61 protein-coding genes (1 of these 61 only partly in view) are annotated in these 54,407 nt (G+C 64.3%); 33 read left to right on the top strand and 28 right to left on the bottom strand.

Annotated elements, in window-relative coordinates; genetic code table 11:
- Positions 1-383 precede the first annotated feature (383 nt).
- Together FJ967_RS24625 and FJ967_RS24620 are read left to right on the top strand one after the other, a co-directional pair.
- Positions 384-692, top strand: coding sequence for a hypothetical protein (locus FJ967_RS24625; RefSeq protein WP_140734661.1), 309 nt, complete (start codon positions 384-386; stop codon positions 690-692).
- Positions 693-820: 128 nt separating this feature from the next.
- Complete coding sequence (locus tag FJ967_RS24620; RefSeq protein ID WP_140734659.1) at positions 821-1,297, top strand: NUDIX hydrolase; 477 nt, start codon at positions 821-823, stop codon at positions 1,295-1,297.
- A 3-nt stretch (positions 1,298-1,300) separates the two neighbouring features.
- On the opposite strand, the gene FJ967_RS24615 is transcribed toward FJ967_RS24620, so the two are convergent.
- The 5 genes from FJ967_RS24615 to FJ967_RS24595 all read right to left on the bottom strand — a co-directional run bounded on the left by FJ967_RS24615 (position 1,301) and on the right by FJ967_RS24595 (position 6,530).
- Positions 1,301-2,152 carry a citryl-CoA lyase gene (locus FJ967_RS24615; protein ID WP_140734658.1) on the bottom strand — a complete coding sequence of 284 codons (852 nt, stop codon included), beginning with the start codon at positions 2,150-2,152 and terminating at the stop codon, positions 1,301-1,303.
- The gene (locus FJ967_RS24610) at positions 2,149-3,333 is read right to left on the bottom strand and encodes a CoA transferase (protein WP_140734656.1); all 1,185 of its coding nucleotides are present in this window, start codon (positions 3,331-3,333) and stop codon (positions 2,149-2,151) included. The genes FJ967_RS24615 and FJ967_RS24610 overlap by 4 nt, the downstream gene beginning before the upstream one ends.
- A gap of 15 nt (positions 3,334-3,348) precedes the next feature.
- Positions 3,349-4,872, bottom strand: coding sequence for a tripartite tricarboxylate transporter permease (locus FJ967_RS24605; protein WP_140734654.1), 1,524 nt, complete (start codon positions 4,870-4,872; stop codon positions 3,349-3,351).
- 4 nt (positions 4,873-4,876) lie between these two features.
- Complete coding sequence (locus FJ967_RS24600) at positions 4,877-5,413, bottom strand: tripartite tricarboxylate transporter TctB family protein (RefSeq protein WP_140734652.1); 537 nt, start codon at positions 5,411-5,413, stop codon at positions 4,877-4,879.
- A gap of 139 nt (positions 5,414-5,552) precedes the next feature.
- Positions 5,553-6,530, bottom strand: coding sequence for a tripartite tricarboxylate transporter substrate-binding protein (locus tag FJ967_RS24595; RefSeq protein WP_140734650.1), 978 nt, complete (start codon positions 6,528-6,530; stop codon positions 5,553-5,555).
- A gap of 185 nt (positions 6,531-6,715) precedes the next feature.
- Here FJ967_RS24595 and FJ967_RS24590 point away from each other — a divergent pair, with 185 nt between their 5' ends.
- Together FJ967_RS24590 and FJ967_RS24585 are read left to right on the top strand one after the other, a co-directional pair.
- Positions 6,716-7,486, top strand: a complete 771-nt coding sequence (locus FJ967_RS24590) for an IclR family transcriptional regulator (protein WP_140734648.1) — start codon at positions 6,716-6,718, stop codon at positions 7,484-7,486.
- A gap of 263 nt (positions 7,487-7,749) precedes the next feature.
- On the top strand, positions 7,750-10,251 hold the full coding sequence (locus FJ967_RS24585; RefSeq protein ID WP_140734647.1) for an EAL domain-containing protein: 2,502 nt from the start codon (positions 7,750-7,752) through the stop codon (positions 10,249-10,251).
- 4 nt (positions 10,252-10,255) lie between these two features.
- Here the strand turns inward: FJ967_RS24585 and FJ967_RS24580 are convergent, their stop codons facing one another.
- Positions 10,256-10,795 (bottom strand): GNAT family N-acetyltransferase, encoded by a 540-nt coding sequence (locus tag FJ967_RS24580; RefSeq protein WP_140734645.1) that lies wholly within the window; start codon positions 10,793-10,795, stop codon positions 10,256-10,258.
- Between the two features lie 227 nt (positions 10,796-11,022).
- Here FJ967_RS24580 and FJ967_RS24575 point away from each other — a divergent pair, with 227 nt between their 5' ends.
- Positions 11,023-11,478, top strand: a complete 456-nt coding sequence (locus FJ967_RS24575; RefSeq protein ID WP_140734643.1) for a DUF2214 family protein — start codon at positions 11,023-11,025, stop codon at positions 11,476-11,478.
- Here FJ967_RS24575 and nth read toward each other — a convergent pair.
- Entirely contained in the window at positions 11,466-12,278 is an 813-nt protein-coding gene (gene nth, locus FJ967_RS24570; protein WP_140734642.1) for an endonuclease III, read from the bottom strand. The genes FJ967_RS24575 and nth overlap by 13 nt on opposite strands.
- Before the next feature lie 22 nt (positions 12,279-12,300).
- Between nth and FJ967_RS24565 the strand changes: the two genes are divergently transcribed.
- The gene (locus FJ967_RS24565) at positions 12,301-12,795 is read left to right on the top strand and encodes a DUF2244 domain-containing protein (protein ID WP_140734640.1); all 495 of its coding nucleotides are present in this window, start codon (positions 12,301-12,303) and stop codon (positions 12,793-12,795) included.
- Positions 12,796-12,855: 60 nt separating this feature from the next.
- Here FJ967_RS24565 and FJ967_RS24560 read toward each other — a convergent pair whose 3' ends face one another.
- Entirely contained in the window at positions 12,856-13,671 is an 816-nt protein-coding gene (locus FJ967_RS24560; RefSeq protein ID WP_140734638.1) for a class I SAM-dependent methyltransferase, read from the bottom strand.
- Between the two features lie 116 nt (positions 13,672-13,787).
- Here FJ967_RS24560 and FJ967_RS24555 point away from each other — a divergent pair, with 116 nt between their 5' ends.
- The 8 genes from FJ967_RS24555 (at position 13,788) to FJ967_RS24520 (ending at position 19,945) form a co-directional block, all read left to right on the top strand.
- Positions 13,788-14,666, top strand: a complete 879-nt coding sequence (locus tag FJ967_RS24555) for a bifunctional helix-turn-helix domain-containing protein/methylated-DNA--[protein]-cysteine S-methyltransferase (RefSeq protein WP_140734636.1) — start codon at positions 13,788-13,790, stop codon at positions 14,664-14,666.
- A gap of 222 nt (positions 14,667-14,888) precedes the next feature.
- Positions 14,889-15,359, top strand: coding sequence for a hypothetical protein (locus FJ967_RS24550; protein WP_140734634.1), 471 nt, complete (start codon positions 14,889-14,891; stop codon positions 15,357-15,359).
- 20 nt (positions 15,360-15,379) lie between these two features.
- Positions 15,380-15,772 (top strand): hypothetical protein, encoded by a 393-nt coding sequence (locus tag FJ967_RS24545; RefSeq protein ID WP_140734632.1) that lies wholly within the window; start codon positions 15,380-15,382, stop codon positions 15,770-15,772.
- Complete coding sequence (locus tag FJ967_RS24540) at positions 15,739-16,260, top strand: hypothetical protein (RefSeq protein ID WP_140734630.1); 522 nt, start codon at positions 15,739-15,741, stop codon at positions 16,258-16,260. Before FJ967_RS24545 ends, FJ967_RS24540 begins: the two co-directional genes overlap by 34 nt.
- The gene (locus FJ967_RS24535) at positions 16,235-16,717 is read left to right on the top strand and encodes a hypothetical protein (RefSeq protein WP_181176127.1); all 483 of its coding nucleotides are present in this window, start codon (positions 16,235-16,237) and stop codon (positions 16,715-16,717) included. The genes FJ967_RS24540 and FJ967_RS24535 overlap by 26 nt, the downstream gene beginning before the upstream one ends.
- A 148-nt stretch (positions 16,718-16,865) precedes the next feature.
- Positions 16,866-17,771: a ribokinase gene (locus tag FJ967_RS24530; protein WP_140734627.1), complete on the top strand. Its 906-nt coding sequence runs from the start codon at positions 16,866-16,868 to the stop codon at positions 17,769-17,771.
- Position 17,772: 1 nt separating this feature from the next.
- Complete coding sequence (locus tag FJ967_RS24525; RefSeq protein ID WP_140734625.1) at positions 17,773-19,224, top strand: amidase; 1,452 nt, start codon at positions 17,773-17,775, stop codon at positions 19,222-19,224.
- 106 nt (positions 19,225-19,330) lie between these two features.
- Entirely contained in the window at positions 19,331-19,945 is a 615-nt protein-coding gene (locus FJ967_RS24520) for a LysE family translocator (RefSeq protein WP_140734623.1), read from the top strand.
- Between the two features lie 46 nt (positions 19,946-19,991).
- Here FJ967_RS24520 and FJ967_RS24515 read toward each other — a convergent pair whose 3' ends face one another.
- Positions 19,992-20,933 (bottom strand): nucleoside hydrolase, encoded by a 942-nt coding sequence (locus tag FJ967_RS24515; protein ID WP_140734621.1) that lies wholly within the window; start codon positions 20,931-20,933, stop codon positions 19,992-19,994.
- A 291-nt stretch (positions 20,934-21,224) separates the two neighbouring features.
- On the opposite strand from FJ967_RS24515, the gene FJ967_RS24510 reads away from it, so the two are divergent.
- The gene (locus tag FJ967_RS24510) at positions 21,225-21,650 is read left to right on the top strand and encodes an Hsp20 family protein (RefSeq protein WP_013893014.1); all 426 of its coding nucleotides are present in this window, start codon (positions 21,225-21,227) and stop codon (positions 21,648-21,650) included.
- Between the two features lie 76 nt (positions 21,651-21,726).
- A complete protein-coding gene (locus FJ967_RS24505) occupies positions 21,727-21,984 on the top strand; it encodes a DUF1150 family protein (RefSeq protein WP_140734619.1) in 258 nt (85 codons plus the stop codon).
- A 72-nt stretch (positions 21,985-22,056) separates the two neighbouring features.
- Here the strand turns inward: FJ967_RS24505 and ptsN are convergent, their stop codons facing one another.
- The 6 genes from ptsN to lptC all read right to left on the bottom strand — a co-directional run bounded on the left by ptsN (position 22,057) and on the right by lptC (position 27,371).
- The gene (gene ptsN, locus FJ967_RS24500; protein WP_140734617.1) at positions 22,057-22,521 is read right to left on the bottom strand and encodes a PTS IIA-like nitrogen regulatory protein PtsN; all 465 of its coding nucleotides are present in this window, start codon (positions 22,519-22,521) and stop codon (positions 22,057-22,059) included.
- 57 nt (positions 22,522-22,578) lie between these two features.
- Entirely contained in the window at positions 22,579-23,163 is a 585-nt protein-coding gene (raiA, locus tag FJ967_RS24495) for a ribosome-associated translation inhibitor RaiA (RefSeq protein WP_140734615.1), read from the bottom strand.
- A gap of 266 nt (positions 23,164-23,429) precedes the next feature.
- On the bottom strand, positions 23,430-24,965 hold the full coding sequence (rpoN, locus tag FJ967_RS24490) for an RNA polymerase factor sigma-54 (RefSeq protein ID WP_140734613.1): 1,536 nt from the start codon (positions 24,963-24,965) through the stop codon (positions 23,430-23,432).
- 294 nt (positions 24,966-25,259) lie between these two features.
- The gene (lptB, locus tag FJ967_RS24485) at positions 25,260-26,078 is read right to left on the bottom strand and encodes an LPS export ABC transporter ATP-binding protein (protein ID WP_140734611.1); all 819 of its coding nucleotides are present in this window, start codon (positions 26,076-26,078) and stop codon (positions 25,260-25,262) included.
- A complete protein-coding gene (locus tag FJ967_RS24480) occupies positions 26,078-26,671 on the bottom strand; it encodes an LptA/OstA family protein (protein ID WP_140734609.1) in 594 nt (197 codons plus the stop codon). Before FJ967_RS24480 ends, lptB begins: the two co-directional genes overlap by 1 nt.
- Positions 26,658-27,371: an LPS export ABC transporter periplasmic protein LptC gene (gene lptC, locus FJ967_RS24475; RefSeq protein ID WP_140734607.1), complete on the bottom strand. Its 714-nt coding sequence runs from the start codon at positions 27,369-27,371 to the stop codon at positions 26,658-26,660. The genes FJ967_RS24480 and lptC overlap by 14 nt, the downstream gene beginning before the upstream one ends.
- 354 nt (positions 27,372-27,725) lie before the next feature.
- Between lptC and sppA the strand changes: the two genes are divergently transcribed.
- The 4 genes from sppA (at position 27,726) to FJ967_RS24455 (ending at position 30,415) form a co-directional block, all read left to right on the top strand.
- Complete coding sequence (sppA, locus tag FJ967_RS24470; protein WP_140734605.1) at positions 27,726-28,682, top strand: signal peptide peptidase SppA; 957 nt, start codon at positions 27,726-27,728, stop codon at positions 28,680-28,682.
- An 82-nt stretch (positions 28,683-28,764) separates the two neighbouring features.
- On the top strand, positions 28,765-29,049 hold the full coding sequence (locus tag FJ967_RS24465) for an integration host factor subunit beta (RefSeq protein ID WP_006200394.1): 285 nt from the start codon (positions 28,765-28,767) through the stop codon (positions 29,047-29,049).
- A gap of 30 nt (positions 29,050-29,079) precedes the next feature.
- On the top strand, positions 29,080-29,412 hold the full coding sequence (locus FJ967_RS24460; protein ID WP_140734603.1) for a DUF1049 domain-containing protein: 333 nt from the start codon (positions 29,080-29,082) through the stop codon (positions 29,410-29,412).
- A 37-nt stretch (positions 29,413-29,449) separates the two neighbouring features.
- Positions 29,450-30,415 carry an ornithine cyclodeaminase family protein gene (locus FJ967_RS24455; RefSeq protein ID WP_140734601.1) on the top strand — a complete coding sequence of 322 codons (966 nt, stop codon included), beginning with the start codon at positions 29,450-29,452 and terminating at the stop codon, positions 30,413-30,415.
- Here FJ967_RS24455 and FJ967_RS24450 read toward each other — a convergent pair.
- The 3 genes from FJ967_RS24450 to FJ967_RS24440 all read right to left on the bottom strand — a co-directional run bounded on the left by FJ967_RS24450 (position 30,412) and on the right by FJ967_RS24440 (position 31,990).
- Positions 30,412-30,849, bottom strand: a complete 438-nt coding sequence (locus tag FJ967_RS24450; RefSeq protein ID WP_140734599.1) for an EVE domain-containing protein — start codon at positions 30,847-30,849, stop codon at positions 30,412-30,414. The genes FJ967_RS24455 and FJ967_RS24450 overlap by 4 nt on opposite strands.
- On the bottom strand, positions 30,846-31,226 hold the full coding sequence (locus FJ967_RS24445) for a VOC family protein (protein ID WP_140734597.1): 381 nt from the start codon (positions 31,224-31,226) through the stop codon (positions 30,846-30,848). The genes FJ967_RS24450 and FJ967_RS24445 overlap by 4 nt, the downstream gene beginning before the upstream one ends.
- Before the next feature lie 74 nt (positions 31,227-31,300).
- Positions 31,301-31,990 (bottom strand): YafY family protein, encoded by a 690-nt coding sequence (locus FJ967_RS24440; RefSeq protein WP_140734595.1) that lies wholly within the window; start codon positions 31,988-31,990, stop codon positions 31,301-31,303.
- A 136-nt stretch (positions 31,991-32,126) separates the two neighbouring features.
- Between FJ967_RS24440 and FJ967_RS24435 the strand changes: the two genes are divergently transcribed.
- The 7 genes from FJ967_RS24435 (at position 32,127) to FJ967_RS24405 (ending at position 39,547) form a co-directional block, all read left to right on the top strand.
- On the top strand, positions 32,127-33,212 hold the full coding sequence (locus FJ967_RS24435) for a class I SAM-dependent rRNA methyltransferase (RefSeq protein WP_140734593.1): 1,086 nt from the start codon (positions 32,127-32,129) through the stop codon (positions 33,210-33,212).
- Between the two features lies 1 nt (position 33,213).
- Complete coding sequence (locus FJ967_RS24430) at positions 33,214-34,068, top strand: RNA methyltransferase (RefSeq protein ID WP_140734591.1); 855 nt, start codon at positions 33,214-33,216, stop codon at positions 34,066-34,068.
- Between the two features lie 16 nt (positions 34,069-34,084).
- Entirely contained in the window at positions 34,085-34,597 is a 513-nt protein-coding gene (lspA, locus tag FJ967_RS24425) for a signal peptidase II (protein ID WP_140734589.1), read from the top strand.
- A gap of 52 nt (positions 34,598-34,649) precedes the next feature.
- The gene (locus FJ967_RS24420; protein WP_140734587.1) at positions 34,650-35,639 is read left to right on the top strand and encodes an MDR family oxidoreductase; all 990 of its coding nucleotides are present in this window, start codon (positions 34,650-34,652) and stop codon (positions 35,637-35,639) included.
- A gap of 143 nt (positions 35,640-35,782) precedes the next feature.
- A complete protein-coding gene (locus FJ967_RS24415; protein WP_140734585.1) occupies positions 35,783-38,077 on the top strand; it encodes a PAS domain-containing hybrid sensor histidine kinase/response regulator in 2,295 nt (764 codons plus the stop codon).
- Positions 38,078-38,319: 242 nt separating this feature from the next.
- The gene (locus FJ967_RS24410; RefSeq protein WP_246675373.1) at positions 38,320-39,195 is read left to right on the top strand and encodes a GNAT family N-acetyltransferase; all 876 of its coding nucleotides are present in this window, start codon (positions 38,320-38,322) and stop codon (positions 39,193-39,195) included.
- On the top strand, positions 39,185-39,547 hold the full coding sequence (locus tag FJ967_RS24405; protein ID WP_246675370.1) for an MmcQ/YjbR family DNA-binding protein: 363 nt from the start codon (positions 39,185-39,187) through the stop codon (positions 39,545-39,547). The genes FJ967_RS24410 and FJ967_RS24405 overlap by 11 nt, the downstream gene beginning before the upstream one ends.
- Before the next feature lies 1 nt (position 39,548).
- On the opposite strand, the gene FJ967_RS24400 is transcribed toward FJ967_RS24405, so the two are convergent.
- Positions 39,549-40,181: a trimeric intracellular cation channel family protein gene (locus FJ967_RS24400; RefSeq protein ID WP_140734579.1), complete on the bottom strand. Its 633-nt coding sequence runs from the start codon at positions 40,179-40,181 to the stop codon at positions 39,549-39,551.
- An 82-nt stretch (positions 40,182-40,263) separates the two neighbouring features.
- Positions 40,264-40,896, bottom strand: coding sequence for a nucleotide exchange factor GrpE (gene grpE / locus FJ967_RS24395; protein ID WP_010911507.1), 633 nt, complete (start codon positions 40,894-40,896; stop codon positions 40,264-40,266).
- 239 nt (positions 40,897-41,135) lie between these two features.
- Between grpE and FJ967_RS24390 the strand changes: the two genes are divergently transcribed.
- Both FJ967_RS24390 and FJ967_RS24385 read left to right on the top strand, forming a co-directional pair.
- Positions 41,136-41,336, top strand: coding sequence for a hypothetical protein (locus FJ967_RS24390; protein ID WP_140734577.1), 201 nt, complete (start codon positions 41,136-41,138; stop codon positions 41,334-41,336).
- Positions 41,337-41,452: 116 nt separating this feature from the next.
- Positions 41,453-42,475, top strand: coding sequence for a fatty acid desaturase (locus FJ967_RS24385; protein WP_140734575.1), 1,023 nt, complete (start codon positions 41,453-41,455; stop codon positions 42,473-42,475).
- Between the two features lie 77 nt (positions 42,476-42,552).
- Here the strand turns inward: FJ967_RS24385 and FJ967_RS24380 are convergent, their stop codons facing one another.
- From FJ967_RS24380 to cysG, 6 genes are all read right to left on the bottom strand, one after another.
- Positions 42,553-43,173 (bottom strand): DJ-1/PfpI family protein, encoded by a 621-nt coding sequence (locus FJ967_RS24380; protein WP_140734573.1) that lies wholly within the window; start codon positions 43,171-43,173, stop codon positions 42,553-42,555.
- A 210-nt stretch (positions 43,174-43,383) separates the two neighbouring features.
- A complete protein-coding gene (locus FJ967_RS24375; protein WP_140734571.1) occupies positions 43,384-43,917 on the bottom strand; it encodes a DUF934 domain-containing protein in 534 nt (177 codons plus the stop codon).
- 99 nt (positions 43,918-44,016) lie between these two features.
- Positions 44,017-44,781, bottom strand: a complete 765-nt coding sequence (locus FJ967_RS24370) for a phosphoadenylyl-sulfate reductase (RefSeq protein ID WP_140734569.1) — start codon at positions 44,779-44,781, stop codon at positions 44,017-44,019.
- Positions 44,756-46,426, bottom strand: coding sequence for a nitrite/sulfite reductase (locus tag FJ967_RS24365; protein WP_140734567.1), 1,671 nt, complete (start codon positions 46,424-46,426; stop codon positions 44,756-44,758). The genes FJ967_RS24370 and FJ967_RS24365 overlap by 26 nt, the downstream gene beginning before the upstream one ends.
- Before the next feature lie 42 nt (positions 46,427-46,468).
- Positions 46,469-46,762, bottom strand: a complete 294-nt coding sequence (locus FJ967_RS24360) for a DUF2849 domain-containing protein (protein WP_140734565.1) — start codon at positions 46,760-46,762, stop codon at positions 46,469-46,471.
- Positions 46,759-48,204: a siroheme synthase CysG gene (gene cysG, locus FJ967_RS24355; protein ID WP_140734563.1), complete on the bottom strand. Its 1,446-nt coding sequence runs from the start codon at positions 48,202-48,204 to the stop codon at positions 46,759-46,761. Before cysG ends, FJ967_RS24360 begins: the two co-directional genes overlap by 4 nt.
- A 381-nt stretch (positions 48,205-48,585) precedes the next feature.
- Between cysG and FJ967_RS24350 the strand changes: the two genes are divergently transcribed.
- Complete coding sequence (locus tag FJ967_RS24350) at positions 48,586-49,035, top strand: host attachment protein (protein WP_140734561.1); 450 nt, start codon at positions 48,586-48,588, stop codon at positions 49,033-49,035.
- 219 nt (positions 49,036-49,254) lie between these two features.
- Positions 49,255-51,039 (top strand): cation:proton antiporter, encoded by a 1,785-nt coding sequence (locus FJ967_RS24345; protein WP_140734559.1) that lies wholly within the window; start codon positions 49,255-49,257, stop codon positions 51,037-51,039.
- Between the two features lie 25 nt (positions 51,040-51,064).
- Here the strand turns inward: FJ967_RS24345 and FJ967_RS24340 are convergent, their stop codons facing one another.
- Entirely contained in the window at positions 51,065-51,874 is an 810-nt protein-coding gene (locus FJ967_RS24340; RefSeq protein WP_140734557.1) for a helix-turn-helix transcriptional regulator, read from the bottom strand.
- A gap of 133 nt (positions 51,875-52,007) precedes the next feature.
- Here FJ967_RS24340 and FJ967_RS24335 point away from each other — a divergent pair, with 133 nt between their 5' ends.
- Together FJ967_RS24335 and FJ967_RS24330 are read left to right on the top strand one after the other, a co-directional pair.
- On the top strand, positions 52,008-52,940 hold the full coding sequence (locus FJ967_RS24335; protein ID WP_140734555.1) for a zinc-binding dehydrogenase: 933 nt from the start codon (positions 52,008-52,010) through the stop codon (positions 52,938-52,940).
- A gap of 30 nt (positions 52,941-52,970) precedes the next feature.
- A complete protein-coding gene (locus FJ967_RS24330; RefSeq protein WP_140734553.1) occupies positions 52,971-54,155 on the top strand; it encodes an MFS transporter in 1,185 nt (394 codons plus the stop codon).
- A gap of 9 nt (positions 54,156-54,164) precedes the next feature.
- On the opposite strand, the gene FJ967_RS24325 is transcribed toward FJ967_RS24330, so the two are convergent.
- Positions 54,165-54,407: the 3' end of an SDR family oxidoreductase gene (locus FJ967_RS24325; RefSeq protein WP_140734551.1), read on the bottom strand. It continues 510 nt past the right edge of the window; the window shows 243 of its 753 coding nt (coding positions 511-753); its start codon lies beyond the right edge, outside the window — the gene reads right to left on this strand; it ends in the stop codon at positions 54,165-54,167.

The following is a 54,407-nucleotide window of genomic DNA, read 5'->3' as shown; positions in this document are numbered from 1 at the left end:
TACCCCCCGTTAGGCAGGCGCTCCCAATCCCTCCTCGAGTCAGGCACCCCCGCCGTGGTCAGTCCACGCAATAAAATGCTGGCATTCTGCAATAAGGTTCAATGCATCGAGGTCAGCAACCCGCAGTCCCACTTATGGAGCGCTGACTCAATTAGGATACATTAACTTACAGCAGAAGGAACCGAAAACTTACGTAAGGGACACTGACCAAACCCGCTTGCTATTCATAGTCGTCATATGACGGCAATCTGCGGTCGGGCCGCGTGACTGCATCAGTACACGGGCGCGGTTACGTAGAGCGATCGACGTTCCTGCCATGGCATATCGGGACAAACGCCCTATATAGCGGAGGTGATTGGGTTCTTTTTTGCAGGAATGGGCTGATGTACGGGCCTCGTTCATCGATGATTCTGGTGTTGGCTGTGCTGGCCGGGGCGGCTTCGGTCGACCTCGCATCGCCGGTTGCCGCACAGGTGCTCATTCCGACTACCCGAAACAACGCATTCGTGCAGCAGAACGATCTGCAGGCCTTGCAGAACCGGGTTCAACGCCAGCAATTTCAACAGCAGCAACAGCAGTACCGGGCGCAGGATCGCGTCATCGTCCAACAGCCGCCGCCTGTCGTTCCGCAGGTCAGGCCGAGCTGCCAGACTCAGATAATCGGAAGCACTGCCGTAAGCACCTGCCGCTGACCGGCGCAGTTCCGCTTTTATTTAGCCGACTTACATGATAGGGGCCTTTGGGTATCCCTGCGGCAGTTTGCGTTTTGCAAAGGCGCCGCATCACGCTAAGGGGCATTGCACCGACTGGATTTTCGCCAATGACCGCAACCAAGAAAAAGGCCGTGCGCAAGGCCATGAAAGGCGAAAGAATCCGCCAGGTGGCGGCTATTCCCTTTCGGCTGGACCCGCGCGGCGATATCGAGGTGATGCTGGTCACGTCGAGGACGACGAGGCGTTTCATCGTACCCAAGGGCTGGCCGATGAAGGGCAAGAGCGGACGCAAGGCCGCGACCATCGAGGCGCAGGAGGAAGCTGGCGTGCTCGGCAAGACGCTCAAACAGCCGGCAGGCAACTATTCCTATTGGAAACGGCTGGCCAGCCGCTTTGTCCGCGTCGACGTCGTCGTTTATCTGCTCGAAGTGACGCAGGAGCTTGCCGACTGGCAGGAAGCCAAGCGGCGGCAGCGGGCATGGCTGGCGCCGGCCGATGCCGCGATGCTCATCGACGAGCCCGACCTCTCGACGCTGGTGAAGACCCTGAAGCTGCCGGAACCCGCGCCTGTCGGGCAGGCATAGGCCTCAGTTGCCCGTACCATCGTCTTCGGGAAACGGCCGCGCCGGCGGGCCGCCATAGGCCCAGAGCCATTCGCGCGGCAGCGGCCCCTTGTTCCGCTCGGTCTGCTGGGACTGTTCCCAGGCATGCGCCAGTATGCCGACGGAACGCGACAGCACGAAGAGCCCGCGCGTCAGGGGTGGGGGAAAACCGAGTTCGCCGTAGATGACGGCGGTGGCGCCATCGATGTTGAGCGGGATTTTCTTGCCCTTGCGCCGCGCCACCTCCACCTCGACGGCCTCGGCGATGTCGGCGAACCGTCCATTGACGACACCCCGCGCGGCAAAATCGCGGGTCAGTTCGAGCAGGCGCGGGGCGCGCGGATCGACCGGATGGAAACGATGGCCGAGGCCCGGCACATAGCCCTTCTCTTCGGCGAAGAACCGGTCGAGCCTTGTCGAGACCGCTTCACCGAGGCTCATGCCACCGTCGAGCGCCACCGCAATCTCGCCATAGAAAGACAGCGCCTGCTCGCCCGCGCCGCCATGCACGTCGCCAAGCACGTTGATGGCCGAAGCCATGGCGCTGTTGATGCCGACACCACAGGTTGCCGCCATGCGGGCAATGGCGATCGACGGCGCCTGCGGCCCGTGATCGACGGCCGCGCCCAGCGCGATACCGAGCAGTGCGGCCTGGTCCTCGCTGGGCAGCTCGCCACGCAGCATCAGCCAGATCATCGCGGGGAAGCTGACGCGACCGATCAGATCCTGGATTTCGTAGCCGCGCAGCCGGATCATGCCGGGGCTCATCTCGATGATGCCGGTGCGCCACCATTCCTCGCCGCGCTCGCGGCCGGTTCTCTTCTCCGCGTCGCTCATGCCCTGGCCTTTGCCTTGGCGCGCGGCGGCAGGTCGGCGAACACTTCCTCCATATGTTCGCCCAGCACCGGCGGTGGCCGCGTCGGCAGCGGCGCGGCGCCGTCGACCATGAATCCGCCGCGCAGAACGGTGAGCGGTCCGTCCATGCCGGCCACGTCCTCGAAGCGAGCCGTCACCTGGCGTTCGAGCACTTGCGGTTCAGCCAGCACCTGCGGGATCGTCAGGACCCTGCCCGCCGGCACGCCGGCTCGATTGAGCGTCTTCTCCCACGCCGCGGCGGGAGCGCTCGCCAGCGCCTCCTCGATTTCGACCTTCAGCGCCGCGCGGTTCTTCTTGCGCGTCTCGCGCTCGGCAAAGCGCGGATCCGCCGACAGGTCCTCCCGTCCGATGAGCCGGCACAGCGTCACGAACTGCTCCTGCTTGTTGGCGGCGATGTTGAGCAGCCCGTCGCCGGTGCGGAACGCGCCGGAAGGCGCCGCCGTCATGTTCTCGTTGCCCATCGGCTTGGGGTCGACCCCTGCCGTCAGATAGTTGGAGACGGGCCAGCCAAGCGCGGAAAGCGTGCATTCGAGCATCGACACGTCGAGAAACGCCCCCTCGCCCGATGCTTTCTGCTTGACCAGCGCCGCCGCGATGGAAAACGCCCCGACCAGGCCACCCAGCGTGTCGGCAACGGGATAGCCGACGCGCAACGGCGCCGTTTCCGGCGTTCCGGTGATGCTCATGATCCCGGAAAGGCCCTGGATGATCTGGTCATAGGCGGGATTGTCGCGCATCGGCCCGCTCTGGCCGAAGCCCGATATCGCGCAATAGACGAGGCCGGGCCGCACCGCCTTGAGCTTGATGTAACCGAGGCCGAGCCGATCCATCACGCCGGGACGAAAGTTCTCGACCAAGGCATCTGCGCTGGCGACCAGATCGAGAAAGCGCTCGCGGTCCGTCTCCTGCTTGAGGTCGAGCATGACCGATCGTTTGCCGGCGTTCTGGGCCAGGAACGACGCGCCCATGCCGGCGCCGTTGAGCTTGGGCGAGCCGCCGAGCTGGCGTGCCAGGTCGCCACCCCTCGGCGCCTCGACCTTGATCACGTCGGCCCCCAGCAAGGCCAGCTGATAGGCGCAGTAAGGCCCGGCGAGCACATTGGTGAGGTCGAGGACGCGAATACCGGAAAGCAGGTCGGTCATATCGTCTCAAATCGCTCAGGCATCGCCTGGCACATGTTCGGGCCCGCGCCGCCGGCGATGCTCGATGAAGGCCCAGATATGCGGGCCGACCAGGCCGATGAAGGCGAGCGTCAGCAGGGTCAGCGACAGCGGATGCTTATAGAACACCGACCAGTCGCCGTTCGAGATGGTCATCGCCCGGCGGAACTGGGTTTCGGCGAGCGGCCCCAGGATCATGCCGATGATGACGGGCGCGGTCGGAAAATCGAAGCGCCGCATCAGGAAGCCCGCCGCCCCCAGGAGATAGAGGATGACGAGATCGATCGGCGACTGCGAAATGCCGTAGGTGCCGACAGTGGCGAACACCAGAATCCCGGCATAAAGCTGCGGCGCTGGAATTTTCAAGAGCCGCACCCACAAACCGATCAGGGGCAGGTTGAGAATGACCAGGATGACGTTGGCGATGAACAGGCTGGCGATCAGGCCCCATACCAGATTGGCCTGCGTCGTCAGGAGCAGCGGGCCGGGATTGATGCCGTAGCTCTGGAAGGCCGACAGCATGATCGCCGCCGTCGCCGAGGTCGGCAAGCCAAGCGTCAGCATCGGCACCAGCACACCGGCGGCCGACGCATTGTTGGCGGCCTCCGGGCCGGCAACCCCTTCGATGGCGCCAACCGTGCCGAACTCCTCCTTGTGCTTCGACAGCTTCTTTTCGATGGCATAGGACAGAAAGGTCGGGATTTCGGCGCCGCCGGCCGGCATGGCGCCGATCGGAAAGCCGATCGCCGCGCCCCGCAGCCAGGCCTTCCAGGAGCGGCCCCATTCGGCCGCCGTCATGTAGAGCGACCCCCTCAGCGGCACGATCTCGTCCTTGCCGGCATAGCGGCGCGAGGCCATGTAGAGCGTCTCGCCGACGGCGAACAGGCCGACGGCTGCGATGATGACGTCGACGCCGTCGAGCAATTCGGTCATGCCGAAAGTGAAGCGCGGCTGGCCCGTCTGCAGATCGACGCCGATCATGCCGATTACGAAGCCGGCAAACAGGCTGGTCAGACCTCGGACCGATGACGAGCCAAGCACCGCCGAAACCGTGATGAAGGCAAGCACCATCAGCGAGAAATACTCCGCCGGGCCGAAGGCCAGCGCGAACTTGACCACCACGGGCGCGAGGAAGGCGACGCCCAGGGTGCCGATGGTGCCGGCGACGAAGGAGCCGATCGCCGAGGTGGCGAGCGCCGCACCCCCGCGGCCGGACCGGGCCATCTTGTTGCCCTCCAGCGCGGTCACGATGGTTGCGCTCTCGCCCGGCGTGTTGAGCAGGATCGACGTCGTCGAGCCGCCATACATGGCGCCGTAATAAATGCCGGCGAACAGGATGAAGGACGCCTCCGGCGCCACCTGGTAAGTGATCGGCAGGAGGAGCGCGATGGTCAGCGCCGGCCCAAGGCCGGGCAGCACGCCGATGGCCGTGCCGAGCGTGGTGCCGAGCAGGCACCACAACAGATTGGTCGGTGAGAACGCGACCGCAAAACCATGCGCGAGATGGCCGAGGGTTTCCATGGTCTCAGCCTCCCAGCGTTGTGGAGAAGGCGTCGATCACCGTGTTCAACTGGTTCTCGACAAAACCGGCACCGATGTTGACACCCAGCGCCTTGGCAAAACCGAAATAAGCCGCCAGCGCCAGGACCAGGCCGGTAAACACGTCGCGCAGCGTGTGCCTGCTGCCGAAGCCGTAGCAGACGAGAACGAACATGATGACCGATGCCGCCGTGAAGCCGAGCGGCTGGATGAGCAGCAGATTGGCCAAGAGGCCGATGACGACGAAGCCAAGGGCCTTCCAGTCGGTCGGCGTTTCCTTTTCCTCCTCCGGCTGCCAGCCGCCGCGCAATGCTGCCAGGATGAGCAGCAGGGAAAGCACGATCAGGCCAGCCATGGTCAGATAGGGAAAGACGGTCGGGCCGACCTTGGAATAGAGCGGCGATACCGGGATCGCCAGCGTCTGCCATGCGACGGCTCCGGCGCAGGCCAGAAGACCAATGCCGATCAACAGTTCGGGTACGGCAAGGCGTGGCGGCGCGGCCTGCTGGTTGGTGGTGCTCATGAACGTCCTCCCCGTTATGGCTGGCCAAGGCGGCCGACATCCATCAGCAGCCTTCGCCGCACCTTCATCTGTGGACCGATCGCCTCTCCTGCGGCCGGCTGGAATAAGGGGGCGGCTCGAGCCGCCCCCTTGGGGAAAATCAGGCGAGGCCCAGATCCTTGAGGATGGCCTCGATGCGCGCCGAATCCTCGGTGACGAATTTCGCATAATCGTCACCGGTGAGCAGGATGGGCGTCCAGTTGCGGTTCTTGCATTCCGCGGCCCAGGCATCACTCTTGGCCATGGTCTCGACCAGCGCGATCATCGCCGCCTTGTCGGCGTCGGATACGCCGGGGGGCGCGAAGACGCCGCGCCAGTTGAACAGTTCCACATCGATGCCGGCTTCCTTGAGCGTCGGCGCGTCGATGCCGTCCTGACGCTTGTCAGCCGAAATGGCGAGCAGCCTCAGCGCACCGGCCTTCACCTGTTCGGAAAACTCGCCGAAGCCGGAGATGCCGGCCGCCACCTGGTTGCCCAGCAACGCCGACAGGGCCTCGCCGCCGCCGGCGAAGGGAACATAGGAGAGGCTCGGAGCAGGCACGCCGACCGTCTTGGCGATCAGGCCGAACAGGATGTGGTCGGAGCCCCCGGCGGAGCCGCCCGCGACGGGAACCTTCGTCGGATCGGCCTTGAGCGCCGCGACGAAATCCGCGGCCGTCTTGAACGGCGAATCCGCCGGCACCACCAGCGCTTCGAACTCACCGGTGAGACGGGCGATCGGAGTAACCTGGGTCAGATTGTTGGCCGCCTTGTTGGCGATGATGGCACCCACCATCACCATGCCGGCGACCATCAGCGAATTGCCCTTGCCGTTCCACTGGCTGATGAACTGCGGCAGACCCACGGTGCCGCCGGCGCCGCCGACATTGGTGATCTGCGAGCCGGAGATCAGCTTCTCTGACCGCAGCACCTGATCCATCGTGCGCGCCGTCTGGTCCCAGCCGCCACCAGGCGCCGCCGGTACGAAGACCTGTATCTGCGGAGCGCCTTCCGCGAAGGCGGGCGTGAGATTAAGTCCTGTGAGGCCGGCAGCGCCAGCGGCGGCCGTGCTCATCAAAAATCTGCGTCTGTTCAGCATGGGATTCCTCCAGATCACGACACCTCCTCCGGTGCCCGCCAAAAACGCGCCTGATCACAGACCCGTGATCGAGTTCAAGCAGATTTTGCGGAGTTCTGTCAACGGGAACGAAATTCTGCTGGACAGAACGATAAAGCGGCGCGACAGAGTGGCTCCGATCGGGTTTTTCCGAACTGGGAACCGCAATGGACTTACCGGGCAAATCGAGCGATGCGACAAACCGGCGGACATCCGCCGAAGGTGTCGCCGCACTGGACCGGGCGATCGCCATCCTCGATGCCTTCACCACGGCCGACCGCTCGCTCAGCCTGGCTGAAATCGCGACACGCACCGGTCTTTACAAAAGCACGATCCTGCGGCTTGCCAATTCGCTGCTGCGCGGACAATTGCTCGCGCGCCTGGACGACGGGCGCTACCGCGTCGGGCCGGCTGCCTTCAGGCTGGGCGCGCTCTACCAGCGCTCGGTCGTCGCGGTCGACATCCTGCTGCCGATCATGCGCGATCTTTCCGAGAAGAGCTGGGAAAGCGTTGCCTTCTACGTCCGCTCGGGCGACGTCCGAACTTGCCTCTACCGCGTCGAATCCAAACATCCGATCCGCTACACGATCCGCGAGGGCGACGTATTGCCCCTGCTGGCCGGCTCGGGCGGACGCGTGCTGGCGGCTTTTTCCGGCCAGCCGGGCGAGCCCTACGAAACGATCCGCAAGACCTGCACTTGCCTCGCCGTGGGCGATCGCGACCCGGAGACGGCAGGCGTGTCGGCGCCGGTCTTCGGACCGGGACGCGTCCTGCTCGGCGCGTTGACGCTGGCTGGTCCAAGCACGCGCGTCGACGCGGCCTTCCTTCAGGGCATGAAGCGCCCATTGCTCGAGGCCGCGGCCCGCGCCACCCGCGCCTTCGGCGAGGATGCCTCCATGCTGGATCAGGCAATTCTCGCCGCGGAGGTTCTGCCCTAGCTTCCCGTTTACGACTCCGGGAAAACAACCGTTGGATTTTGAATACAAACCGATTCAACTTGCGGTCATTACTTGCCGCTGCGTAATATTCGGTCTTTCACGGCAAGAAAATGCCTCTGCGAAAACGGAGCTATTTATTTACTGTTAAGCCCCTCGTGATAACCGGATTGCAGTCGCCATGCGAGCGACATGAGGGAACAACATCGTCTCAACCGGCGGATGAAACAGCCGGACAGGCGCGCTGACAGGATCATGGCACGTCCATGAATTCGATGAAGCTGTCGTCGATGGGCACAAGCCCCCGTCTTCTCGGGCTTGTGTGGCCGTTTATCGCCGTGGTCCTCGTTCAGGCCCTGGTGGCCAGCCTGAGCCTCTATACGCTCTCGGCGGTCCGCGCCTATGTCGGCGGCGAAAGCCAGTGGTCGAAGGGGCAAAAGCACGCCATCTATTTCCTCAGCCTTTATGCCGATACCGGCAATAAGGAATTCTTCGACGAATATCGTAAGGCGATCGCCGTTCCACTGGCCGATCGGTCGGCCCGGCTCGCCCTCGATCAACCCGAACCCGACACTCAGGCCGCCCGGGCCGGCTTTCTGCAGGGCAGAAACCATCCGGACGACGTCGACGGGCTGATCTGGCTGTTCCAGAACTTCCGCAGCTTCAGCTATCTCGACGCAGCCATTCGGCACTGGACGGCGGCCGATACCATGATCCTGGCCATACAGCAGCTCGGCGACACGATGCATGACAAGCTGGGCAACGGCCCGGCATCCTCGGCCGAGACCGACGCCTGGAAAACCGAGATCCGCCAGCTCGACCGCCAGATCAGCCCGCTTTCCAAGGCCTTCTCGGACAGTCTCGGGGAAGGGTCGCGCTTCATCAAGATGCTGCTCACATCAGCCAATCTCGTCACCGCCGCCCTGCTGATCTTGCTCGCCGTCTGGCGCACCCGCAAACTCCTGGCGCAGCGCCAGGCCTTCCAGATGGCGCTCAATGCCGAGCGCGAGCGCGCCCAGATCACGCTGGCCTCTATCGGCCAGGCGGTGGTCAGCACCGGCCCCGACGGGCGCCTGGACTACATGAACGCGGTCGCCGAGAAATTGCTGGCCTGCCCGTTCGGCCTGGCCAAGGGCAAGCCGCTGCCGTCGCTGTTTCGCCTGGTGGACAAGGACACCAGCGTTGAAGAGCCGCGCTTGATCGAACGCCTCCTGGCCGGCGAGCCACGCCGTTCCAGCGCCCGCCCGCAACTGCTGCAGCGGCCGGATGGCTCCGTCGTCCCGGTCGCGCTGACCGGCGCGCCGCTGCTCGTTGCAGGTGAGGTCGTCGGCGCGGTGCTCGCCTTCCACGACATGACGCGGGAGGAGGACTATATCGAGCGGCTTTCATGGCAAGCCTCGCACGATGCGCTGACCGGGCTTGCCAACCGGCGTGATTTCGAGAGCCGGCTGGAGCGGATGATCATCGAATTGCAGGGGCAAGCCCGGCAGCATGCCCTGATGTATCTCGATCTCGACCAGTTCAAGCTGGTCAACGATACCTGCGGCCATGCCGCGGGCGACGAGCTGCTGCGCCGGATTTCGGCGCTGCTGGCCGGCGAATTGCGGCCGGGCGACGTGCTGGCCCGCTTGGGCGGCGACGAGTTCGGCGTGCTGCTGATCGATTGCGAGCCAGACAATGCCGCCGACATCGCCGAACGGCTGCGCGCGGCCGTGCAGGATATGCATTTTGCCTGGGATGGCAGGCCCTTCAACACCAGCGTCAGTATCGGCATGGTGCAGATCGCCAATGCACATATGACGATCGAGGAGGCGCTGCGCGCCGCCGATGTTGCCTGTTACATGGCCAAGGAGAAAGGCCGCAATCGCGTCCAGATCCACAGCGACGGCGACATGGACCTGCGCGAGCGCTTCGGCGAGATGGCCTGGGTGCAACGCCTCCACGCCGCGCTCGAGGACAATCGCTTCAGGCTGCATGCCCAGGAGATCCGGCCGCTTGGCGATGACGTCGCCGAGGCGGGAGCGCATATCGAGATCCTGCTGCGGTTGACCGACGAGGATGGCGGCTTCGTCACCCCGCAGAGCTTCATTCCGGCCGCCGAACGCTACGGCCTGATGCCGTCGATCGACCGTTGGGTGGTGCGCAATACGTTCCGCACCCTGGCCGCGCGGCAAGCCGACCGGCGCATGGCGCCGATCGCCACATGCGCCATAAACCTTTCCGGAGCGACGTTCGGCGACGAGACATTTCTCGGCTTCCTGCGCGAGCAGTTCCTCGTCCATGGCATTTCGCCGGCCATGATCTGCCTGGAGATTACCGAAACCAGCGCCATCGCCAATCTCACCAGCGCCATGCGCTTCATCGCCGACCTGCGCGGCCTGGGCTGCCGATTCGCACTCGACGATTTCGGCTCCGGCATGTCGTCCTTCGCCTATCTGAAGCACCTGCCGGTCGACTACCTCAAGATCGACGGCGGCTTCGTCAAGGACATGCTGGACGACCGCATCGACCGTGCCATGGTCGAGATGATCCACCATATCGGCAAGGTCATGGGCAAGCGCACCATTGCCGAGTTCGTCGAAAGCGACGACATCGCCACCGCCTTGAAGAAGATCGGCGTCGACTACGCCCAGGGCTATGGGATTGCCAGGCCGCAGCCTTTTGACGCCTCGACGGTGTTGCTGTGCCAAACAGCCGGCCCCGCAGCACCGACTGTCGCGGACCCGTGGGCCGACGTGGCCGGCAAGCTGCGCCGCAAGGCCGGCTAGATCTTCAGGACAGCCGCTCCAGCAGGATCGTCAGAGCATCGTGATAGAGGGTGCGCACCACTTCCCGGTAGCCGCATTTCGTTGCGACGTTCAGTGAGGCGGTATTCTCGGGATCGATGATGCAGACGGTTCTGACGCGCCCGAACGTCTCGTCGCCCCATGCCAGGACACAGGCGACGACCTCGGTGGCCAGGCCCGCCCCGTGCACGGCCGGCGCAAGCGCCCATCCCGCCTCAGGAATGCCTTCGATCGATGGCTGCATGTCGCGCTTCAGATCGTGAAAACCGGCTTCGCCGACAAAGCGGCCGGTCGACTTCTCCTCGATGGCCCAGAACCCGTAGCCGAGCAGCGACCAGAGGCCGGCATGGCGCAAAAACCGCATCCAGCTTTCCTCGCGCGTGCGCGGCTTGCCGCCTATGAAGCGGGTGACGACCGGGTCGGCCCACATCGTCGCATAGGAATCGAAATCGCCGATCCTGTGTGCCCGCAGGATGGTTCGCGGCGTCTCCATGACCGGAGCCGTGGTCGCTTGCGTCGTGTTCATTGGATCTGCCTCGCTTTACAGCCCGCGGTTATCAAATCGCAGGCGCAGGGCAAGAGCCAGGGAACCTGGGACCGTCATCCAGGACGAAGCGCAAGGGCCGCCAGCCCTCACGACATCCGCGCCGCGCTATGGGATTCTTGCGCGGCGGTGTTATTTTCGAAGCGGACTGATTCAGCACGTCAAATCTTGAGGCGCCGGCGGGCGCCGCTGATACGGGGAAAACCTGCATGGACACCACCGACCTCGTGCTCGCCATCATCCACCATTTGCTGGTGTTCTCGCTAGCCGGCATCATCGGCGCCGAATTCGTGCTGATCCGCGGCGACCTGCCCTCCGCGACGCTCAAGCGGCTTGCCGGCATCGACCGCCACTATGGCATCATCGCCGCGCTCATCATCATCGTCGGCATCGGCCGCGTCTTCTGGGGGCTCAAGGGCTGGGAATTCTATGTCTACAACTGGGTGTTCTGGGCCAAGATGGCGGCGTTCGGCGTCGTCGGGCTGCTGTCGATCATCCCGACCGTGCGGTTCATCTCCTGGAACAGGCAGGCCAGCACCAATCCCGCCTTTGCCGTGCCTGCGGCCGAACTGGCTTCGGTCAGGACCTATGTCCGCGCCGAGGGAGCCGTCTTCCTGCTGATCCCGGTCTTCGCCGCGGCGATGGCGCGCGGCTACGGTATCTGATCTTCGGCGACCGCCGTTTCGAGCGGAGCGATCGGCACCAGCGGCGCCGGAATGCTGGTCGTCTTCACCTCCGCCTTGCAGATATCGGCGATAACGCAGGCCGGGCAATCCGGCTTGCGCGCCTTGCAGACATAGCGGCCGTGCAGGATCAGCCAGTGATGCGCGTGGCGCATATATTCATCCGGGATGATCTTCAGCAGCCCCTGCTCGACCTGTTCGGGGGTCTTGCCGGGCGCCAGGCCGAGCCGGTTGCCGATGCGCAAGATATGCGTGTCGACCGCCATCGTGTGCTGGCCGAAGGCCATGTTGAGCACGACATTGGCGGTCTTGCGCCCGACACCCGGCAGCTTGACCAGTTCATCGCGGTTATCGGGCACCTCGCCGCCATGGTCGCGGATCAGCGCCTGCGATAGGGCGATGACGTTCTTGGCCTTGTTGCGCCAGAGCCCGATGGTCCGGATATGGTCGCCGACTTCGGCCTCACCCAGCGCCAGCATCTTGCTCGGCGTATCGGCAATCTTGAACAGCGCGCGCGTCGCCTTGTTGACGCCGGCATCGGTTGCTTGCGCCGAAAGCACCACCGCCACCAAGAGCGTGAAGGCGTTGACATGTTCGAGTTCGCCTTTCGGCTCCGGCCGCTGCACCGAAAAGCGCCGGAATATCTCGCGCACTTCCGCCGGGCTGTAGCGTGACCTGGACCGCGCCGGTCTGGGACGTGGTTTTGCGTTCGAGCCGTCGCGCCGCCCAAGCAAGGGTTCACTTTTAGGCAGGGAAGAATCTTTGGACTTGGGGCTGGCCATTTCCCTCCTATAATAGCCTGTCATGAGCGACACAAACGCCTCGTTTCAGGCCGACGAGCCTTTCTTCCACGCCTTGCTGACACCGCACCGGTCGTTGGGCAGGACGGGCTTCCTGATCTTGATGGGCGCGCTGATGTTCGGCTGGCTGGTGACGGGCGCATTTTTCCTGTCGCGCGGCGCCTGGCCGGTGTTCGGATTCTTCGGCCTCGACGTGGTCGCCGTCTACATCGCCTTCCGCGTCAATTATCGGGCCGCCCGAGCCCGCGAGGAAGTATCGGTCTCGCGCACCAGCCTCGACATTCGCAAGACGGCCCCTTCGGGACAATCGGAAGCGCACCGCTTCAATCCGTTCTGGGCACGGTTTTCGGTCGCCCGTCACGCCGAGATCGGCATCACCAGGATGACCGTGGAAGCACAGGGCCAGAACGTCCCGATCGGCGGCTTCCTCGACCCCGAGTCCCGCGAGAGCTTTGCCACCGCCTTCTCGCGCGCTCTGGCGACCGCCAAGGCGCGCTGATCAATTCCAGGAAAATCGTGGAGCGCTTGCCCTCCGCAATTGTGTCAAGGACAGGCCGTCTCAGAAGCGATAACGCAGCAGCCGGCCGACCTTGCGCAACGCCGGAACATGTTTCCAAAGGCGAACGAACAGCTTGGCGGACCAGCCCATGCGGGCGGCATGTTCAGGCTTGTAGGCGGAAATGTCCTCGATGAAACGCAGCTTCGGAACCGCCCGTTCCAGTTCATGCGGATCTTCGATCGCCCAGTGAACCTCGGCGCCCGTCGCCTTGATGGTCGGATTGAACCGGAGCAGCGTCAGCCCGAAACGGCTGTAGGCGTCGAACATCAGTTCGCCGCCGGCAAGATGCGAGGCCAGCCGTGAAAGCAGGCGCAGCCCCTCGTCGGCGGGGAGATAGGGCGTCAATCCTTCCGCCACCACCATCGCCGGCCGATTGCGGGGCACCGCTGCCAGCCACGCAGGCTCGGTCACCGACGAAGCCACGAGATGATAGTGGTCGCGCGAAGGGTAGAGTTTGCGCCTGAGCTCGATGACCTCGGGATAATCGACATCGAACCAGTCCACCCCTGGCGGCGGATCGACACGGAAGATGCGCGTATCGACCCCACAGCCCAGATGCAGCACGATGGCGCCAGGATTTCTGGCCAGAAAATCCTCGACACGGACGTCCAGGGTCTTGGCCCGGATCGCCAGGCCGATGCCGAGATTTTCGTCGACCCTCAGCCTGGCGAAGTCATAGTCGATCTTGCGCAGCGCCTCGTCGGCGAAATGATCCCCGAGCAGCGAATGCGGCATCCGGCTCTCCAGTGCCTTGCCATAGAGGGTCATCAGCAAGGTCTCCCTTGCCCCCGTCAGACGCACTTTTTCGCCAGCCATTGGCAGCTCCCGGGCTCGAATCCCCAGCTCTATCTGGGCAGGCGGGCCGAGAAGGCAAGTTTCGGGTGGCGATCGGCGCCCCAAGGGGCGATATTTCAGCCAAGGAGACAGGTTCCATGAGCACACAGACGGCAATCCTCAAGAAGGACATCACGCCCGAGGGCAGCGACTACGAAATCGTGCGCCGCGCCATCGAGAAGATCAGCCTCGACTATCGCGACCAGCCGTCGCTGGAAGAACTGGCCGAAGAGGTCGGCGAGACGCCGACCGGCCTGCAGAAACTCTTCACCCGCTGGGCCGGCCTGTCGCCCAAGGCATTCCTGCAGGCGGTGACGCTGGACCATGCGCGCAGGCTGCTCGATTCCGGCATGCCGCTACTCGAAACCTCGTTCGAACTGGGCATGTCCGGCCCCGGCCGGTTGCACGACCTGTTCGTCACCCATGAGGCGATGTCGCCGGGCGACTACAAGACGCGCGGCGCCGGCCTCACCATCCGCTACGGCTACCACCCATCCCCGTTCGGCACCGCCCTGATCATGGCCACCGACCGCGGGCTTGCCGGCCTCGCCTTCTGCGATGCCGGCGAGGAGCGCGCCGCCTTCGCCGACATGTCGTGGCGCTGGCCCAACGCCCACTATGTCGAGGACAGGGAAACGACAGGCCCCTACGCCGCGCGCATCTTCGATCCGACGCTGTGGCGCGCCGACCAGCCCTTGCACGTCGTCATGATCGGCACCGACTTCCAGGTCCGCGTCTGGGAAGCCCTGCTGCAGATACCGATGGGCAAGGCCCGCACCTATTCCTCGATCGCCGCCAGCATCGGCGCGCCGAGCGCCAGCCGCGCGGTGGGCGCCGCCAACGGCGCCAACCCGCTCTCTTTCGTGGTGCCTTGCCATCGCGCCATCGGCAAATCAGGCGACCTCACCGGCTATCACTGGGGCTTGACCCGCAAACGCGCCATACTGGGCTGGGAAGCGGGGCAGATTTCACCGTAGAATCTCGATTTTCCAGTATACGATCGGGTAAAAATATGAATGTTCGTTCTCATAAGTATTAGCACGAGTTATTCAGTAAGTTTCTCGATACAACCGAGGACAACCGTCGGTTTGTTCATTGATGTTGTTTCGGCGAATTACTTAAGTTTACGCTAAATTAACCATGATAGAACGATCATACCCCTGTTAATTCGGGCAATCCGACTTAATAGGAGGGTTTCGATGAAGTTGTTTCGCACCGCTTTCGGTGCGGCCTTGCTGGTTGCGTGCCTGGATCACGCCGCGATGGCCACGACACAGAATGTCATTTTCAACGGCACGGTCACCGCGACCTGCACGCTCGTTGTCGCCACCAACGGCACGATGACGGTCAGTCCCGATCTCCAATCGTTGAGCTCGCACAACAGCGGCGGCTCGGCTGGAACAGTCACGCTCACCACCACTGGCGGTGTTTCACTCAGCGTCGATCCCGTGACCACCACCACCGCGCCGGCCGCCGACAGCACGGCCACCACCTGGACGCCGACCTACTCGACCAGCGGCGCCCATACGATCGCGGAGACGGGGGCAGCCACCGCCCTGACCATCCCCGGCGCCGATCTGGTCTCGGTTCACCTGGCCGGCACCAAGGGCGGCAGCAACCGCTTCGCCTCCGGAAACTATCAGGCGACGGTCACACTGCGCTGCGAATAGGCCGCGCGAAGGAGGTATCCTTGAAATATGCACGAATCCTGGCCACGGCTCTGGCTGTCGGCCTGCCAACCATTGCCGCCGAGGCACAGTCGATGTCGCCGATGCGCGGCGAGGTCAACAGCTTCACCGATGTCTTCGCGGTCCGCGTATTCCCCGCCAACCCTTACGACCAGAAGATCAAGGTCGAGATCCACGTCTACGATCAGGATTTTCAGCCCGTGAATGCCAGGATCGCTCCGGGCACGTTCCAATTGGCTGCCCAGGCCTCCCGCCCCGTCCTCGTGGTCGTGCCCTTCGACGGCGCCGCCGAGCGTAAAGTGCGTATCTGTACCGAGAGCATCCCCTTTCCCAATCAACAGACGCAGATAAGGGCACAGATATGCGGAAAGTTTTTTGGGCACCGCAAGTTCTGACGGTCGTGCTTGTGGCGGTGGCGAACGGGATTTCCCCCGTCGTGGCCGAGGACGTCTACAACCTCAATCAGAATGAAAGCGGCTTCAACCTGCCCGGCGTGACATTGCCGCAGGGGCAAGACGAGGTCCACGCCTCGGACGGGACCACCTGCCGCTCCGCCGTATCGGGCAGCGGCGCCTATGTCGACCTCGGCGTGATCAGAGGCAACAACCAGTCCAACAACGACGTCGCCACCTATGGCCGCGTGGTGATCCCGATCGGGCGCACGCCCAAGCGCCTCGATTGCAGCCGCCTCTACGAGCTCGAGGTCGAGCGCCTGCAGCTGGAGTTGAAACTCCTCAAGATGGGCATCGGTGCCGACGGCCAGACGGCGAGCATGGCCACGAGCGCTCCCACGCCACCCACGGCCGCGTCACCCGGATGGGCCAACGAAGGCTGGAGCATCAGGACCGGAAATGCCGATGGCAAGAGAAAGAAGAAGAAATAGCAGCGTTCTGCTTGCGATGGCAACGCTTGCCGGCTTTTGCCTGCCCGCGCAGACGGCAATCATCGGCACATGCACGATCATGGTCGGCGCGTCGGGCACGATGACCCCGAATCCGGCCATCAGCGTGTTGGGGTCGAAGCAGGCCGGCGGATCCAGCGCCAGCGCCACCGTGGTGGCAAGCTCCCTGCTGTGCTCGCTCCTTAACCTGCTCGACTGTTATTCTGTTTCAGCGCCGGCGCCTGCCGCATTCTCGTCGGCGCCGAGCGGCGGCGGCACCAACGTGACCTTCGCTTCGGTCTTCCGCCTCGACGGTTCGGGGGTCGACAACAATGGCAGCGTGCCGCAAAGGATTGTCAACGGCACCCACCCCATGCAGGTCGATCTGACCGCCACCAAATCCAGCGGTATCTTTCCTGCCGGCAATTATCAGGGCACGGTCACCGTGCGCTGTGAATAGGCCAACAAAACCGGCTGGACTATTGGCGTGGTCTGGCAAGCCGCGCCCTTACAGGTTAGCTTCCCGCGCGATCGGAACGAAGTGCATTTGTCTGGATGCACCAGGCGACACCCGAACACTTTGAGTTTGTATTGGCAGGAGGCCTTGCGTGATTATCGTTGTCGGCTCGATCAACCTCGACCTTATCGCCAGGGTAGACCGCTTGCCGAGCCCTGGTGAAACGGTAAGCGGCTCAGGCTTCGCCACCGCGCCCGGCGGCAAGGGCGCCAACCAGGCACTGGCCGCCGCACGGGCCGGCGCGCCGGTGCGCATGGTCGGCGCCGTCGGCAAGGACAATTTCGCCACCGAGGCACTGGCATTGCTGCGCGAGGCAAAGGTCGATCTTTCGGGCGTGGGGGAAACCTTCGCCTCGACCGGCACCGCGCTGATCATGGTCGGCGACGACGGCGAAAACATCATCGCCGTCGTGCCCGGCGCCAACGCTTCCGTGCTGCCCGGCGACCTCTCCAAGGCTTTTCTGAAAAAGGGCGACGTCGTGCTGCTGCAGCATGAAATTCCGCTCGCGACGGTCGATGCCGCCCTCGACCAGGCAAGGGCGGCCGGCGCGGTCACTGTCCTCAACACCGCCCCCTTTCATGGCGAGGCGGCCGCCTTCCTCGCCAAGGCTGACTATGCGGTCGCCAACGAGACCGAATTCGACCTCTATGGCGAGGCGCTTGCCCTGCAAGGCCGCGACCGCGCGGCACGCATGCGCGACTTTGCCGCGAAAACTGGCCGTACTATCGTCGTCACACTGGGTGGCGACGGCGTGATGGCGGCGACACCGAACGATTTCCTGACAGTTCCTGCGTTGAAGATCACGCCGGTCGACACGGTCGGCGCCGGAGACACATTCTGCGGCTATTTCGCTGCCGGCCTGTCTTCGGGCCTCGCGCTCGAACAGGCACTCGCGCGTGCCGGTGCCGCCGGATCGCTGGCTTGCCTCAAGTCCGGCGCCCAGCCGGCGATCCCATTGGCAGGGGATGTCGACAAGGCCGTGCAAGGGGCCCGTTAAGATGATGCGCCCGCGCACCAAGCACACCGTACCCGCGGCCAGCGGCATCTGCCGCCTGTCGGCTGTCGAACTCGCCGACGCGATCCGCCGCGAGAAACTCTCCGTGCGAGAGGTGGTGACGGCGTTCCTCGACCGTATCGAAGCGGTCAACCCGCTGGTCAACGCCATCATCTCTTTGCGCGACCGCGCCGACATCCTGCGCGAGGCCGACGCCGCCGATGCCGGGCTGCGGTCGGGGGCGCAAACCGGCCCGCTGTTCGGCCTGCCGATCGCCATCAAGGATCTCGCCTCGACCACCGGCCTGAAAACTTCGTTCGGCTCGCCGATCTTCGCCGACTTCGTGCCGCAGGAAGACGACTTCTTCGTCGAGCGCATCCGCAAGGCAGGCGCCATCATCATCGGCAAGACCAACGTTCCTGAGTTCGGGCTGGGCTCCAACACCTACAACAATGTGTTCGGACCGACGCTGAACGCGTTCGACCCCGGGCTCACCGCCGGCGGCTCGAGCGGCGGCGCGGCGGTGGCGCTGGCGCTGGATATGGTGCCGATCGCCGACGGCAGCGATTTCGGCGGCTCGCTCCGCAACCCGGCGGCGTGGAACAATGTCTACGGCTTTCGGCCCTCGCAGGGGCTCGTGCCCGGCGGCCCCGACTTCGAGGTCTTCCATGCGCAGATGGGCGTCGAGGGGCCGATGGGCCGCAGCGTCGCCGACATGGCGCTGCTGCTCGACGTGCAGGCGGGTTACCACCCGCAAGCGCCCCTCTCCTACGAGAAACCGGGCTCGTTCCTCGAAGGCTTGGCGACAGCGGCGACTGGCGGCCGCATCGCCTGGCTTGGCGATCTCGGCGGCCATCTGCCGATCGAAGCCGGGATCCTCGATCTGTGCGAGGCCTCGCTCGGCCGGTTCGCTGATATATCCTTCCAGACCGAGCCCTTGCGTCCGGAATTCGATTTCGAGGCACTCTGGCAGGCCTTCGTGACGTTGCGCCAGGCCAGCAGCGGCTGCGCTCTGAAGGTCCATTACGACGACCCGGTGAAGCGCGACCTGCTCAAGCCGGAAGCCATCTGGGAAGTAGAACAGGCGATGCGGCTGACGGCGCCGCAGTTTCGGGCCGCCTCGGTCGTCCGCACTTCCTGGCACCGGACGTTGCTGTCGATCTTCGACCGCTTCGACCTCATCGCGCTGCCGACCGCCCAGGTCTTTCCCTTCGACACCGGTACCCACTGGCCACGCGAGGTCGCCGGGCGGGCGATGGACAGCTATCACCGCTGGATGCAGGTTTCGGCTTACGCCACCCTGGGCGGCTGCCCGGCCGTCAATGTGCCGGCCGGCTTCGACGCCAGCGGCCGGCCGATGGGCATGCAGCTCATCGGCCGCCCACGCGGCGACCTCGCCGTGCTGAAGGCCGCGGCCGCCTATGAGACGACGCTGCCATGGCCGGTGGGCGCCTGAGCCGGACGCCTCCCGCCATTGCGCTTGCCGGCTTGCATCGTCATGGCCGGCATGCATTGATTGCCCGAAGCCGCGCGGCATCGACGGCGCGCCCGAGGGAAAAATCATGTCGCTGGAACTCTACGCCGCCTATGTTCTTGCCTGCATCGTCATCATCCTGGTGCCGGGGCCGACCGTCACGCTGATCATCGCCAACAGCATCCGCCACGGCTCCCGCGCCGGCCTCGCCAATGTCGCCGGCACGCAGGCTGGCCTTGCCGTCATGATCGCCATCGTCGGCATCGGCCTCAACACGCTGATATCGGGCATGGGCCACTGGTTCGAATGGGTGCGGCTCATCGGCGCCGCCTACCTGATCTGGATGGGCGTGCAGATGTTTCGCTCCAAGGGCACGCTGAATGCCGATGGGACAGCGAGAAAGCCGCGCGGCGGCTTCTTCCTGCAGGGCTTGGCCGTGGCGCTGAGCAATCCCAAGACGCTGATCTTCTTCGGCGCCTTCTTTCCGCAGTTCATTTCGCCGCAAGGCAACTACTCGCTGCAGATCGTCGTCATGGGCCTCACCGCCATGATCTTCGCCGCGATGTCGGATTCGACCTATGCGCTCGCCGCCGGCCGCGCCGGCCGCATGCTGTCGGCCAGCCGCGTCAAGCTCCTGTCCAGGATCAGCGGCAGCTTCATGATCGGCGGCGGCCTGTGGCTGGCGTTTTCGCGGTCGAAGTGACGGCAACCCTTGCCTTCTCCCCTCGTGGGAGAAGGCATAAGAGCCCTTAGAGCCGCCCCGCCCTCTCCACCAGCAGCGCGAAGAACCCGTCATGGTCGATGTCGCGCATCACCATGGCATTCTTCTCCCGCTTGGTGACGCCCCACCAGTCGACCACCGTCATGCCCATGGTCAGCTCCGAGGCGGTCTCGACGGTGACGTTGCAGTGGCGACCCTTGAACAGCTCCGGCTTCAGCAGATAGGCGATGACGCAGGGGTCATGCAGCGGCCCGCCGTCGGTGCCGTATTTGCCTTCGTCGTAGCGCTCGAAGAATTCCAGCATCTCGGCGATCGCGACGCCGACCTTGGTGCCGAGATCCCGGAAGGCCTTGATGCGCTTGGCGGTGGTGAGCGCCTTGTGGGTCACATCGAGCGGCATCATCACGATCGGGATGCCCGACCGGAAGACGACGTCAGCCGCATGCGGATCGACATAGATGTTGAATTCGGCCGTGGGCGTCACATTGCCGCCCTCGAAGAAGCCTCCGCCCATCAACACGATTTCCTTGATGCGCGGCGCAATCCTGGGCTCGCGGATCAGCGCCAGCGCGATGTTGGTGAGCGGCCCGAGCGGGCATAGCGTGATGGTGCCGCTCTCCTCCCTCATCAGCGTTTCGACGATGAAATCGACGGCATATTGGTCCTGCAGCTTCATCGTCGGTTCGGGCAGATCCGGTCCGTTCAAGCCTGTCTTGCCGTGCACCTCCTCGGCGGTGACCAGTTCGCGCGCCAACGGACGGATGGCACCGGCATAAACCTTGACATCGGGCCTGCCGGCCAGTTCGCAGATCTTGCGGGCGTTGTTCTGGGTCAATTTCAGCGGCACGTTGCCGGCGACGGCGGTAATGCCGACGATCTCCAGTTCGCTGCTGCCGAGCGCCAAAAGAATGGCGACGGCGTCGTCCTGGCCGGGATCGGTATCGATGATGATCTTGCGGGATTGGGGCATTTCAATTCCTTGTTTGGCTGGCCGTGAGTTCACCGGACCGGGCGCAGGCCTGGAGGACGACCTTGGCGCTTCTCCTTGCATCCGAGCGCCGTTTCAAGCGCCATGTCGATTATTCCTGTGAGTCCACGACCTGATCCTTTTTGGTTATTCCTGTGAGTCCAAGGCCGGGTCTCTTCGGGCGGGTCTTCTGGTGGCTTGAACTTGGTCGCGGGGCGGACCATATCAAGACCATCGGGAAAAATGCCATCAGGGTTTTTCCAGTTTATGTCGCTCTTGAGAGGACAGTGTAACATGAGCCGAATGACGCCCTTCTCCAGCCCGCTTCTCCTGGGTTTCGACGCCATGGAAAAGACGTTGGAGCGCTTGGCGAAGTCCGGCGACAGCTACCCTCCCTACAACATCGAGCGCCTGAGCGGCGCCGACGGCAAGGCCGAAAGGTTGCGTATCACGCTGGCCGTCGCCGGTTTCGCCGAAAGCGATCTCGATGTGACCACGGAGGAAAACCAGCTGGTCGTGCGCGGCCGCCAGACCGACGACACCGAGCGCGAGTTCCTCCACCGCGGCATCGCCGCGCGCCAGTTCCAGCGCTGCTTCGTGCTGGCCGACGGCATGCGTGTGATTGCGGCGGAACTGAAGAACGGCCTGTTGTCGATCGACCTCGATCGGCCGGAGTCCGAACGGCTGGTACGGAAAATAAACATATCGGTGAAAGACTGATCTTTGCCGATGGCTCTCATGCGGGATGGCTTGTTGCCCAGGACAAGGGCGGCGTCTCGCGCCAAGGAGGCTTGAAATGACCAGAACTGACGAAACCATCACCATGACCAGCGGCGAATTCGCCCATCTCGGCGAAGGCTCGGTCGCTTACCTGCGCAAGGTCTCGAGCGACGACCTGCTCGGCCGCTTTCCCAACATCGGCGAAATCGCCCCCGGCATGGAGCTGTGGGCCCTGTTTGCCGCCAACGGCCAGCCGATCCTGCTGTCCGATGCGCGTGACCGCGCCTTGGCCGGCGCCATGGAAAACGACCTGACCACCGTCGCCATTCATTAAACGCGGTTGGCGGGTTGAACAAAAAAGGGCCGCTTGTGGCGGCCCTCGAAGCGATATTTCAAAAATGGGACTTCAGGCGGCGTGCGAGGCCTGTGTGTCCGACAAAAGCGCGTGGATCGCGGCCGCATCACGCGTTCCCCTGATCTTGGCTACCGTGTCGGCGTCGCGCAGCACGCGCGCGATGCGCGACAGGGCCTTTAGGTGATCGGCACCCGCCCCTTCCGGCGCCAGCAGCAGGAACACCAGATCGACCGGTTGGTCGTCCAGCGATTCGAAATCGACCGGCGTTTCCAGCCGGGCGAAAACGCCGGCGATGCGCTTCACGCCCGCCAGCTTGCCGTGCGGGATGGCGATGCCATTGCCGACTCCGGTGGAGCCCAGACGCTCGCGCTGCAGGATGGTGTCGAAAACTTCCCTCTCCGGAATGCCCGAGATTCCGGCTGCCCGCTCGGACAGCAATTGCAGAAGCTGCTTTTTGGAGTTCGCCTTCAACGCCGGCAAAATCGCCGGAACGCTGATAAGATCGCTCAGATCCATGCTTGAAAATCCTTGTTCGCCTGCCGCGCCAGTCCCCACCCCTCGTGCGGCTGGCTTTTATCCCTGTGCGACTTTGGTCGTGGACGGGTCGATCCAGCCGATATTTCCGTCGGGCCGGCGATAGACGATGTTGAGATGATCGGTTCCGGCGTTGCGGAAAACGAACACCGGAGTATCCTTGGTATCGAGCTCGATGACGGCCGAGGCCACCGACATGGTCTTCAGCGTCATGGTCGATTCGGCAACGATGGCGGGCGCGAAATCCTCCGGGATTTCCTCGTCGTCATCGGCAAGCGGCGCCATCACGGTATAGGCGATGTCGGTCAATTCACCATTGCCATTGCCCGAATTGTGCGACTTGAGGCGGCGCTTGTAGCGCCGAAGCCGGGTTTCCAGCCGATCGGCGGCGGTCTCGAAGGCGAGCGTCGGATCCTGGGCATCGCCGGTGGCCTGCAGTGAGGCGCCGGAATCGAGCCGGATCATGCAGTCGGCCGAATAACGCGACCCCGATTTGATGACGGTGACGTGCCCCGCGAAGCCTCTGTCGAAATATTTGCCGATCGCTTCGCCGACACGATCGTTGATGCGTGTGCGGAACGCATCGCCGATATCCATGTGTTTTCCCGATATGCGCAGATTCATCTGAAAACTGACCTTCCTTGCTCAGGCTTCAAACTCGCCCGAGTTTATACTCGTGGTCCGTGCGCACAAGCTTTGCGGCGTCACTGGCGCCGATTTAAATCCAAACTTTCCGGTTGATCACAAGCCGCCTTCTTGACCATCCCGAGGCCATTGTCGTGACGGACCATCCGCTAGCGGGCATCAGCCCGTCTCATGCGGGCGGGCTTCTAGCCACTTCACCGCGGCTTGTCAATGAAGCTCGAAAGCTGTGGAAAATCGTCGAGCGCCTAGCGGCCGGCGCTGGCCAGCGCCCGTTTCTCGCGCCGGCGCTGCACCGACGAGGGAATATTCATGCCTTCCCGGTACTTGGCGACCGTGCGCCGGGCGATATCGACGCCGCTTTCCCGCAGCATGTCGACGATGGCATCGTCAGAGAGCACATCGACGGGCTTTTCCTCGTCGATCATTTGCTTGATACGGTCGCGCACCGCTTCCGAGGAATGCGCGTCGCCGCCGCCCGAGGCCGCGATCGAGGCGGTGAAGAAATAGCGCAGTTCGAACACGCCGCGCGGAGTGAGCATGTATTTGTTCGCGGTGACCCGGCTGACGGTCGATTCGTGCATGCCGATGGCGTCGGCCACGGTGCGCAGGTTGAGCGGCTTGAGATGGCGCACGCCATGGACCAGGAAAGCATCCTGCTGGCGCACGATTTCCGAGGCCACTTTGAGGATCGTCTTCGCCCGCTGATCGAGGCTGCGCGTCAGCCAGTTGGCGTTCTGCAGGCATTCGGCCAGGAAATCCTTTTCGGCCTGGTTCTTCGCGTGCGGCGAGACCTGGGCGAAATAGATATGATCGACCAGCACGCGCGGCAGCGTTTCGGCGTTGAGTTCGACGGTCCAGCTGCCGTCATTGGCCGCGCGGACCTCGACATCGGCGACGATGGCGTCGCTGGCGCCGCCTGAAAACGCCATGCCCGGCCGCGGATCAAGCGCCCGGATCTCGGCCAGCATGTCGAGCAGATCCTCCTCGTCGACGCCGCAGAGCCGCTTCAGCGTCTGGAAATCGCGCCGCGCCAGGAGTTCCAGATTGGCGATCAGGGCCTCCATCGCCGGGTCGAGCCGGTCGCGGACCGCAAGCTGCAGCGAAAGGCATTCGGCGAGATCGCGCGCGAACAGGCCGGCCGGCTCGAAGGTCTGGCATATGGCCAACACCTTGCGCACGGCCTCGGCGTCGGTGCCCAGGCGCGCGGCGATTTCGGCGATATCAGCCCTGAGATAGCCGGTCTCGTCGAGGCCGTCGGCCAGTTCGCCGGCAATCAGCCGCGCCGCCGGATTGGTGAAGGCGAGCGCTATCTGCTCACCGACATGGTCACGCAGCGTGATCGCGCTTGCCGCCATGTCGCCGGCATCGAGGCCCTCGGACGAGGAGCCGCCACTACCCGAAACACCGCCCGAAGCCGATTTCCATTGCGCCGTCAGGTCGGGTCCGAGCCGCTCGCTGGTGCCGGGATCGTCGGGGAACAGGTTTTCCAGGGACGTATCGAGCTTGTCCGAGATCGCCTCGGCACTCCATTCCGTCTCGTTCTCGAACCAGTCGCCATCGGCCGCCGCTTGCGGCTCCGCGTCGAGCTTCTGCGCCTGGTCGCTCGCGGCGTCGTCCTGCGGCTCGGCACGCTCCAGGAGCGGATTGCGCTCGATCTCCTCGTCGATGAAGTGCTCGAGCTCGGCATGGGTGAACTGCAGCAGCCGAATCGACTGCATCAGCTGCGGCGTCATCACCAGCGACTGCGACTGTCGAAGCTGTAGTTTCGCCGCCAATGCCATGGCCTGGTTTCAAACGCCTCCTGAACGCGTCCGGACTTCCGGAATGAATTTCAAGGCGGGCATAAAAACTGGCCCAGCTTTTGCTTGTCAAGGCAAACCCTAGCAAAACCCGCTTACCGGAGCGTTATCCCGGAGCAAAATCACGGACAAACCGGCCGTCGCGCGCAAAAAGATCGTATCAGGAAACAAATTTCACAGCGAAAGCAGTTCGAGAAGGCGGGTGAAAACGGTTTCCGTCCGGACCGCTTGAAGAACGAGGGTGGGGGCGGCGCGCCGCCCCCGACGGCAAAACCCTCAGAGCGTGAAACCCTCGCCGAGATAAAGTCGCCGCACGTCGGGATTTGCCACCACTTCGTCGGCGCGCCCATGGGTCAGCACCTGGCCGGCATGGATGATATAGGCTCGGTCGATCAGGCCGAGCGTCTCGCGCACATTGTGGTCGGTGATGAGAACACCGATGCCGCGTGCCGTCAGATGACGCACCAGTTGCTGGATATCGGCGACGGCGATCGGGTCGATGCCGGCAAAGGGCTCGTCGAGCAGCATGTAGGCCGGACGTGTCGCCAGCGCGCGCGCGATTTCCAGGCGCCGCCGCTCGCCGCCGGAGAGCGACATGGACGGCGCCTTGCGCAAATGGCTGATGTGAAACTCCTCGAGCAATTCGTCGAGGTTGCGCTCGCGCACCTTGCGGTCCTTTTCGACCACTTCGAGCACGGCGCGGATGTTCTGTTCGACATTGAGGCCGCGGAAGATCGAGGCCTCCTGGGGCAGATAGCCGATGCCCAGGCGCGCGCGGCGGTACATCGGCATCGAGGTGACGTCGAAGCCGTCGATTTCGATCGTGCCTTCATCCACCGGCACCAGGCCGGTAACCATGTAGAAACAGGTCGTCTTGCCGGCACCGTTGGGGCCGAGCAGCCCGACGGCCTCGCCGGCGCGCACACCGAGCGTCACGCCGCTGACGACCTTGCGGCCCTTGTAGCTCTTGGTCAGGCCCTTGGCGATCAAGGTTCCCTTGAACTTCGCCTTGTCGACGGTGACCGTGGCCGGAGCCGAAACCTTGCCCGCGACGCGTCCCGGAAGACGCGCCGTCAGCGATGACAGGCTGGCCATCAGGGGTTCGTCGCTCCCGATTTCGGCGGCGGTGTGATCGACATCTGGACACGCTGGCCGGCGCACGGATCGACCTGGGCCAGCCCGCTCTTCATCTGCACGGTGAGCTTGCAGCCAACCAGGACGTTGTCGTTTTGCGACAGGACGACCTTCTTGCCGGAAAGCACCAGAACCTGGCTCTTCATGTCGAAGCTGCCCTGATCGCCGGTGGCGACCTGCTGATCCGACTTGATGTAGACCTTGTCGGAGATTTCCAGGTGGTCGATGTTGGCCGAACCGGTCATGGCCGCCGCCCCGGCGGCTTCAGCGCCCTTGGCGCCCGCATTGGGATCCTTGACGTAATAGACCATCATCTTGCCGGCCTTCATCAGCGTCGGCCCCTGGACGACGGTGACGTTGCCCGTGAAGATGGCGACACTGTCTGCCTGGTGGACCTCCAGCTTGTCGCTTTCGATCTGGATCGGCTTGTCACCGGCCAGTTTGAGACCCGACACCTGGCTGGTTGCCCCGGACTGGGCCAGCGACGGCGCCAGACCGAGCAGGAACAGCGCCGAGGTTGCGGCCACAAGCCGTGTCGAACTATTGAGCCACATTCGCTTCTTCGCCCTTTGCCTCAGCCGCCTTCAGAACGGCGGGATCGATGTTGACACGTACTTTGTTCTCGAACACCAGGATCTTGCCATTGTCCTGGACCGACATGGAAGCCGCCGTGATCTGCGATCCGCCACGGCTGACATCGACCGGATCATCCGTCTTCATAGTGCCTTTGCCCATGTCGAGGAAGACCGATTTGAACTTGGCTTGCAGGCCGTCCGTCGTTGTGATCGTAACGTCGCTGTTCAGCTTCATCGTATTGCCGTCGCGATCATAGGTACCGCGCGAGGCTTGTATTGCCGCGACATTGTCGGGAGCGATCGGCACCTTGGCGTCTATGCCTTCGAGCTCGATGATGCCTTGCGTGCTGACGTCCTGTATCGCGCGCAACGCCGTCATCGAATAGGGCTGCTTCAGCTTGGTGAACCCGTTGAGCTTAGGATTGGCCATCACCAGCTTGCCGTTGGAAAAGGCGGTTCCTTCCGTCTGCACCGCGACGGAGACCGGCGCGGCAAGATAGGAATAGACGGGAAAGGCGACCGCGATCAACGCCGCGGCCAAGGGCACGGCGAATTTGAGCACGCGGACGCGGCGCGAATGACGCTGGGCGCGGTCGAACGCCTCGCCCCGCGTCCAGCCATCCGCCGGGGGAGCCAACTCCGTCTCCGGGCTGGTCGGTTCATTCGGTCGCGCTAACATGACTGCTTTCTTCTAAAACCCTGCCCCTGGGGCACCGCCTATAGGTGGGACGCCAGCGCCCTCAAGCAAGCACAAGCCGACGAAAACCGCAAAAATGTGACAGCTGCCGTTGCACCAACGAAACCCGGGTCAGCACAACAGCCAGAGCTTCATAGCAGAAATTGACGTTCGTGCGTCTTTTTTCATCACCGAAGTTCTTCCCCCTTACCTTGCGTCCCTCACCCAGGCCAGTCACAAAACTGACAGTACAACGACCCTCGCGCGGATTGCCGCGCCATCTGCGGGACGGAACTGCTTCCCGATGGGGACATCATGGTCTAAAAGCGTGTCTTCCCGCTGACTGTGAGGCTGACGATGGCATTGAGAGCCGACGACCTGATCGACCGCCGCCGCTTGCGGCGCAAGCTGACTTTCTGGCGTGTCGCGGCCATGGGCATCGTCGCACTCGGGGTGATTGCGCTGTCGGCATGGTTCTATCGCGGCGATTTTGGCGGCTCCGCCGTCGACCATATCGCCAAGGTCAGGATCGAGGGCACGATCACCGAGGACGACGAACTGATCAAGCGGCTGGAGACCATCCGCCAGTCGTCGCAGGTCAAAGGCGTGATCCTGGCGATCGACTCGCCTGGCGGCACCACCGTCGGTGGAGAGTCCATCTACGAGGAGGTGCGCAAGCTGGCCGCCGACAAGCCGGTCGTGGCCGAGGTCGGCACGCTCGCTGCATCGGCGGGCTACATGATTGCAAGCGCCGCCGACCATATTGTCGCCCGCAAGACCTCGATCGTCGGCTCGATCGGCGTGCTGATCCAGTATCCTGACGTCAGCGGCCTGATGGACAAGCTCGGCGTCAAGCTGGAAGAGGTGAAATCCTCGCCGCTGAAGGCCTCGCCCTCGCCCTTCAAGCCGACCAATGACGACGAGCGCGCCATGGTCCGCAAGCTCATTCTCGACAGCTACGACTGGTTCGTCGGCATCGTCGCCGAACGCCGCAAGATGACCCGTGAACAGGCGCTGGCGCTCGCCGACGGTTCGATCTTCACCGGCCGCCAGGGTGTTGCCAACGGGCTGATCGACGCCGTCGGCGGCGAGTCCGTGGCGATCGACTGGCTGGCGACCAAGGGGGTCGATGCCAAGCTCAAGGTGGTCGAGTGGAAGGACACCGAACGGCGCGGCGGCTTCCTGTTCTCGAAGGCGATGGCACGCACGATCGCCGGCGCGCTCGGCCTGCCGGATTCCGGCGGCGACGTCATCCATGAACTTGGCGCCGACCGCTTGTTTCTTGACGGTCTCGTTTCCGTCTGGCACCCTTGAGAAGCCGTTTGGGACAGCTCAAAAAAGCAAATAAAATCATCCTGATAATTTTGACCGAACTGCTTTCACGGGGACCCGTCTGATGATCAAGTCCGAACTTGTGCAGATTATTGCAACGCGCAATCCGCATCTTTTCCTGCGCGACGTCGAAAACATCGTCGGCGCGATCTTCGACGAGATCACCGACGCGCTTGCCGAGGGCAACCGGGTCGAACTGCGCGGTTTCGGCGCTTTTTCGGTGAAGAACCGGCCCGCCCGCACTGGCCGCAACCCGCGCACAGGCGAATCCGTCGAGGTCGAGGAGAAATGGGTGCCGTTCTTCAAGACCGGCAAGGAACTGCGTGAAAGGCTGAACGGCGGCAAGTAGGCCTCCCGGCCGCTCGCGACGGAAAACATCATGCTCAATCGCTTCATGCTCATCGTGGTCTTCGTGCCCCTGGCGATCGTCCTGATCGCGCTGGCCGTCGCCAACCGCGAACTCGTCGCCTTCACGCTGGACCCGTTCAACCCCGGCAATCCGAAGCTCACGCTGACCTTGCCGCTGTTCATCTTCCTGTTCCTGGCGCTCGCCATCGGTATGATCGTCGGCAGCCTGGCAACCTGGGTCAAGCAAGGCCGCTATCGCAAACTGGCGCGCCAGCGCGGCGTCGAGGCCGAAAACCTGCGCCAGGCGGTCAGCCGCGCGCCGTCGGCGCCGCAAGGGCCGGTGCTGCCGAAGCCGACCGTTTGAACCGCTTTCCGGCGCGTTTCTTTTCACGGAGTCTTTCATGCTGACCATTTCGGCCGCCGAGGTCGATCGCGCGCTGACCTTTCCTGGATTGGTCGAGACGCTGCGCACGGCATTTCGCGAGGGCGCGGTTCAGCCCGTCAGGCATCATCACGCGGTCGAACGGCCCGACGGGGCCGCGTCGACCTTGCTACTGATGCCGGCCTGGACCGATTTTCACGCCGCTGGCGGTTCGGCCGGCGGTCATATCGGCGTCAAGATCGTCACCGTCTCGCCCGACAACAATGCCATCGGCAAGCCCGCCGTGATGGGGCTCTATCTCCTGCTCGATGGCAGCACCGGCGAACCGGAGGCCCTGATCGATGGCCAGCGGCTGACGCAGTGGCGCACGGCCTGCGCCTCGGCGCTCGCGGCGTCCTATCTCTCGCGCGATGATGCCTCGCGGCTGCTTGTGGTCGGCGCCGGCGCGCTGTCGCCCTTCCTCGCCAAGGCGCACAGCGCGGTACGGCCGATCAAGACCATCCGCATCTGGAACCGCACCCCGGCCAACGCCGAGAAGGTCGCTGCCGATCTGCGCGCCGAGGGTTTCGCGGCGAGCGCGGCGACCGATCTCGACGCCGAGCTTGGCCAAGCCGACATCGTCTCCTCGGCGACGATCACCACTGAGCCGCTGATCAAGGGCGCGCTGCTTCGGCCGGGAACCCATGTCGACCTGGTGGGCGGCTTCACGCCCACGATGCGCGAAAGCGATGACGACGCAATCATGCGCGCCCGCGTCTATGTCGATACCCGCGCCGGCGCCAGCAAGGAGGCCGGCGACATCGTCCAGCCACTGGCATCCGGCGTGCTGAAGCCGGAAGCCATCATTGCCGACCTGCACGAACTGGCGCGCGGCCAGAAGGAAGGCCGCGGCAGCGCCGACGAGATCACGCTGTTCAAGTCGGTCGGCGCCGCGCTCGAGGACCTGGCGGCCGGCATTGCCGTTTACAACGCCCTCAAGAGCTAGCTCGCTGACGCAGCCAATTTGGTGCTCATCGCTTCGGCGATCAGCGAGAAGTCGCCTTCGCTGATCGCAAACAGGCCGAAGCGCAGCTGATAGCCCCAGTTCGATTTGCCTGATGTGAAGTCCAGACGGTCGAGCAAGGGCTTGATCGGCGTTTCCCGTGCCTGCGCCCAATCGACATCACGGCGGTAGGGCGTGAAGCCGCCGCCCATGACGCCTTGATAGGGCTCTCCTTCCCGCACCGTGCCGATCGCCGTGAATGCCTGCAGACCGTCTCTCTCGCCCAAGACGGTGGTCGGTGAATAGTAGACGATGCCATCGCCGGGCCTGACGCGGCGCAGCGGCGCGGCCTTGCCATGGTTGACCTGCATGAAGCCGTCCTTGCGGCCGCGCCGGACATGCTGCGCCGACGCCACCGCGATCCAGCAGGCGTTCATGCCTGCTCTCCATCGTTCAGCCAATATACACGCAGCCGATGATTGTCGGGGTCGAGCGCGACGAAGGTGCGGCCGAAATCCATGTCGGTCGGCGTCTGCAGGATCTTGAGCCCGCGCTTTGCCCAGTCTTCATGGGTGGCATCGACGGCGCCGGGCGTTTCCAGGGCGAAGACGATCTCTCCGCCACCGCCCGCGGCAGCGGCTGCCGGTTCGACCGTATGGCGCGACCACAGCCCGAGCTTGAAGCCGCCATCGAGCACGAACAGCACGAAGGTCGGCGCGCTTTCGACCGGCTCGCGTCCCAGAAGCGCGCTGTAGAAGGCACCGCTTGTCAGCGGCTGGTCGACATAGAGGATGACGAAGTTCGGGCTGGTCATGGCTGATCTCCAAGGGTCGGCGTTTCGATTGGGAGATCCTAGAACAGCCTACTGTCAGATTCTGGCAGCAGCGATCATGAGCCGCGCGGCCTGTCGAGTGTCGCCCGCCATTCCTTGAGCATCGTCTGGCGCCGGCGCGGATAGCGTGTATCGATCGGCTTCAGGTCCGTGATGCGGTCCGTGCGAAAATGCCGGAAATCCTGTCGCGCCTCGCACCATGCCACCACGACCCGCACCTTGTCGAAGAAGCCGAGTGCGAACGGCCACACCACACGTCGTGAAGCAGCGCCGCCGGCGTCGCGGTAGCGGAAGGCGAGCTTGCGTTCATTGCGGATAGCCTGCCTAACCAGGCCGAGATCGATGCTCTCCATGACTTCGGCCGGCGGCCCGACCAGCAGCGTCGAGGCATCGAGGTCGTCACGCAAATCATCCGGCAGCACGGCGGCGATCTTGGCCAGCGCATTGGCGGCGGCGGCCGAAAGACGCCGGTCCGGTTGCTTGGCCACCCAGCGCGAACCGAGCACGATGGCTTCGATCTCCTCGTCGCTGAACATCAGCGGCGGCAGCATGAAGCCGGGTTTGAGCACATAGCCAAGCCCCGCCTCGCCCTCGATGGGCGCGCCTTGCCCCTGCAGCGTGGCGATGTCGCGGTAGAGCGTGCGGATCGAAATGCCAAGTTCGTCGGCCAGCACATGGCCGCTCACCGGCCGGCGATGCCGGCGCAGGCACTGGATGAGGTCAAGCAGGCGTTCCGAACGGGACATCCAACAGATTTGCCCGTTTCCTTGACATTGGTCCATCGCCGACCGACAGCAACCGAAGGCGCCGCGAAAGCGGACTTGGTTGCGAAGCCGGTTGCCCTATGCCAAAAGCGGCCACGCCGCTCGGAGATGCTCCCGCTTGAAGTCTTTTCGCGACAAACGCCGCGACAGCCGCCCGCCCGCGAAAGGCGGTGCGCAGCAGGCGCGTCCGCACGAGCAACGGGGAGCCGCGCGACCTGACCCCAAGCCGCGTGAACAGCGGGAAGTGAAGACTGATGATCGCGCGGAATCGAAATCGGCGCCGCGCAATCTTGCCCGCCGCGACGGCGCCCTGCCGGCCGAACATCTGCCGCTGATCCTCGAAGTGGCGCCGAATGCCGATTACGCGCTGCTCGACAGCGGTGCCGGACAAAAACTCGAACAATACGGCCCCTACCGCATCGTGCGCCCCGAGGGCCAGGCGATCTGGCACAAGGCCTTGCCGGCCAGGGATTGGGAGCGCGCCGACGCCATTTTCACCGGCGATACCGACGAAGAAGGCATCGGCCGCTGGCGGTTTCCCAAGGCGCCGCTCGGCGAGACCTGGCCGATGAAACATGACGGTATCGACTATCTCGGCCGTTTCACCTCGTTTCGCCATGTCGGCGTCTTTCCCGAACAGGCCTCGCATTGGGACCACATGGCGAGCCTGATCGCGGCGGCCAGGCGGCCGGTCAAGGTGCTGAACCTGTTCGGCTATACCGGTCTCGCGTCCCTTGTGGCGGCCCGCGCCGGCGCCGAAGTGACCCATGTCGATGCCTCGAAGAAGGCGATCGGCTGGGCGCGCGAAAACCAGGAAATGGCCGGGCTCGGTTCAAAGCCGATCCGCTGGATCGTCGACGACGCGGTGAAGTTCGCCGAGCGCGAGGAACGTCGCGGCAGCCGCTACGACATCATCCTGTTCGATCCGCCGGCCTATGGTCGCGGTCCCAAGGGAGAAGTCTGGCAATTGTTCGAGGATCTTCCCGACCTGACGGACCTCTGCCGCTCGATCCTGACCCCGAAACCGCTTGCCGTGGTGCTGACGGCCTATTCGATCCGCGCCTCCTTCTTCGCCATCCACGCTCTGATGCGCGACACCTTCGCCGGCATGGGCGGCAAGGTCGAATCGGGGGAGCTGATCATCCGTGAAAAGTCCGCCGGCCGGGCGCTTTCGACCTCACTGTTTTCGCGCTGGGTGGCCTGACATGAACGAACGGCATGCCGGCGCTCCCGGGCAGGTGAAGGAAGTCACCAGCCTCGCCAATCCGCTGGTCAAGGACATCAAGGCGCTCGCCCTGAAGAAATTCCGCGACCAGCAGAACGCCTTCATGGCCGAAGGGTTGAAGCTGGTCATCGACGCGCTCGACCTCGGCTGGCAGATCAGGACGCTTGTGTTCGCCAAGGCAGGACGCGGCAATCCGGCCGTGGAAAGGGTCGCGGCGCGCACGGTCGCCGCCGGCGGCACCGTGCTCGAAGTGTCGGAAAAAGTGCTTGTCGCCATCACCCGCCGCGACAATCCGCAAATGGTGGTCGGCGTCTTCTCGCAGAAATTCCTCGCCCTGAAGGACATCCGTGCCGACAATGGCGATGTCTGGGTGGCGCTCGACCGGGTGCGCGATCCCGGCAATCTCGGCACAGTCATCCGCACCGTCGACGCGGTCGGCGCCAAGGGCGTCATCCTGGTCGGCGAAACCACCGATCCGTTTTCCGTCGAGACGGTGCGCGCTACAATGGGATCGATCTTCGCCGTCCCTGTCGCCAGGGCGACGACCGAGGCATTTCTGGCCTGGCGCGGCGGCTTTTCGGGTCTCGTCGCCGGTACGCATCTGAAAGGCGCGGTCGACTACCGCTCGGTCGATTTCTCCCGCGGGCCGGTGCTGCTGATGATGGGCAACGAACAGCAGGGACTGCCCGAAAGCCTGGCGGCGAGTTGCGACAGGCTGCTCAGGATACCGCAGGCGGGCCGTGCCGATTCACTCAATCTCGCGGTCGCCACCGGTATCATGCTGTTCGAAATCCGGCGCGGCGCGCTGAAACTCGAACCAATCGCGGACCAGTAATGAGGGTTGCCCAATCGTGAAATCATGGTCTCCCTACGCGCTGCTCGTCATCGTCGCGATAGCGCTCGACCAATGGATAAAGACGCTGGTCGAGGCCGGCTTGCCTTTTCAGGAGAAGCTCGACCTGCTTCCGTTCCTAGCGCTGTTTCGCACCTACAACACCGGCATAGCCTTCTCGATGTTCTCCTCCTTCGGCGACACCGGGCTGGTGGTCATCGCCGTGCTGGTCGTCGCTTTCGTGCTCTACCTCGCCACGCGCACCCCACCGGGCCATGTCATCGCCCGCATCGGCTTTGCCCTGATCATCGGCGGCGCATTGGGCAATCTGATCGACCGCGCCGTCTACGGCCACGTCATCGATTACATCCTGTTCCACACGCCGGTCTGGTCCTTTGCCGTCTTCAACCTCGCCGATGCCTTCATTTCCGTGGGCGCGGCACTGGTCGTCTTCGACGAACTCATCGGTTGGCGGCGCGAGTCCAACCCGTCGGACGCCAAGCCTTCGGACGCCAAGCCTTCCAAGGATTGACCCCGGGCGGCCATCGCCGCACAGTCCCCCCAGCAAGTTCGCGGAGAAAACGATGTCCGAAACCTTCAGAGCCATCCTCGTTTCACGCGATGCCGAGAAGAAGCAGTCGGTCGCCGTGACCGATCTCACCGAGGCCGACCTGATGGAGGGCGACGTCACCATCGCGGTCGAGGCAACGACAGTGAACTACAAGGACGGGCTGGCCATATCGGGCAAGGCGCCGGTGATCCGCCGATGGCCGCTGGTACCGGGCATCGATCTCGCCGGTACCGTGATTTCCTCTTCCAATTCCGACTGGCGCAAGGGCGACAAGGTCATCCTCAACGGCTGGGGCGTTGGCGAAACGCATTTCGGCGCCTATGCCGGGCGCGCCCGCGTCAAAGGCGACTGGCTGGTGCCGCTGCCGGAAGGCATGAGCCCGCATGACGCCATGGCGGTCGGCACCGCCGGCTATACCGCCATGCTTTGCGTCATGGCATTGGAACGGCACGGCATCCTGCCCGACCGCGGTCCGGTCGTGGTGACGGGCGCCGCCGGCGGGGTCGGTTCGGTCGCGGTCTCGATCCTGTCCAGTCTCGGCTACCATGTCATTGCCTCGACCGGCCGCAACGCCGAAAGCCCTTATCTGATCAACCTTGGCGCCGCCGAAGTGATATCGCGCGAGGAGCTCAGCCAGCCCGCCAAGCCATTGGCCAAGGAGCGCTGGGCCGGCGGCATCGATTCGGTCGGCAGCCACACGCTGGCCAACGTCCTGTCGATGACCTCCTATGGCGGGGCGGTCGCTGCCTGTGGCCTGGCTGGCGGCATGGATCTGCCGTCGAGCGTGGCGCCCTTCATCCTGCGTGGCGTCTCGCTCCTCGGCATCGATTCGGTGATGGCGCCGAAGGCCGTGCGCCTCGAAGCCTGGCGGCGCATCGGCGCCGATCTCGATGTGGACAAGCTCGCCAGCCTGTCCACGACCATTGGCTTCGACGGCATCATCGGCGCCGCGCACGACATCGTCGAGGGTAAGATCCGCGGCCGCGTCGTCGTCGACATGTGACCCGGCCAGGGGATTTCGGACACGGGGCGGAATTGCCACATCGGCCGGCAAATCCGTCACCGCCAGGGCAAAAACGCCCTATCGCTAAAATTCGAACGATCCGCCGCAATTTTCCATAATCTCTGTCTGGCAAAGGATTTCGCATGATCGCGGAATCCGACAGCCAACAGGCCGACGCTGGCGACGACATCGATGCGGTAGCGGCGCAAGCGCCGGCATCGGCGCGGCGCCTTATCGCCGCGCCGCCGCTGGTGCCCGATCAGCAGCCGGCGAGGCGCGAAGGTCTGCCGTTCCTGACCTTCATGGCAGTCATGGTGCTGGCCGGGCTTTCGTATCTCACCGGAGCCCCGGTTTTCATCAGCCTCGCTTTGCTGGTAACCGGCCTTGCCGGCCTGGCCTTGCATCTCCACGCCAGACGCAGCCTGCGTCGCAGCACGGTGCTGCTCGACGAGACCACCGCGCGCAACCGTGCCGAGATCGAGACGCTGGCCGACCGCATGTGGGAGATGCAGGAAAGCGAGGAGCGCTTCCGCGGTCTCATCGACGCGCTCGGCGATCTCGTCATCCATCGTGACCGCGACGGCTACATCGTCTATGCCAACAAGGTGTTCGCCGACCTCGTGGAACGCGATCCGCGCGACCTTGCCGGCAAGACGCTGGCCGAACTCGGCGTCGAGGTCGGCATCGTTCCCGACGCCGCTTTCTCCGACCATGAGTGCCTGAGTTCCACCGACGTCGCCATCCGCACGCCCGCCGGCCCGCGCTGGTTCTCGTGGATCGAACTGTCGGTGCGCGACAAGGACAGCGGTGCCGTCTCACACCGCGCCATCGCCCGCGATATCACCGCCCGCAAGCGCGCCGAATCGTCGATGATCACGGCGCGCGAGCGGGCCGAGTTCGCAAGCCAGGCCAAGTCGCGTTTCCTCGCCACCGTCAGCCACGAAATCCGCACGCCGATGAACGGCATCATGGGCATGGCCAGGCTGCTCGCAGATACCAGCCTGTCGCCGGAACAGCAGACCTATGTCGGCGCCATTTCGACCTCGGCCAGCGCCTTGCTTGCCCTGATCGAGGACCTGCTCGACTATTCCAAGATCGAGGCCGGGCGCTTCGATCCCGAGCCGCAGCCCATGTCGGTGCGCGAGATCGCCGACAACATCATCGAATTGATGGCCGCGCGCGCTTTCGCCAAGAACATCGGCCTCGGTTGCCATGTCGAACCGGACGTGCCGCAGCTGATCACCGCAGACCCGGGTCGGGTCAGGCAGGTGCTGCTCAACCTCATCGGCAATGCCATCAAGTTCACCGACAATGGCGGCGTGCTGGTCAGCGTCGCGCGCGCCCGCACCGAGACCACGGACCGCATCTGCTTCACCATCGCCGACACCGGTCCCGGCCTGCGCGACGAGGACATGGAGCGCATCTTCGAGGAGTTCGAGCAGGCCGACGGCACCTCGACACGCACGCATGGCGGCGCCGGGCTTGGGCTTGCCATCTCCAAGCGCCTGGTGGCAGCCATGGGCGGCACGATCTCGGTTTCCAGCCGGCTTGGCCAGGGATCGGAATTCGTCTTCGAGATCCCGGCCATATCGGCAACCGAGCCGCCGCAGGGCAGGCTGAACGCGCTTGCCGGCCGGCGCGCCGTGATCCTGTCCAAGAACGCCGTCGAGGCCGACGCCATCGCCCGCACCATCCGCGCCAATGGCGGCGCGGCCGGCATCGCCACCACGGTGGCTCAGGCCGCATCCTTCGCTGAAGGCTGCGACGTGCTGCTGGTCGACGCGGCCATGGAGGAGAGCGACGGAAGGCTGCTCAAGCGGCTTCGCCAGCATGGCTTCTCCGATTGCGAGGCCGTCACGCTGATCGCCCCCACCGACCGCGGCATGCTCGGCGAGTTTCGTGCCAGCGGCTACGCGACATTCCTTGCCAGGCCGGTGCGTGGAGCAACACTCTTGCGTGTCCTTTTGAGCAGCCATGCCCCCGTGCTCGCCCCGCCACAGCCGGAGAAGCGCCGCGCTCCGGCACCGCGCGCCTCCGGCGAACGCCAGCAGGGCCTGTCCGTGCTGATTGCCGAGGACAACGACATCAACGCCATGCTGGCCCGGGCAACGCTGTTGAAGGCCGGCCATCGCGTCAAGGTGGTCGGCAATGGCAAGGCCGCCGTCGAGGCAGTCACCGGCGCCGGGCGTACCCGCCGCTTCGACGTGGTGCTGATGGATTTGCACATGCCGGTCATGGACGGGCTGGATGCCATTGCCGCGATCCGCCGCCATGAGGAGGAGGCCTCCGTGCCGCCGGTGCCGATCATGGTGCTGTCTGCCGATAGCCAGGAAAAGACCCGCCATGCGGTGCTGGCCCACGGCGCCAGCGGCTTCGTCACCAAGCCGCTCGACCCCGACGCGCTGGTCAATGCCGTCGAGGGTCAGGTCGCGGCCTGAGCCGCTTTTTTTGCCGGCGCGTGGCTGATCCGGGCCACCGCAAAATCGTCCTGCTTTCGGCGCGTGCGAACGCAACGCGGCATGCGTCGCGTGACGCAACGTAGCCGGTTGACCGTTTTCCCCAGCCGACGAAGTATTGCCCGCGACGCCGTATCACGGTACTGTCACAATCCTGTTGCACCTACACCGTATCCCCGTGCCAAGAGGGATGGCTCGAAGGAGAATCACTCGTGCATACAGTTATGCCGGAATGTGACACTCGGCCGAACGCCAGCAGCGCCTTGCTCGCCGGACGTAATGTCGATTCCGTCATAAAAGGCGCAGCGCTCGGCCGTATCGGCAATCTCGAAGTGCGGCTTGCCCGCAACGAGGCGGAGATCGCGGCCGCGCAGGAAGTGCGCTACCGCGTCTTCTATGACGAGCTCGGCGCCAGGAAAGACCTGTTCCAGGTGCAGGACCGCCGCGATGCCGACCGGTTCGATCCGCTCTGCGATCACCTGCTTGTCTTCGACAATTCGATTTCCGGTCCCGAACATCGCCGTATCGTCGGCACCTATCGGCTGCTGCGGCAAGAAATCGCGGCTGCGGCAGGAGGCTTCTATTCCGAAGGCGAATTCGAGCTGACCAAGCTCATCGCCCGCCATCCCGGCCAGCGTTTTCTCGAACTTGGCCGTTCCTGCGTTCTGCCCGAATACCGCTCGAAGCGCACCATCGAGGCGCTATGGCAAGGCATCTGGGCCTACATCAATCACTACGAAATCGGCGTGATGACCGGCTGCGCCTCCTTCCACGGCACCGTGCCGGCGGCGCATGCCGAGGCGCTCACCTATCTCGCCCATCACTGCCGCACGAATTCGGCCTGGGACGTGCGCGCCGTGTCCGGGCGCTACTGCCCGATGGACCTGATGCCGATCGAGGCGGTCAACACCAAGGCGGCGATCGCGGCGATGCCGCCTCTGGTCAAGGGCTATCTGCGCGTCGGCGCCCGCATCGGCGACGGTTGCGTCATCGATCGTGAGTTCTCGACCGTCGACGTCTTCGTCGTGATGCCGGTCAAGGAGATCGGCGCCCGCTACGTCAATTATTATGGCGGCGAAGGCCAGCGTTTTGCCGCTTGAAGGCGATCTTTCCGCTGCCCTCGCCACGTTGCGGCGCGCGTCCGCCGGTCTATCGGAAATCGTCGAGACGACATCCTACGGAACGCCGGCACTCAAGGTCGGCAAGAAACTGATCGCGCGGGTCAAGGATGCCGAAACGATCGTCCTGACGTGCCCGCTCGACGAAAAGGAGATGCTGCTGGAAGCAGCGCCTTCAATCTATTTCGAGACTGACCACTATAAGGGGTGGCCGGCGCTGCTGGTGAGACTTGGCGAAATAGCGCCCGATGAACTGCGCCATCGCATCGAGCAGGCCTGGCTCAGGCAGGCGTCGAAGACGCTGATCAAGACCTGGCAGGAAGCCAGGGACTGAATCACGGAATGTCCTCGGGCCGCCTGCCGGGCCGGCTTTTGTAGGATGGAAACGACCAGCCGAATTTGAGGGCCCCACCGCGCACCATCAAGGCGGCCGCAAATCCCGCAAGGCTGGAAACCAGCGACGGCAGGCCGCAAGCGTCCCCGGCCGTGAAGACGCCGGCGCCCACGAGGGCGGCGGTGACATAAATTTCAGGCCTAAGCAGCACGGAAGGTTCACCCGCCAACAGATCGCGAAGGATGCCCCCGAACGTTGCGGTGAGCATACCGGTGATGACCGAGACGACCGGTGAGCCGGTAATCGCCAGCCCCTTGGCCGCGCCCATCACCGAAAAGGCCGCCAGCCCGATCGCATCGAGCCAGAGCAGCCATTTCCAGCGGGATTCGACACGGTGGGCACCAAAGAACACCAGCACCGCGACCGCCGCGCAGATCAGCACGTAGCTGGAGTTGGCAACCCAGAAAACCGGCAGATTGAGGATGACGTCGCGAAGCGTGCCGCCGCCGATGCCGGTAACGCTGGCCAGGAACAGGAAGCCGATAATGTCGAGCTGCTTGCGCGACGCCGCCAACGCCCCTGTCGCCGCGAAGACGGCAACGCCGGCATAATCGAGAAGGGCGATGGGGTTCATGAGATCAGCGAGTAGCGAATAGTGAGTAGGGCAATAGCACGAAGCCGCAGATTAGTATCTGCCCCCTACTCCCTATTCGCTATCATGCATCCTTCTCGGCCTGCTCATTGACCGGCCCGGGTTCGACCGGCGCCTCGGCGGCGATTTTCGGGCCGCCCTTGGCAACGCCGACCATGGCCGGGCGCAGCACCCGCTCGCCGATCGAATAGCCGGGTTGCACCACCTGGACCACGGTGTTGGCCGGGACATCGGGATTGGGCACTTCAAACATCGCCTGGTGGAAATTGGGATCGAACTTCTCGCCTTCGGGGGCAAGTTTCTTGACCCCATGCCGTTCCAGCGCCGACAGCATGGCGCGTTCGGTCAGGTCGACGCCTTCGATCAGCGCCTTGAAGCCGGCATCGCCCGACGCCTTGGCCTCGGCGGGAATGGCGTCCAGCGCGCGGCGCAGATTGTCCGACACCGACAGCATGTCACGGGCGAAATTCGCCACCGCATAGGTGCGCGCGTCGTGAACGTCGCGCGCCGTGCGGCGACGCAGGTTCTCCATCTCGGCCGCGACGCGCAGCGCCCGGTCCTTCAGCTCTTCATTTTCCTTCAGCAGCCGCACAAGCGCTTCATAATCGCCGTCAATGCTGCCTTCCGTGCGCTCGGCATTGGCCTCGGCCGCCTCGGCTTCGCTGGGCGCGCGTTCGTCTTTTGCCTGGTCGCTCATCGCCGTTTCCCGTCATCTCGAATGGTGTGGATTTTGTGCCCGATATCGAGGTTTGGGAGCCAAAAATCAAGGGGTAAGCGACAGCGGGCGCCTTCCGGCAGGTTGGATCGGAGCCAGGCTCGATACTTCGATTTTAAGTCAAATTTTACCTTAACCACCGGCTTTGCTTGCCACGATCGTGTGATGGAGGAACCATTCCCTTGCTGGAGGAGTTTCGAAGCCGACACAGGATTTCTGACATGACGACCAACCACAAAGGTGAAAAGGTGGAACGGCTCGCTGCCGAAATCAGGCGCCAGTTCGGCACCGAGGCGACAAAGCGTTTCTTGCGCACCTTGCCGACCTTTCGCACCGAAACGGACATTCCTGATCGGTTCAGGGACCAGCTTGACCGCCTCGAAAGCATGGGAGCCAGCGCTGCCGCCGGCAGGCGTCGATAGGCCGCGTGACCGGAGCTTCCATCGACCAGGTCCCGTTCATCGCGCGACATTTACACACAGTAATTTCATGTGATTGACGCCTTGCGGGAGCGAGGCGGCTCCGCCTATGCTTCCTGATGAACATGATTTCCCCCGAAGTGGCGGCCAACAGCAAGCGCGCCTGGCTCAAGATTCTGGCGCGCTACAAGAAGCCTGATAGGCGGCGCAGCGCACTTGAACTCGCCATCACCCTCATTCCTTTCGTCACGCTGTGGGCTCTCTCTGCCGCGGCCTATGCTTATGGTCACTGGTGGGGCCTGATCCTCATACTGCCCGCGGCCGGCTTCCTGGTGCGGATTTTCATGATCCAGCACGATTGCGGGCATGGCTCCTTCTTCGCCAATCGCTACGCAGATGACTGGATCGGCCGCGCGCTGGGTATCCTGACGCTGACGCCCTACGATTGCTGGCGGCGTGCCCACGCCGTGCATCATGCCAGCGCCGGCAATCTCGACGAACGCGGCATGGGCGATATCAGGACGCTGACCGTGGCAGAATACCGGCGCATGTCCTGGCGTGGCCGTCTGGCCTACCGGCTCTATCGCCACCCCCTGGTGATGTTCGGTCTCGGGCCGATCTGGCTGTTCATCTTTTCGCAGAGGCTGCCGATCGGCATGATGCGCGGTGGCCTGACGCCCTGGGTATCATCCATGACCACCAATCTCGCCATCGCGCTGGCGGCTGCCCTCCTGATCTGGGCCGTCGGTCCCGGGGCGTTCCTGGTTGTCCATCTGCCGATCGTCATTCTCGCCGGTTCGGCCGGTGTCTGGCTTTTCTACGTCCAGCATCAGTTCGAAGAGACGGAATGGGCTAAGGACGAGGAATGGGAATTCCAGCGTGCCGCCTTGCACGGCTCGTCCTATTACGACCTGCCGCCGCTGCTGAACTGGTTCACCGGCAATATAGGCGTGCATCACGTCCACCACCTCTCCGCCAAGGTGCCCGGCTACCGGCTGCAGGAAGTGTTGCGGGATTATCCCGAGTTGCGCGGCATCGGCCGCGTCACGCTGCTCGACAGCCTGCGCTGCGTCAAACTGGCATTGTGGGACGAAAGCCGCCGCAAGCTGGTATCGTTCCGCGAGGCGCACGCGCCGCTGTAGAACCATCCCAGGAAAAGCATGGCACAGGCTCGAGAGCGGCCGCCGCGCTTCTGACGCGGCGGCCAAAAACGCCCTCCTCAGGCCGCTTTCCGCTCGTCGCGCATCAGGATCTCGCCATGGCGAATTTCCGTGCCGAGCACTTTCAGGCACTCGCGAATAAAGTTGGACAGGCCGGGCCATCCCTTGGCCGACACCAGATTGCCATCGACATGGGCTCCGGTCGGCGCGACATCGATATAGGTGCCGCCGGCCAGCGTGACCTCCGGCTCGCAATAATGAAGCGCCGCCACTTCCCTGCCCCGCACCACGCCGTCCACCGCGATCAGGATCTGCACGCCATGGCAGATGGTGAAGATCGGCTTGCCCGTCTCGTGGAAATGCCGCACCAGCGCCTGCACGCGCTTGTCGATGCGGATGTATTCAGGTCCGCGCCCGCCCGCCGCGTAGACGGCATCGTACTGGGCCGGGTCCACCTCGGAAAACGTCTTGTTGAGAATGTAGTCGTGGCCGAGCTTTTCCGTATAGGTCTGGTGGCCCTCGAAATCATGCAGCGAGGTCTTCAGCACGTCGCCCGCCTTCTTGTCGGGGCAGACGACATGCACGACGTGGCCGACGGCATGCATGGCCTGTTCAAAGACGAAAATCTCATACTCCTCGCTGAACTCGCCAACGAGCATCAATATCTTCCTGCCAGCCATTCCCAGTTCCTCCCTTATTTATTTCGAGCTTAGAAATAATGCCCTTATCCTAAGGGCAGGGAAATCAAAGGGAAAGCACAAATCGTACAATTGGTACGACCAGAATTGGTCAGAAACAGCTGACCGGCGCCCAGAACCTATAATATAGGCCTCAACCCGCGCACCTGGTTCGACCAATTGGGGCGCAACATCCGGTGATTTGCCGTCTCGTCACGTATCGCGAACGCGGCGCCACGAATATTTCGGACCCTTGGTTTCCGGCACCGCGGCCGGCTGATAGTAAAGTCCCAACCCGCCTGTGCGGCCTTCTTCCAGGCGTCTCAACAGCACCGGGTTCGAGATCTCGAACTCGTCGAAACCAAGCCGCAGCATATGCGGCAACGGGTCGACCAGGACCTGACCGGTGGCGCGCAGCGCACCTGTGAAGCGATAGCGGCTGCGCAGCAATTCGGCCTTGGAGAAGGAGCGGCCGTCGCCGAAGGCAGGAAAGGCCAGCGCCACCAGCGACAGCTGGTCGAGCAGGTCGGCAATTTTCTCGAGCTGATCGCCGGGCTGCAGCAAGACACCGAGCCGCTCCTTCGCCGAGCGGCGCACCTCCGGATCGAGATCGAGGAACGCCTGCAGCGGCAGGATGAAGCGGCCGTTACCGGAAAGCGCATCGGCGCTTTCCGCATGGCTCCACTCGTCCTCGCGGAAGCCTGTCGGGGTCCAGAGGCGGGTCTCCGGTGTCGTCGCTTCAGTCATCAAAATTCCTATAGTCCCAGAACTAGAAAGTCCGTCGTGCCGAGCCGGCCGCCTCGGGATCGAGGCCGCCGGTGCAGGTCGGTTGATTGTCAGCATAGCCTAGAGCGAGGCGTCGGTCAGCGACTTCTCCAGCCCCGACAGATGGATGCCGCACTCGGTCTTGGCATGGCCGGCCCAGCGGCCGCTGCGCGCGTCCTCGCCCGGCTGCACCGGCTGTGTACAGGGGAAGCAGCCGATCGACAGGTAGCCATAGGCGACCAGCGGATTTTCGCGCAGCGCGTGCGCGCGCATGTAGTCGGCCTGGTCGGACGTTGTCCAGCGCGCCAGCGGATTGATGCGGATGCGCGGGCCGACCGCCTCGAACACCGGGAGCGCCGCCCGCGTCGAGGCCTGGAAGCGCTTGCGTCCGGTGAACCAGGCGCGGAACGGCGCGACGCCCCTAGCCAGCGGCTCGACCTTGCGCACGTTGCAGCAGGTATCGGTGTCGCTCTGGTGCAGATTGCCCGTCGGGTCGATCCGGTCGAGCGCCGCGTCCTCGGGTTTGATGACCTGGATGTTGGTCAGCCCGAAATCGGCGACCAGCGCGTCACGATAGCCGAGCGTTTCCTCGAAATGCTTGCCGGTGTCGAGGAAGATGACCGGCAGCGTGCGATCGATCTTGGCGATCATGTGCAGCAGCACGGCCGAATCCGCCCCGAAGGACGATACCGCGGCGATTTCGTCGTGAAACAGCTCGCTCGCCGCTCGTTCGATGACCTCGATCGGCTTCAGATGGCCGTAGAGCGCATCGAGCCCTGCCGCCTTGGCGGCAACACCGTCCTCGACCTCGGGAATATGGTCAAGCGGCCTTGGCTTCGCCAGCATAGAGCGCCTCCTTGAACGGCGCGGGACCGACACGGCGGTAGGCGTCGATGAATATTTCCTGCGGGTTGAGCCGGAGGCCGAGATAGGTGTCAACGATCGTCTCGATGGCGTCGGTGATCTCTTCCGACGAGAAGCCGCGGCCGATGATCTCGCCAACCGACGTGTTCTCGTCGGCCGAACCGCCCAGCGTCACCTGATAGAGCTCAGAACCCTTCTTCTCGACGCCGAGGATGCCGATATGACCGACATGGTGGTGGCCGCAGGCATTGATGCAGCCTGAGATCTTCAGCTTCAGTTCGCCGATCTCGCGCTGCCGCTCCAACGAGGCGAAACGCTGCGAGATTTCCTGCGCGATCGGGATCGAGCGTGCCGTCGCCAGCGCGCAATAGTCGAGGCCCGGGCACGAGATGATGTCCGAGATCAGGTTGGAATTGGCCGTCGCCAGCCCGATTTCGGCCAGCGCGTCATAGACCGCCCTCAGGTCGGCGCGCGCCACATGCGGCAGGATCAGGTTCTGCTCGTGGCTGACGCGCAGCTCGTCGAAAGCGTATTTCTCGGCGATGTCGGCGACCGCTTCCATCTGGCTGTCGGTCGCGTCGCCGGGCACCTCGCCGATACCCTTCAGCGAGATCGTCACCGCCGCATAGTCGGGGTGGCGATGCGTCACCACATTCTGGTCGAGCCAGTCGGAAAAGCCCTTGGAATCGAGCCGCGCCAGCTTGACCGCCTGGTCGCCTTCCGGCCGGTCGGCGAGCGCCGGCGGCGCGAAATAGGCCTCGATCGCCCTGATGTCGCCGTCCGGCAGCTTGAGCTCGGCATCCTTCAACTCCTGCCACTCGGCCTCCACCTGGCGGGTGATTTCCTCGACGCCGGTCTCGTGCACCAGGATCTTGATGCGCGCCTTGTACTTGTTGTCGCGGCGGCCGTAGAGGTTGTAAACGCGCAGGATCGCCGTGCAGTAGGACAGAAGGTCGGCTTCCGGCAGGAAGTCGCGGATCTTGCGCGCCACCATCGGCGTGCGGCCCTGGCCGCCGCCGATATAGACGGCAAAGCCAAGCTCGCCGGCGGCGTTCTTCTTCAGGTGCAGGCCGATGTCATGCGTCTGGATGGCGGCGCGGTCGCGCTCGGCGCCGGTCACCGCGATCTTGAACTTTCTCGGCAGGAACGAGAATTCCGGATGCACCGACGACCACTGGCGCAGGATCTCGGCATAGGGGCGCGGATCCGCGACCTCATCGGCGGCGGCGCCGGCGAAATGATCGGCGGTGACGTTGCGGATGCAGTTGCCGCTGGTCTGGATGGCATGCATTTCCACGCTCGCCAGATCGGCCAGGATCGCCGGAATATCCGACAGCGCCGGCCAGTTGAACTGGATGTTCTGGCGCGTGGTGAAGTGGCCGTAGCCCTTGTCGTATTTGCGGGCGATGTGGCCAAGCATGCGCACCTGCTTGCTGTTCAGCGTGCCATAGGGCACGGCGATGCGCAGCATGTAGGCATGCAGCTGCAGGTAGACGCCATTCATCAGCCGCAGCGGCCGGAACTGGTCCTCGGTGATTTCACCGGACAGCCGGCGGTGCACCTGGTCGCTGAACTCGGCGACGCGGGCCTGAACGAAATCGTGGTCGAACTCATCGTAACGGTACATGCTTCGTCTTTCAGGGCGCGTCCGCCCGTAAGTGGTGTCTTGTCAGGCTGCCCTTGCCGCCTGCTTGCCGAGATCGTTGCGGATGGTGGGGCCGGCGGCACGGATCTTCTCGCGTAGCCGCACCGGCTCGACGACGCCGTCGACGACATCAGCGTCGATCAGGTTGACGTCGACCACTTCATTGTTGGCATAGGCCTTGGCGCCGATCGCCTCCAGGCGATCCTCGGCCGCCTTGTCATGGGCAAGGTCGGCCTGGCCTACCGTCTCGGCCCAGCCGCCATCGGCATACCAGACGGCGATGCCGTCGCCGAGGCGATTGGCGGTCAGTATCTTCATGGCTGAACTCCTTCGGCGGCGGCTAGCGCATCTTCATGCCGGTGTGCCGCAAGCGGCTCGGACCGCTCGAAATTGGCGCCGGCGACGGCGTCGCCGATGATGGTCATGACCGGACCCGTCAGATCGACACGCGCTTCCAGCGACGGCAGATCGGCGAGCGTGCCGTGGAAACGGCGGCGATTGCCAAGGCTGGCGTTCTCGACCACGGCGACGGCCGTGTCCGGGGACAGCCCGGCCTCGATCAGCCGGCCGGCAACTTCCGCGGCCACCGAGCGGCCCATATAGACGGCGACCGTGGCGCCGGAAATGGCGAGCTTGGCCCAGTCGGGCAGCGAATTGCCCTTGAGGTCGTGGCCGGTGGTGAACACCATCGAGGAGGACACGCCGCGCAGCGTCAGCGGCAGTTCGAAATCGGCGGCGGCGGCAAACGCCGCGGTGACGCCGGGAACCACCTCATAGGCGACGCCGGCATCGCGCAGCGCCGCCATTTCCTCGCCGGCACGGCCGAACACCAGCGGATCGCCCGACTTCAGCCGCACCACGCGCTTGCCCTCGCGGCCGAGTTCCACCAGCAGGGCGTTGATCTCAGCCTGGCTCTTGGTGTGGCAGCCCTTGCGCTTGCCAACCGGCAGGCGCTCGGCGTCGCGGCGGCCCATGGCGATGACCGCCTCCGGCACCAGCGCGTCGTGGACGATGACATCGGCCTCCATCAGCAGGCGATGTGCGCGCAGCGTCAAAAGATCCTCGGCACCGGGACCAGCGCCCACCAGGGCAATGTGGCCGCGAGCGGTCGTGTCGGACAACAGCAGGTCGGCCGCGGCTTCGTGGGCTTGCGAAAACGCGCCGGCCTCGACGGCGCGCGCCGGCGCTCCGCCGAAGAAATCGCTCCAGAAACGGCGACGCGCACTCCCCCTGGGCAATCTCTCGGCGGCTGTGCGGAACGACGCGGCGAGCGCCGCCAGCGATCCAAGCGACGGCGACAGCATGCGATCGATCCGGCCGCGCAGCATCTGGGCGAGCACCGGACCGGCGCCTTCGGTGCCGATCGCCACGGCGACCGGCGCGCGGTTGACCAATGCCGGGGTGAAGAAATCGCAGAGTTCCGGCCGGTCGACGGCATTGACCGGAATGCCCAGGCGGCGCGCATCGGCAGCCACGCCGCGGTCGAGCGTCTCGTCGCCGCTGGCGGCAAACACCATCACGGCGCCCTCTATGAGCGAAGCATCATAGGCGGCGGCCACATGGTTCGCACCGGTCTCGGCGATGAAGGCCAGCAGCTCCGGTTCGGCATCTGCGGCGATGATGCGCAGAACCGCGCTCGACTGGGAGAGCAGCCGCGCCTTGGCCAGCGCCTCCTCGCCGCCGCCGACAATGGCCACGGCTTCGCCCTCGACCCGCATGAAGACGGGGAAGGCGTTGAGCTTGACGGTGTCTTGCGGCATCAGAACAGCAATCCGGGAACAGTGTCGCAGTTTTACGCCCGGGCGTAAAAAAGCAGAAGCAAAGCACTCGCGCATCCGGTGATGGCAGGCAATCGCTTTTTCGCAACCGCGAAAGGCAGGAGAAAAATATTCCAAGGCCATGCAATGGGCACGCTTTGGCCATCGAGGCAGGCCTTGATTTCAAGTGCTTTTAGCCGTCGGGGCCCTGTCTGGAAAAACAGTTTTTTCTAATTTCTACCAATTCAGTAGATTAAAGTCGTGCAGGGCGATCTCGCCTTCAGCGGCCGTCCGCGGGGCCGTCCGGTTCGCCATGTCGGTTGGAACGTTGACGGGCCAGAACGCGTTCCCGGCATAGCCACCACCCAACAAAGGAGCGTTTTCATGAACACCATCAAACTGAAGCACGGGATCTGGGTTCTGGTCGCAGACGGCGAAAAAGCGCTCCTGCTCAAGAATGCCGGCGACAACAAATTCCCCAACCTTGAAGTCGTGCAGGTGATGGAACAGGAAAACCCGCCCACGCGCGAACAGGGAAGCGACAGCCCCGGCCGATACAATGATGGCCCGTCCGCGCATCGCAGCGCGGTCGAGGACACCGACTGGCACCGCGTCGGCAAGGAGCGCTTTGCCGAAGAGATCGCCGCCCGGCTCTACAAGCTTGCCCATGGCGGCGAGTTCGACAGCATCGTGCTTGTCGCGCCGCCAGTGGTACTCGGCGCCATGCGCAAGAAGCTGCACAAGGAGGTCGGCGACAAGGTGACGGCAGAGATCCCGAAGACCATGACCAACCACGCTATATTCGAAATCGAGGCCCTGTTGCAGGCAGCCTGACCGCCGGCAAGGGCCGGCCATCCGGGACGAAACATCATCGAGACTTCAGCCGGATCGGCGGCTTCCCGGCCGCCGGTCAGGCATTTTGTCGCCGCGCCGTCGATTTTCGCCCGCTTGCGGGTTGCATCACCATTACCCCTTCCACCATATTGCAAAACAGGCGACGGCTTCGGGCGGCGCACATCCGACATCGCTAGCTTGAAAGGCGCTCCATAGACAATGCCGCATGACACGCCCCTTATCGCCACCATCGTCGCCGGTCTGGGGCTGGCTTTCGTCTTTGGCGCTCTCGCCAACCGTTTCCGAATTCCGCCGCTCGTCGGCTATCTCGTGGCCGGCGTGCTGGTCGGGCCGAACACGCCTGGCTTCGTCGCCGATGCCGGGCTTGCCAACGAACTGGCCGAGATCGGCGTCATCCTGCTGATGTTCGGCGTCGGGCTGCATTTCTCGCTGAAGGACCTGTTGTCGGTGCGTGCCATTGCCGTGCCCGGCGCCATCGTCCAGATCGGCTTTGCCACGCTGCTCGGCGTCGGGCTTGCCTGGATGCTCGGCTGGTCGATGGGTGCGGGACTAGTTTTCGGCCTGGCGCTGTCGGTCGCCTCGACCGTGGTGCTGCTGCGCGCGCTGCAGGAGCGCCGGCTGATCGAGACCGAGCGCGGCCGCATCGCCGTCGGCTGGCTGATCGTCGAGGATCTGGCGATGGTGCTGGCGCTGGTGCTGCTGCCTGCCCTTGCCGGCGTGCTCGGCGGCCAGGAACAGGCCGATGCCCATTCGAGCGGCCTGCTGTCGCTGCCGGCCAGCTACGGCATCTGGGGCGTCGTCGGCATCACGCTGGCCAAGGTCGCCGCCTTCGTCGTCGTCATGCTGGTGGTCGGCCGCCGGGTCATTCCGTGGATCCTGCACTATGTCGCCCATACCGGGTCGCGCGAGCTGTTCCGTCTCTCGGTGCTGGCAATTGCGCTCGGCGTCGCCTTCGGCGCGGCGAAGCTGTTCGGCGTGTCGCTGGCTCTGGGCGCCTTCTTCGCCGGCATGATCATGAGCGAATCCGAGCTCAGCCACCGCGCCGCGGAAGAATCGCTGCCGCTGCGCGATGCCTTCTCGGTGTTGTTCTTCGTCTCCGTCGGCATGCTGTTCGATCCGTTCAGCCTGTTCAGCAACGGCCTGCCGATCCTTGCGACGCTGGCCATCATCGTCATCGGCAAGTCGCTGGCGGCGTTCGTCATCGTCGTCGCCTTCGGCTATCCGCTGGCAACGGCCTTGATGATTTCGGCCAGTCTTGCCCAGATCGGCGAATTCTCCTTCATCCTGGCCGAACTCGGCGTCGGGCTGAAACTTCTGCCCGAACAGGGCCGCGACCTGATCCTGGCCGGCGCCATCCTGTCGATCGTGCTCAATCCGCTGATGTTCCTGGTCATCGACTGGATGAAGCCGTGGCTGGAGGCTCGCGCCGCCAGGACGGCACCGCCGGCGAGCGCCAAGCCGGTCGGTCCCGCCACCGAACCTGGCCAGGTCGCCTCGGTAGCGGCAACAGCGAAAGCCGAAGACGGTCCGCCGCCAAGGACAGCCCTCAACAACCACACCATCCTGATCGGCTACGGCCGTGTCGGCGGTCTCGTCGGCGCGGCGCTGAAGGAAGCGGCCCTGCCCTTCCTCGCCATCGAGGATGCCGACAAGACACTGGCCAGGCTGAAGGCAGACGGCATCGAAACCGTCGCCGGCAACGCGGCCAATGCCGAAGTGTTCGCCGCCGCCAATCCCGAAGGCGCCCGGCGGCTGATCCTCGCCATTCCCAATGCCTTCGAGGCCGGCCAGATCGTGCTGCGCGCGCGCGCCGCCAATCCCAACATCAACGTCGTCGCCCGCGCCCATTCGGATGCCGAGGTCGAGCACCTGAAAGGGCTCGGCGCCGACACGGTCATCATGGGCGAACGCGAGATCGCGCGCGGCATTGTCGAAGAGGTGCTGGGCCAAAAGCCGCGGGCTGCCGAACCGTCCGCTGCCTGAGCCCGATCGCGCCGCCGGCCCCTGATCACGCCGTGAAGGCGGAGCCGCCATTGTGGGCGATGCTGCCGAGGTATTTTGCCGGCGGCTTGCCAAGCGCCTTCTTGAACATCGTGATGAAGGCAGTCACGGAACCATAGCCGAGATCGCCTGAGACCTGCTGCACGGTCGCGCCCGAGGCCAGTTCTCGAATGGCGACGATCAGGTGCAGTTGCTGGCGCCAGCGCCCGAAGCTCAAGCCAGTCTCCTTGACCACCAGACGGGCGAGACTGCTTTCGCTGAGCGCGACGCGCTTTGCCCATTCGGCAAGCGTGCTGCGGTCGGCGGGATTCTGCGACAATGCGGTGGCGATCCGGCTGAGGCGCGGCTCGGATGAAATCGGCAGATGCAGCTGCTGGACAGGCATGCGCGGCAGTTCGGTGAGAAGGGTCTTGATCAGCAGCTCATCGCGCGCCTGCTCGTCCTGAACGCTGTCGGCCAGTTCGATGATCAGTTCGCGCAGCAGCGGCGAGATCGAAAGCGTGCAGCACCGGTCCGGCAATTCCGCCGCTGCCGGCTCGATATAGACGAAAAAGATCCGGGCATTGGCCGTCGCGATATTGCTGTGTTCCATTCCGCCGGGAATCCAGACACCGCAATGCGGCGGCACCATCCACAAGCCGCTCGGCACGCGACAGGTGACGCCGCCGCCGAGCGCGAAGACGAGTTGGCCTTTGCGGTGCCAGTGCGCGGCCACCTCGGCTCTGGTTTCGGTGGGTTCGACGCGCACCGCGATGGCGGGCGCCTGCACCGCATCGACATCGAAATTGAGCCAGGGATAGTGGAGAGGCTGTCGCATGGTTGACTGCTTTTAGCGATTGAAAGCCATCATAGCTAAATTCTTCAATGGGGAAAGTCGATAGGTTCTGGCCCGCTCATGGCCGGCATCGCGTCGCCGCGCTGCCATGCGAACCCAGAGGAAGGCAACACTCATGCTGGCTTTGGTCACATCTCCCGACAGCGCCACGGGCCTGAAGCTTGTCGAACGCGATGAGCCGCAAGCGCTCGCGGACGAGGCGCTTGTCTCGGTTCGGGCAAGCTCGTTGAACCGCGGCGAACTGCGCCTGCTCGCTATCCGCCCGAGTGGCTTCATTCCCGGCCAGGACATTGCCGGCATCGTCGAACGGGCGGCAGCCGATGGCTCGGGGCCGGGAGTGGGCGCGCGGGTTGCCGCCCTGGTCGACCAGGCCGGCTGGGCCGAGCGCATTGCCGTGCCGACCGATCGTCTCGCTGTCCTGCCGGATAATGTCGGCTTCGCCGCTGCCGCGACCCTGCCGGTGGCGGGCACGACGGCGCTGAGGACTTTGCGCCATGGCGGTGACCTCGCCGGCCAGCACGTCCTGATCACCGGTGCCAGCGGCGCGGTCGGCCGTTTCCAGATCCAGCTCGCGCATCGGCAGGGCGGGATCGTGACCGCCATCGCCGCGGCCCGGCATGACGAGGATCTCAGGGGGTTGGGTGCACGCAGAACCGTCGAAGCGATCGATCAGGCCGAGGGTCCGTTTTCGCTGGTCACCGAGTCGGTCGGCGGCAAAAGCCTCACCGACGCGATCGAGCGCGTCGCGCCCGGCGGGGTCATCGTCATGTTCGGCTCGAGCAGCGGCGAACTCACGCCGGTCGGATTCCGTCAGTTCGTTCCCGGTCACGAGGGGGCGAGGCTGCAGACATTCGCCTATTACACCTCCGGCTCGGCCATCGGCGCCGATATCGCGGCGCTGCTTGCTCTCGTCGCGGCCGGCCGGCTGGAAACCCGCATCGCCTTGACCGTGCCGTGGACGCACATCGGCCAGGCGCTGGACGCGCTGCGCCAGCGCAGCTTCAGCGGCAAGGCCGTTCTGACCATAGGCCGCCAGGCCGCTGACTAAATCTGCCCAAAAACAGTTCAGGAGCACGCCATGACGGCACGAGAGATTATCAAGACGTCGAGCGGTCAGGGCCTTGTGCTGGTCGGCATAATGCTGATTGCCTCGGCGCTCCGCGCACCCTTTACCGGCGTCGCGCCGATGCTCGGCATGATCCGTGAAACCACCGGAATCAGCGCCGCCGAGGCGGGAATGCTAACCACCCTTCCCTTGCTGGCATTCGCGGCGATCTCACCGTTCGCTGCCGGGCTGGCGCGCCGATATGGCATCGAGAAGTGCTTGTTCAGCGCGATGCTCGTTGTCGCGATCGGGATTTGCCTGCGTTCGGCCGGCTCCGTTCCTGAGCTGCTGCTTGGCACGGCCACGCTCGGAACAGGCATTGCCGTCGCCAACGTCCTGCTCCCCAGTCTGCTGAAGCGGGATTTCCCGACACGGATCGCCACGCTGACAGGCACCTACGCGATCACCTCTGGACTGGCGCAAGCCCTTGCCTCGACGGCGGCGATCCCGCTCGCCCGACTGCCGGGATCGGACTGGCATGTTTCGCTCGCCTGCACATTGATTTTCCCACTGGCCGCGCTGATTGCCTGGCTCCCGCAACTCCGCTCGCATTCCCTGCCGACCGAGGTGGTCGCTGCCGTCCCTGATCGCACCAGCATCTGGCGCTCGCCGCTGGCCTGGCAGGTGACCGGCTTCCTCGGCCTGACCTCGCTGGTCTTCTACGTCGTCGTCGGATGGCTGCCCGCCATGCTGGCACAGGCAGGCTACTCGGCGGCGACGTCAGGCTCGCTGCACGGAGTGTTGCAGTTGGCCACCGCCATCGCCGGTCTCGTCGTCGGCTCGGTTGTACGGCGAATGAGGGATCAGCGCGCCTTCACCATCGGCGTGTCGCTTGCCACATGCGCTTCGGTGCTCGGCCTATGGCAGCTTCCGGCGCTGGCAATGCTGTGGGTCGCGCTGTTCGGTTTCGGCGCCGGTGCAGCCTTCGTCCTCGGCCTGTCCTTCGTCAGCCTGAGGGCATCGCACAGCAACCAGGCGGCGGCTCTGTCGGGAATGGCGCAATGCCTGGGATATACGCTGGCGGCGGCAGGCCCGCCGCTTGCCGGCCTCGCCCATGACTCGACAGGCAGTTGGGGCATCACCTTGGCGCTCTGCGCCGTCGTGACCTTGCTGATGACGATCCTCGGCGGCTTTGCCGGACGAGCGAGAACGATATGACCTCACCGCCTAGACGTGCTGGCCGCCATTGATGTGGATTTCGGAGCCGGACACATAGGACGACTGGGACGAGCACAGGAAAAAGATGATGTCGGCGACCTCCGCCGTGGTGCCCAGCCGTCTCAGCGGAATGGTTTCGACGATTTTTTCGGTGCCCGGCGAGAGGATCGCTGTGTCGATCTCGCCCGGTGCGATCGCATTGACGCGGATGCCGTGCGGGCCGAAATCATGCGCCATCTCGCGCGTCAACGA

Source organism: Mesorhizobium sp. B2-3-4, assembly GCF_006442315.1.
Taxonomy (GTDB): Bacteria; Pseudomonadota; Alphaproteobacteria; order Rhizobiales; family Rhizobiaceae; genus Mesorhizobium.
Note: the sequence above shows the minus strand (reverse complement) of the source record. Positions and strands in the feature narration are given on the sequence as shown.

Bases quoted from the DNA above. Each gene is read 5' to 3' on its own strand.
- FJ967_RS24460 (WP_140734603.1), top strand. From the start codon at position 29,080: ATGCTCAATCGCTTCATGCTCATCGTGGTCTTCGTGCCCCTGGCGATC.
- FJ967_RS24595 (WP_140734650.1), bottom strand. From the start codon at position 6,530: ATGCTGAACAGACGCAGATTTTTGATGAGCACGGCCGCCGCTGGCGCT.
- FJ967_RS24440 (WP_140734595.1), bottom strand. From the start codon at position 31,990: ATGTCCCGTTCGGAACGCCTGCTTGACCTCATCCAGTGCCTGCGCCGG.
- FJ967_RS24605 (WP_140734654.1), bottom strand. From the start codon at position 4,872: ATGGAAACCCTCGGCCATCTCGCGCATGGTTTTGCGGTCGCGTTCTCA.
- FJ967_RS24540 (WP_140734630.1), top strand. From the start codon at position 15,739: ATGCGGAAAGTTTTTTGGGCACCGCAAGTTCTGACGGTCGTGCTTGTG.
- FJ967_RS24340 (WP_140734557.1), bottom strand. From the start codon at position 51,874: ATGCGACAGCCTCTCCACTATCCCTGGCTCAATTTCGATGTCGATGCG.
- FJ967_RS24615 (WP_140734658.1), bottom strand. From the start codon at position 2,152: ATGAGCGACGCGGAGAAGAGAACCGGCCGCGAGCGCGGCGAGGAATGG.
- FJ967_RS24560 (WP_140734638.1), bottom strand. From the start codon at position 13,671: ATGGCTGGCGAAAAAGTGCGTCTGACGGGGGCAAGGGAGACCTTGCTG.
- FJ967_RS24625 (WP_140734661.1), top strand. From the start codon at position 384: ATGTACGGGCCTCGTTCATCGATGATTCTGGTGTTGGCTGTGCTGGCC.
- FJ967_RS24445 (WP_140734597.1), bottom strand. From the start codon at position 31,226: ATGACCAGCCCGAACTTCGTCATCCTCTATGTCGACCAGCCGCTGACA.
- FJ967_RS24505 (WP_140734619.1), top strand. From the start codon at position 21,727: ATGACCAGAACTGACGAAACCATCACCATGACCAGCGGCGAATTCGCC.
- FJ967_RS24345 (WP_140734559.1), top strand. From the start codon at position 49,255: ATGCCGCATGACACGCCCCTTATCGCCACCATCGTCGCCGGTCTGGGG.
- ptsN (WP_140734617.1), bottom strand. From the start codon at position 22,521: ATGGATCTGAGCGATCTTATCAGCGTTCCGGCGATTTTGCCGGCGTTG.
- lptB (WP_140734611.1), bottom strand. From the start codon at position 26,078: ATGGCCAGCCTGTCATCGCTGACGGCGCGTCTTCCGGGACGCGTCGCG.
- FJ967_RS24450 (WP_140734599.1), bottom strand. From the start codon at position 30,849: ATGAACGCCTGCTGGATCGCGGTGGCGTCGGCGCAGCATGTCCGGCGC.
- FJ967_RS24600 (WP_140734652.1), bottom strand. From the start codon at position 5,413: ATGAGCACCACCAACCAGCAGGCCGCGCCGCCACGCCTTGCCGTACCC.
- grpE (WP_010911507.1), bottom strand. From the start codon at position 40,896: ATGAGCGACCAGGCAAAAGACGAACGCGCGCCCAGCGAAGCCGAGGCG.
- FJ967_RS24380 (WP_140734573.1), bottom strand. From the start codon at position 43,173: ATGGCTGGCAGGAAGATATTGATGCTCGTTGGCGAGTTCAGCGAGGAG.
- sppA (WP_140734605.1), top strand. From the start codon at position 27,726: ATGGCATTGAGAGCCGACGACCTGATCGACCGCCGCCGCTTGCGGCGC.
- FJ967_RS24585 (WP_140734647.1), top strand. From the start codon at position 7,750: ATGAATTCGATGAAGCTGTCGTCGATGGGCACAAGCCCCCGTCTTCTC.
- FJ967_RS24410 (WP_246675373.1), top strand. From the start codon at position 38,320: ATGCCGGAATGTGACACTCGGCCGAACGCCAGCAGCGCCTTGCTCGCC.
- FJ967_RS24420 (WP_140734587.1), top strand. From the start codon at position 34,650: ATGTCCGAAACCTTCAGAGCCATCCTCGTTTCACGCGATGCCGAGAAG.
- FJ967_RS24520 (WP_140734623.1), top strand. From the start codon at position 19,331: ATGTCGCTGGAACTCTACGCCGCCTATGTTCTTGCCTGCATCGTCATC.
- FJ967_RS24525 (WP_140734625.1), top strand. From the start codon at position 17,773: ATGATGCGCCCGCGCACCAAGCACACCGTACCCGCGGCCAGCGGCATC.
- FJ967_RS24360 (WP_140734565.1), bottom strand. From the start codon at position 46,762: ATGAAGATACTGACCGCCAATCGCCTCGGCGACGGCATCGCCGTCTGG.
- FJ967_RS24350 (WP_140734561.1), top strand. From the start codon at position 48,586: ATGAACACCATCAAACTGAAGCACGGGATCTGGGTTCTGGTCGCAGAC.
- FJ967_RS24535 (WP_181176127.1), top strand. From the start codon at position 16,235: ATGGCAAGAGAAAGAAGAAGAAATAGCAGCGTTCTGCTTGCGATGGCA.
- FJ967_RS24455 (WP_140734601.1), top strand. From the start codon at position 29,450: ATGCTGACCATTTCGGCCGCCGAGGTCGATCGCGCGCTGACCTTTCCT.
- FJ967_RS24565 (WP_140734640.1), top strand. From the start codon at position 12,301: ATGAGCGACACAAACGCCTCGTTTCAGGCCGACGAGCCTTTCTTCCAC.
- FJ967_RS24510 (WP_013893014.1), top strand. From the start codon at position 21,225: ATGAGCCGAATGACGCCCTTCTCCAGCCCGCTTCTCCTGGGTTTCGAC.
- FJ967_RS24575 (WP_140734643.1), top strand. From the start codon at position 11,023: ATGGACACCACCGACCTCGTGCTCGCCATCATCCACCATTTGCTGGTG.
- cysG (WP_140734563.1), bottom strand. From the start codon at position 48,204: ATGCCGCAAGACACCGTCAAGCTCAACGCCTTCCCCGTCTTCATGCGG.
- FJ967_RS24580 (WP_140734645.1), bottom strand. From the start codon at position 10,795: ATGAACACGACGCAAGCGACCACGGCTCCGGTCATGGAGACGCCGCGA.
- nth (WP_140734642.1), bottom strand. From the start codon at position 12,278: ATGGCCAGCCCCAAGTCCAAAGATTCTTCCCTGCCTAAAAGTGAACCC.
- FJ967_RS24375 (WP_140734571.1), bottom strand. From the start codon at position 43,917: ATGACTGAAGCGACGACACCGGAGACCCGCCTCTGGACCCCGACAGGC.
- FJ967_RS24550 (WP_140734634.1), top strand. From the start codon at position 14,889: ATGAAGTTGTTTCGCACCGCTTTCGGTGCGGCCTTGCTGGTTGCGTGC.
- FJ967_RS24515 (WP_140734621.1), bottom strand. From the start codon at position 20,933: ATGCCCCAATCCCGCAAGATCATCATCGATACCGATCCCGGCCAGGAC.
- raiA (WP_140734615.1), bottom strand. From the start codon at position 23,163: ATGAATCTGCGCATATCGGGAAAACACATGGATATCGGCGATGCGTTC.
- FJ967_RS24330 (WP_140734553.1), top strand. From the start codon at position 52,971: ATGACGGCACGAGAGATTATCAAGACGTCGAGCGGTCAGGGCCTTGTG.
- rpoN (WP_140734613.1), bottom strand. From the start codon at position 24,965: ATGGCATTGGCGGCGAAACTACAGCTTCGACAGTCGCAGTCGCTGGTG.
- FJ967_RS24385 (WP_140734575.1), top strand. From the start codon at position 41,453: ATGAACATGATTTCCCCCGAAGTGGCGGCCAACAGCAAGCGCGCCTGG.
- FJ967_RS24590 (WP_140734648.1), top strand. From the start codon at position 6,716: ATGGACTTACCGGGCAAATCGAGCGATGCGACAAACCGGCGGACATCC.
- FJ967_RS24390 (WP_140734577.1), top strand. From the start codon at position 41,136: ATGACGACCAACCACAAAGGTGAAAAGGTGGAACGGCTCGCTGCCGAA.
- FJ967_RS24335 (WP_140734555.1), top strand. From the start codon at position 52,008: ATGCTGGCTTTGGTCACATCTCCCGACAGCGCCACGGGCCTGAAGCTT.
- FJ967_RS24465 (WP_006200394.1), top strand. From the start codon at position 28,765: ATGATCAAGTCCGAACTTGTGCAGATTATTGCAACGCGCAATCCGCAT.
- FJ967_RS24430 (WP_140734591.1), top strand. From the start codon at position 33,214: ATGAACGAACGGCATGCCGGCGCTCCCGGGCAGGTGAAGGAAGTCACC.
- FJ967_RS24480 (WP_140734609.1), bottom strand. From the start codon at position 26,671: ATGTGGCTCAATAGTTCGACACGGCTTGTGGCCGCAACCTCGGCGCTG.
- FJ967_RS24555 (WP_140734636.1), top strand. From the start codon at position 13,788: ATGAGCACACAGACGGCAATCCTCAAGAAGGACATCACGCCCGAGGGC.
- FJ967_RS24370 (WP_140734569.1), bottom strand. From the start codon at position 44,781: ATGCTGGCGAAGCCAAGGCCGCTTGACCATATTCCCGAGGTCGAGGAC.
- FJ967_RS24365 (WP_140734567.1), bottom strand. From the start codon at position 46,426: ATGTACCGTTACGATGAGTTCGACCACGATTTCGTTCAGGCCCGCGTC.
- FJ967_RS24400 (WP_140734579.1), bottom strand. From the start codon at position 40,181: ATGAACCCCATCGCCCTTCTCGATTATGCCGGCGTTGCCGTCTTCGCG.
- FJ967_RS24415 (WP_140734585.1), top strand. From the start codon at position 35,783: ATGATCGCGGAATCCGACAGCCAACAGGCCGACGCTGGCGACGACATC.
- FJ967_RS24610 (WP_140734656.1), bottom strand. From the start codon at position 3,333: ATGACCGACCTGCTTTCCGGTATTCGCGTCCTCGACCTCACCAATGTG.
- FJ967_RS24620 (WP_140734659.1), top strand. From the start codon at position 821: ATGACCGCAACCAAGAAAAAGGCCGTGCGCAAGGCCATGAAAGGCGAA.
- lptC (WP_140734607.1), bottom strand. From the start codon at position 27,371: ATGTTAGCGCGACCGAATGAACCGACCAGCCCGGAGACGGAGTTGGCT.